The sequence below is a fragment of the Longimicrobium sp. genome, assembly GCF_036399255.1.
Lineage (GTDB): Bacteria > Gemmatimonadota > Gemmatimonadetes > Longimicrobiales > Longimicrobiaceae > Longimicrobium.
Genome location: NZ_DASWNM010000016.1, coordinates 1 through 57,671 on the forward strand (window position 1 = coordinate 1; position 57,671 = coordinate 57,671).

General features: G+C 69.2%; 46 protein-coding genes. 16 read left to right on the forward strand and 30 right to left on the reverse strand.

From position 1 onward, the window contains the following. Nucleotides 1-270: 270 nt before the first annotated feature. The gene (locus VGC13_RS01130) at nucleotides 271-2,571 is read left to right on the forward strand and encodes a hypothetical protein (RefSeq protein ID WP_331123348.1); all 2,301 of its coding nucleotides are present in this window, start codon (nucleotides 271-273) and stop codon (nucleotides 2,569-2,571) included. A 183-nt stretch (nucleotides 2,572-2,754) separates the two neighbouring features. Here the strand turns inward: VGC13_RS01130 and typA are convergent, their stop codons facing one another. Next, nucleotides 2,755-4,587 carry a translational GTPase TypA gene (gene typA / locus VGC13_RS01135; protein WP_331123349.1) on the reverse strand — a complete coding sequence of 611 codons (1,833 nt, stop codon included), beginning with the start codon at nucleotides 4,585-4,587 and terminating at the stop codon, nucleotides 2,755-2,757. A gap of 423 nt (nucleotides 4,588-5,010) precedes the next feature. Between typA and VGC13_RS33380 the strand changes: the two genes are divergently transcribed. Beyond that, entirely contained in the window at nucleotides 5,011-5,460 is a 450-nt protein-coding gene (locus tag VGC13_RS33380) for a cold-shock protein (RefSeq protein WP_349264165.1), read from the forward strand. Nucleotides 5,461-5,533: 73 nt separating this feature from the next. Here VGC13_RS33380 and rpsU read toward each other — a convergent pair whose 3' ends face one another. The 7 genes from rpsU to VGC13_RS01175 all read right to left on the reverse strand — a co-directional run bounded on the left by rpsU (nucleotide 5,534) and on the right by VGC13_RS01175 (nucleotide 11,417). Then, the gene (gene rpsU, locus VGC13_RS01145; protein WP_331123350.1) at nucleotides 5,534-5,797 is read right to left on the reverse strand and encodes a 30S ribosomal protein S21; all 264 of its coding nucleotides are present in this window, start codon (nucleotides 5,795-5,797) and stop codon (nucleotides 5,534-5,536) included. Nucleotides 5,798-6,146: 349 nt separating this feature from the next. Further along, complete coding sequence (locus VGC13_RS01150; RefSeq protein WP_331123351.1) at nucleotides 6,147-6,383, reverse strand: hypothetical protein; 237 nt, start codon at nucleotides 6,381-6,383, stop codon at nucleotides 6,147-6,149. A 67-nt stretch (nucleotides 6,384-6,450) separates the two neighbouring features. Then, nucleotides 6,451-7,155 (reverse strand): hypothetical protein, encoded by a 705-nt coding sequence (locus VGC13_RS01155; RefSeq protein ID WP_331123352.1) that lies wholly within the window; start codon nucleotides 7,153-7,155, stop codon nucleotides 6,451-6,453. 705 nt (nucleotides 7,156-7,860) lie between these two features. Further along, nucleotides 7,861-8,829, reverse strand: a complete 969-nt coding sequence (speB, locus tag VGC13_RS01160; protein WP_331123353.1) for an agmatinase — start codon at nucleotides 8,827-8,829, stop codon at nucleotides 7,861-7,863. A gap of 447 nt (nucleotides 8,830-9,276) precedes the next feature. After that, nucleotides 9,277-9,783, reverse strand: a complete 507-nt coding sequence (locus VGC13_RS01165) for a Fur family transcriptional regulator (protein WP_331123354.1) — start codon at nucleotides 9,781-9,783, stop codon at nucleotides 9,277-9,279. Then, nucleotides 9,784-10,275, reverse strand: coding sequence for a hypothetical protein (locus tag VGC13_RS01170; RefSeq protein WP_331123355.1), 492 nt, complete (start codon nucleotides 10,273-10,275; stop codon nucleotides 9,784-9,786). Nucleotides 10,276-10,289: 14 nt separating this feature from the next. Beyond that, nucleotides 10,290-11,417 carry a hypothetical protein gene (locus tag VGC13_RS01175; protein WP_331123356.1) on the reverse strand — a complete coding sequence of 376 codons (1,128 nt, stop codon included), beginning with the start codon at nucleotides 11,415-11,417 and terminating at the stop codon, nucleotides 10,290-10,292. 178 nt (nucleotides 11,418-11,595) lie between these two features. Between VGC13_RS01175 and speA the strand changes: the two genes are divergently transcribed. The 3 genes from speA (at nucleotide 11,596) to VGC13_RS01190 (ending at nucleotide 14,348) form a co-directional block, all read left to right on the forward strand. Then, entirely contained in the window at nucleotides 11,596-13,494 is a 1,899-nt protein-coding gene (gene speA, locus VGC13_RS01180) for a biosynthetic arginine decarboxylase (protein WP_331123617.1), read from the forward strand. 393 nt (nucleotides 13,495-13,887) lie between these two features. Then, complete coding sequence (locus VGC13_RS01185; protein ID WP_331123357.1) at nucleotides 13,888-14,073, forward strand: hypothetical protein; 186 nt, start codon at nucleotides 13,888-13,890, stop codon at nucleotides 14,071-14,073. A gap of 83 nt (nucleotides 14,074-14,156) precedes the next feature. Continuing rightward, nucleotides 14,157-14,348: a hypothetical protein gene (locus VGC13_RS01190; protein ID WP_331123358.1), complete on the forward strand. Its 192-nt coding sequence runs from the start codon at nucleotides 14,157-14,159 to the stop codon at nucleotides 14,346-14,348. Nucleotides 14,349-14,696: 348 nt separating this feature from the next. On the opposite strand, the gene VGC13_RS01195 is transcribed toward VGC13_RS01190, so the two are convergent. Continuing rightward, entirely contained in the window at nucleotides 14,697-16,013 is a 1,317-nt protein-coding gene (locus VGC13_RS01195; protein WP_331123359.1) for a S8 family peptidase, read from the reverse strand. A gap of 305 nt (nucleotides 16,014-16,318) precedes the next feature. On the opposite strand from VGC13_RS01195, the gene VGC13_RS01200 reads away from it, so the two are divergent. Further along, the gene (locus tag VGC13_RS01200) at nucleotides 16,319-16,534 is read left to right on the forward strand and encodes a hypothetical protein (RefSeq protein WP_331123360.1); all 216 of its coding nucleotides are present in this window, start codon (nucleotides 16,319-16,321) and stop codon (nucleotides 16,532-16,534) included. Between the two features lie 86 nt (nucleotides 16,535-16,620). Here VGC13_RS01200 and VGC13_RS01205 read toward each other — a convergent pair whose 3' ends face one another. After that, nucleotides 16,621-17,637, reverse strand: a complete 1,017-nt coding sequence (locus VGC13_RS01205) for a bifunctional oligoribonuclease/PAP phosphatase NrnA (RefSeq protein WP_331123361.1) — start codon at nucleotides 17,635-17,637, stop codon at nucleotides 16,621-16,623. 389 nt (nucleotides 17,638-18,026) lie between these two features. Here VGC13_RS01205 and VGC13_RS01210 point away from each other — a divergent pair, with 389 nt between their 5' ends. Continuing rightward, nucleotides 18,027-19,544 (forward strand): amino acid permease, encoded by a 1,518-nt coding sequence (locus tag VGC13_RS01210; protein WP_331123362.1) that lies wholly within the window; start codon nucleotides 18,027-18,029, stop codon nucleotides 19,542-19,544. A gap of 570 nt (nucleotides 19,545-20,114) precedes the next feature. On the opposite strand, the gene VGC13_RS01215 is transcribed toward VGC13_RS01210, so the two are convergent. Further along, the gene (locus VGC13_RS01215; protein WP_331123363.1) at nucleotides 20,115-20,543 is read right to left on the reverse strand and encodes a DUF4186 domain-containing protein; all 429 of its coding nucleotides are present in this window, start codon (nucleotides 20,541-20,543) and stop codon (nucleotides 20,115-20,117) included. 145 nt (nucleotides 20,544-20,688) lie between these two features. Between VGC13_RS01215 and VGC13_RS01220 the strand changes: the two genes are divergently transcribed. Then, on the forward strand, nucleotides 20,689-20,871 hold the full coding sequence (locus tag VGC13_RS01220; RefSeq protein ID WP_331123364.1) for a hypothetical protein: 183 nt from the start codon (nucleotides 20,689-20,691) through the stop codon (nucleotides 20,869-20,871). A gap of 67 nt (nucleotides 20,872-20,938) precedes the next feature. Here VGC13_RS01220 and lepB read toward each other — a convergent pair whose 3' ends face one another. The 3 genes from lepB to VGC13_RS01235 form a co-directional block, all read right to left on the reverse strand. Continuing rightward, on the reverse strand, nucleotides 20,939-21,748 hold the full coding sequence (gene lepB / locus VGC13_RS01225) for a signal peptidase I (protein WP_331123365.1): 810 nt from the start codon (nucleotides 21,746-21,748) through the stop codon (nucleotides 20,939-20,941). Then, nucleotides 21,741-22,148, reverse strand: coding sequence for a hypothetical protein (locus tag VGC13_RS01230; protein WP_331123366.1), 408 nt, complete (start codon nucleotides 22,146-22,148; stop codon nucleotides 21,741-21,743). The genes lepB and VGC13_RS01230 overlap by 8 nt, the downstream gene beginning before the upstream one ends. Before the next feature lie 354 nt (nucleotides 22,149-22,502). Next, nucleotides 22,503-23,480, reverse strand: a complete 978-nt coding sequence (locus tag VGC13_RS01235; protein WP_331123367.1) for a BF3164 family lipoprotein — start codon at nucleotides 23,478-23,480, stop codon at nucleotides 22,503-22,505. A 427-nt stretch (nucleotides 23,481-23,907) separates the two neighbouring features. Here VGC13_RS01235 and VGC13_RS01240 point away from each other — a divergent pair, with 427 nt between their 5' ends. Beyond that, nucleotides 23,908-25,266: a dipeptidase gene (locus VGC13_RS01240; RefSeq protein ID WP_331123368.1), complete on the forward strand. Its 1,359-nt coding sequence runs from the start codon at nucleotides 23,908-23,910 to the stop codon at nucleotides 25,264-25,266. Next, nucleotides 25,263-26,891, forward strand: a complete 1,629-nt coding sequence (locus VGC13_RS01245; protein WP_331123369.1) for a M2 family metallopeptidase — start codon at nucleotides 25,263-25,265, stop codon at nucleotides 26,889-26,891. Before VGC13_RS01240 ends, VGC13_RS01245 begins: the two co-directional genes overlap by 4 nt. Nucleotides 26,892-27,012: 121 nt before the next feature. Here VGC13_RS01245 and VGC13_RS01250 read toward each other — a convergent pair whose 3' ends face one another. From VGC13_RS01250 to VGC13_RS01265, 4 genes are all read right to left on the reverse strand, one after another. Then, nucleotides 27,013-28,353 (reverse strand): erythromycin esterase family protein, encoded by a 1,341-nt coding sequence (locus VGC13_RS01250; RefSeq protein ID WP_331123370.1) that lies wholly within the window; start codon nucleotides 28,351-28,353, stop codon nucleotides 27,013-27,015. 245 nt (nucleotides 28,354-28,598) lie between these two features. After that, on the reverse strand, nucleotides 28,599-29,510 hold the full coding sequence (gene asd, locus VGC13_RS01255) for an archaetidylserine decarboxylase (RefSeq protein WP_331123371.1): 912 nt from the start codon (nucleotides 29,508-29,510) through the stop codon (nucleotides 28,599-28,601). A gap of 103 nt (nucleotides 29,511-29,613) precedes the next feature. Next, the gene (locus VGC13_RS01260) at nucleotides 29,614-31,476 is read right to left on the reverse strand and encodes a tetratricopeptide repeat protein (RefSeq protein WP_331123372.1); all 1,863 of its coding nucleotides are present in this window, start codon (nucleotides 31,474-31,476) and stop codon (nucleotides 29,614-29,616) included. Beyond that, a complete protein-coding gene (locus VGC13_RS01265) occupies nucleotides 31,400-31,900 on the reverse strand; it encodes a phosphatidylserine decarboxylase (protein WP_331123373.1) in 501 nt (166 codons plus the stop codon). Before VGC13_RS01265 ends, VGC13_RS01260 begins: the two co-directional genes overlap by 77 nt. A gap of 128 nt (nucleotides 31,901-32,028) precedes the next feature. Here VGC13_RS01265 and VGC13_RS01270 point away from each other — a divergent pair, with 128 nt between their 5' ends. Continuing rightward, nucleotides 32,029-33,384, forward strand: coding sequence for a pitrilysin family protein (locus VGC13_RS01270; RefSeq protein WP_331123374.1), 1,356 nt, complete (start codon nucleotides 32,029-32,031; stop codon nucleotides 33,382-33,384). After that, nucleotides 33,374-34,699 (forward strand): pitrilysin family protein, encoded by a 1,326-nt coding sequence (locus tag VGC13_RS01275; RefSeq protein WP_331123375.1) that lies wholly within the window; start codon nucleotides 33,374-33,376, stop codon nucleotides 34,697-34,699. The genes VGC13_RS01270 and VGC13_RS01275 overlap by 11 nt, the downstream gene beginning before the upstream one ends. 626 nt (nucleotides 34,700-35,325) lie before the next feature. Here the strand turns inward: VGC13_RS01275 and VGC13_RS01280 are convergent. After that, nucleotides 35,326-35,634, reverse strand: a complete 309-nt coding sequence (locus VGC13_RS01280; RefSeq protein ID WP_331123376.1) for a hypothetical protein — start codon at nucleotides 35,632-35,634, stop codon at nucleotides 35,326-35,328. A gap of 221 nt (nucleotides 35,635-35,855) precedes the next feature. On the opposite strand from VGC13_RS01280, the gene VGC13_RS01285 reads away from it, so the two are divergent. From VGC13_RS01285 to VGC13_RS01300, 4 genes are all read left to right on the forward strand, one after another. Then, nucleotides 35,856-36,866 (forward strand): L-threonylcarbamoyladenylate synthase, encoded by a 1,011-nt coding sequence (locus VGC13_RS01285; RefSeq protein WP_331123377.1) that lies wholly within the window; start codon nucleotides 35,856-35,858, stop codon nucleotides 36,864-36,866. A gap of 244 nt (nucleotides 36,867-37,110) precedes the next feature. Then, nucleotides 37,111-37,905 (forward strand): VOC family protein, encoded by a 795-nt coding sequence (locus VGC13_RS01290; protein ID WP_331123378.1) that lies wholly within the window; start codon nucleotides 37,111-37,113, stop codon nucleotides 37,903-37,905. Between the two features lie 268 nt (nucleotides 37,906-38,173). Beyond that, the gene (locus tag VGC13_RS01295; protein WP_331123379.1) at nucleotides 38,174-39,160 is read left to right on the forward strand and encodes a hypothetical protein; all 987 of its coding nucleotides are present in this window, start codon (nucleotides 38,174-38,176) and stop codon (nucleotides 39,158-39,160) included. A 376-nt stretch (nucleotides 39,161-39,536) separates the two neighbouring features. After that, entirely contained in the window at nucleotides 39,537-41,501 is a 1,965-nt protein-coding gene (locus tag VGC13_RS01300) for a DUF885 domain-containing protein (RefSeq protein WP_331123380.1), read from the forward strand. 156 nt (nucleotides 41,502-41,657) lie between these two features. On the opposite strand, the gene VGC13_RS01305 is transcribed toward VGC13_RS01300, so the two are convergent. The 11 genes from VGC13_RS01305 to VGC13_RS01355 all read right to left on the reverse strand — a co-directional run bounded on the left by VGC13_RS01305 (nucleotide 41,658) and on the right by VGC13_RS01355 (nucleotide 57,274). Next, nucleotides 41,658-43,670 carry a hypothetical protein gene (locus VGC13_RS01305; protein WP_331123381.1) on the reverse strand — a complete coding sequence of 671 codons (2,013 nt, stop codon included), beginning with the start codon at nucleotides 43,668-43,670 and terminating at the stop codon, nucleotides 41,658-41,660. A gap of 1,954 nt (nucleotides 43,671-45,624) precedes the next feature. Further along, nucleotides 45,625-46,800, reverse strand: coding sequence for an Ig-like domain-containing protein (locus VGC13_RS01310; RefSeq protein ID WP_331123382.1), 1,176 nt, complete (start codon nucleotides 46,798-46,800; stop codon nucleotides 45,625-45,627). A 458-nt stretch (nucleotides 46,801-47,258) separates the two neighbouring features. Further along, nucleotides 47,259-49,109, reverse strand: a complete 1,851-nt coding sequence (locus VGC13_RS01315) for a M2 family metallopeptidase (RefSeq protein WP_331123383.1) — start codon at nucleotides 49,107-49,109, stop codon at nucleotides 47,259-47,261. A 193-nt stretch (nucleotides 49,110-49,302) separates the two neighbouring features. Then, nucleotides 49,303-49,686, reverse strand: a complete 384-nt coding sequence (locus VGC13_RS01320; RefSeq protein ID WP_331123384.1) for a DoxX family protein — start codon at nucleotides 49,684-49,686, stop codon at nucleotides 49,303-49,305. Between the two features lie 545 nt (nucleotides 49,687-50,231). Further along, on the reverse strand, nucleotides 50,232-51,401 hold the full coding sequence (locus tag VGC13_RS01325; protein WP_331123385.1) for a glycosyltransferase family 4 protein: 1,170 nt from the start codon (nucleotides 51,399-51,401) through the stop codon (nucleotides 50,232-50,234). Continuing rightward, complete coding sequence (locus VGC13_RS01330) at nucleotides 51,398-52,549, reverse strand: hypothetical protein (protein ID WP_331123386.1); 1,152 nt, start codon at nucleotides 52,547-52,549, stop codon at nucleotides 51,398-51,400. The genes VGC13_RS01325 and VGC13_RS01330 overlap by 4 nt, the downstream gene beginning before the upstream one ends. Next, nucleotides 52,546-53,733, reverse strand: coding sequence for a glycosyltransferase family 4 protein (locus VGC13_RS01335; protein ID WP_331123387.1), 1,188 nt, complete (start codon nucleotides 53,731-53,733; stop codon nucleotides 52,546-52,548). The genes VGC13_RS01330 and VGC13_RS01335 overlap by 4 nt, the downstream gene beginning before the upstream one ends. An 8-nt stretch (nucleotides 53,734-53,741) precedes the next feature. Further along, nucleotides 53,742-54,380, reverse strand: coding sequence for a hypothetical protein (locus VGC13_RS01340; RefSeq protein WP_331123388.1), 639 nt, complete (start codon nucleotides 54,378-54,380; stop codon nucleotides 53,742-53,744). Beyond that, nucleotides 54,377-55,222: an FkbM family methyltransferase gene (locus VGC13_RS01345; RefSeq protein ID WP_331123389.1), complete on the reverse strand. Its 846-nt coding sequence runs from the start codon at nucleotides 55,220-55,222 to the stop codon at nucleotides 54,377-54,379. Before VGC13_RS01345 ends, VGC13_RS01340 begins: the two co-directional genes overlap by 4 nt. A gap of 23 nt (nucleotides 55,223-55,245) precedes the next feature. Then, complete coding sequence (locus tag VGC13_RS01350; RefSeq protein WP_331123390.1) at nucleotides 55,246-55,746, reverse strand: hypothetical protein; 501 nt, start codon at nucleotides 55,744-55,746, stop codon at nucleotides 55,246-55,248. 349 nt (nucleotides 55,747-56,095) lie between these two features. Beyond that, nucleotides 56,096-57,274, reverse strand: a complete 1,179-nt coding sequence (locus VGC13_RS01355) for a glycosyltransferase family 4 protein (protein WP_331123391.1) — start codon at nucleotides 57,272-57,274, stop codon at nucleotides 56,096-56,098. Between the last annotated feature and the right edge of the window lie 397 nt (nucleotides 57,275-57,671).

Sequence of the window (57,671 nt, forward strand, 5' to 3'; positions counted from 1 at the left end):
ACGGCAAGGTGGAGCCGGTGATCGTCTGATCGCAGGATGACGGCGCGGCGGCGCACCCCTGCGCCGCCGCGGCAGGATGAGCGCAATCGATCAATCCGGGACCCAACGAGGCCCCCGCCGGCACAGCGCCGGCCGGGGGCCTTTTGTGTTCAACCGACAAAGACGGTGAGAGAACTGGCCTGGGAGGCCACCGCCGGCAAAACGACCGGCATCGCAGCCCCGCCGCGCATCGGCGGCGGGACGGACACGAACCCTGGCAGGAGCAGCATGATGGCGAAGGCACATACGCTCGTCGACAACTTCAACGACAACCAGATCGACAGCGCGAAGTGGTTGACTGTCGGCAACCCGCCGCCTGCCGCCGAGCGCATCCGCGAGACCAACGGACGTATCGAGATCCGTCCGGCCATCGGCACCCACGGCTACTCGGGGATCAGCTCCAGTCTCAGGTACGACCTGACCGACTCCGAGGTACGCCTGGAAGTGGTCCACGCGCTCCAGCCGCCCGGCCAGACCTCCCTCTCCCTCGGCGTCGACATCAGCAACCACCTGCTCATCACCATCAGGGACAGGACCATCGTCTTCGCGCAGCAGGTCGCCGGAACCTGGACAATTCTGGAGACGCTTCCATACGACGCCGTAGCCCACCGCTGGGTGCGGCTGCGTGAGCGTGCCGGGGTCCTGTACTGGGAAACCTCGGCCGACGGCGTGGGATGGGACCTCCGCGTCCGCAACGCCACACCCTTCACCGTTACCGCGGTGCTGATCGACATCTCCGCCGGGGGCCAACCCACGGCGTGGGCCGGAATGGCCATCATCGACAACGTGAACGTGCAGAAAACGCCGCTGGCGCGCCGCGTGGAGGAGCGGCGGCTGTCCGCGCGCGACGTGCGCGTGCAGGCGGCGCAGGTCGCGGCGGAACGGCGCCACGACGAGCACGCCAACAACAACGACGAGGTCAACTACCCGGCGCAGCGCTTCGTCGGCAACTACAGCAAGAGCCTCAAGCACGACGCGCTGGGCGACCCCGATCCGGGCTCGTACGCCACGCTGCTGCGCGCCCTGGAGAGCCGCGACCCCGCGGACTTCGAGGAGATCGACCTCGCGTCTTCCACTGCGGTCAAGCTCACCAACCCGCAGTCGGGGCTGGCGTTCGACGTCGCGGGGCCGGATGCGCAGGAGCGTACGATGCCGCCCGCGCCGCGCTTCGAGAGCGAGGTCACGGCGCACGAGATGGGTGAGCTGTACTGGATGGCGGTGGCCCGCGACGTTCACTTCGCCAGCTACGGTTCAGACGCGACCGTCGCGGCGGCGATCACGTCGCTCAACAGCGAGTTCCCGCAGTTCGGCGGCACCAGGCCCGTCTCCGCACAGAACGTATTCCGCGGCATCTACCCGGGCGAGCAGGTGGGGCCGTACGTGAGCCAATTCCTGCTCAAGGGCAACACGGACCCGCGCAAGCCGGACACGCTGGGCCGCGACGCCAACGAGGGCTTCATCTCCTACGGCGCGCGCGTCATCGACCAGCGGCTCATCCCCGCGGCGGCCGGGGTGGACTACCTCACGGACTTCGCCTGGTGGCTGGACGTGCAGAACGGCGTGGACAAGCGCGGGCTGGACACGTTCGACACGGCGCGGCGCTTCATTCGCAACCTGCGCGACGGGGCCACGCTCGTGCACTTTGACCAGGTGGTGGACGCGTACTACAACACCGCGTGGATCCTGATGAGCGAGCCCACCGGCAACCAGTTGGCGCTGCAGGCCGGGATCACCGGGCGGCCGCAGATCGACCTGGAGTTTCCCAAGGACCAGGGGAACCCGTACGATCCGCCCGGCACGGCCATGGACAGCAGGACGCAGGCGCCCTTTGCGACGTTCGGCCCGCCGCACCTGCTGCAGGCGCTGAGCGAGGTGCTTGGCCGGGCGCTGCGGGCGGTGTGGTGGCAGAAGTGGGGCGTGCACCGCCGCCTGCGGCCCGAGGAGTACGGCGGGCGCGTGCACAACCACGTGACCGGCGCGCGGACGTACCCGCTGCACGCCAGCATCGTCGAGTCGCTCACGCTGGCGCCGACGGCGGAGAAGCCGGCAAGGCTGTCGCAGTACTTCGGCAACGCGGGCGAGCGCTTTCCCACCTCGTACCTGCTCCCGCAGGCGTACCCCGAGGGGGCGCCCACGCACCCGGCGTACGGCGCCGGCCACGCCGCCGGCTCCGGAGCGCTGGTCACCATCCTCAAGGCCTTCTTTGACGAGAACAGGCCGATCGAAAACCCGGTGCAGGCCAGCACCGACGGCCTGGCGCTTGTCCCCTACACCGGCACCGACGCGTCGCAGATGACACTGGGCGGCGAGCTGAACAAGCTGGCGGGCAACATCGCCCTCTTCCGCGACGCGGCCGGCGTGCACTGGCGCTCGGACTACACCGAGTCGCTGCCGCTGGGCGAGGCGATCGCCATCGGGCTGCTGCAGGAGATGTCGCTGGGCTTCAACGAGGACGACGCGTTCTTCGAGCTGACCAAGTTCGACGGCCAGAAGATCCGCATCTTCGACGGCAAGGTGGTGCCGGTGGTGTAACGAAGCCGGGGGAAGAAGCGAGTCTCCGCAGAGTCAGCAGAGCCCGTTCAGCGCGGCGAGAAAACTCTGTTGACTCTGCTGACTCTGTGTGAGACCCGTTCCTTTTCCACCCTCTCCAGCGAAAAAGATCAGCCTCACGCGCAGACGCGTGAGGCTGATCTTTTCGTACCTTCGTACCGCCCTTTACGCGGACGCCGCGCGCGAGGCCTTCTTGCGGTCGTTCGCGCTCAGCAGGCGCTTCCGCAGGCGGATGGTCTGCGGCGTCACCTCGATGAGCTCGTCGTCGGCGATGTAGCCCATCGCGTCCTCGAGCGACATCACGCGCGGCGGCTCCAGCAGGATGTTGTCGTCGCTGCCGCTGGCGCGCATGTTCGTGAGCTTTTTGCCCTTGGTGACGTTGACCTCCATGTCGCCCGGACGGCTGTTCTCGCCCACGATCATCCCCTCGTACACCGGCACGCCGGGCTCGATGAAGAACGTCGAACGCTCCTGCAGGTTGCCCAGCGAGAACGCCACGCTCTCCCCGCCCATCATGCTCACCAGCACGCCGCGGTTGCGGGTGCTCATGGGGCCCACGTACGGGCCGTACTCCAGGAAGCGGTGGTGCAGAACGCCCTCGCCGCGCGTGGCGGTAAGGAATTCGCTGCGGTAGCCGAACAGCCCGCGCGCCGGCATGCGGTAGACGAGCCGGACCAGTCCGCCGCCCGGGTTCTTCATCTCGCGCATCTCGCCGCGGCGCTGGCCCAGCTCCTGGATCACCGGCCCCATCAGCGTCTCGGGGACGTCGATGGTCACCTCTTCGTACGGCTCCTGCAGCTGCCCGTCCAGCCCCTTCTTCAGGATCACGCGCGGGCGCGAGACCGCGAACTCGTACCCCTCGCGGCGCATGGTCTCCATCAGGATCCCCAGGTGCAGCTCGCCGCGGCCGCTCACCGTCAGCGTGTCGGGACTGTCCGTCTCCTCCACCCGCAGCGCCACGTTGCTCTCCAGCTCCTTGAACAGCCGGTCGCGCACCTGGCGGCTGGTGACGTACTTGCCCTCGCGCCCCGCGAAGGGCGAGTTGTTGAGCATGATGTCGACCGAGACCGTCGGCTCCTCGACCGCGATGCCGGCCAGCGGCTCCGGGTGCTCCGGGTCGCACACCGTGCTGCCGATGTCCACGTTCTGCAGCCCGCTCAGCGCCACGATGTCGCCGGCCGAGGCCGACTCGATCTCCAGCCGCTCCAGGCCGTTGAAGGTGAACAGCTTGCCCACGCGGTTGCGCGCGCCGGGCGCCGAGTCTTCGCCGTCGTGGCCGTGCTCCAGCAGCAGCACGCTCTCGCCCACCTTCACCACCCCGCGCTCGATGCGCCCGATCGCCAGGCGCCCCAGGTACGGCGAGTAGTCGATGGTCGACACCAGCATCTGGAACGGCCCCTCCGCGTCGCCCGTGGGGGCGGGGATGGTCTCCAGGATGGCGTCGAACAGCGGCGTCAGGTTCGTGCGCTCGTCCTCGGGCTGGCGCATGGCCACGCCCTCGCGGCCCACGGCGTAGAGGAAGGGGCAGTCCAGCTGGTGGTCGTCGGCCTCCAGCTCCATGAACAGCTCCAGCACCTCGTCGTGCACCCGGTGCGGGTCGGCGTCGCCGCGGTCGATCTTGTTGATGACCACGATGGGCTGCAGCCCCAGCTCCATGGCCTTGCGGGTCACGAAGCGGGTCTGGGGCATGGGGCCCTCGGCCGCGTCGACCAGCAGGATCACGCCGTCCACCATGCGAAGGATGCGCTCCACCTCGCCGCCGAAGTCGCTGTGCCCCGGCGTGTCGACGATGTTGATCTTGTTGTCCTTCCAGCGCACCGACAGGTTCTTGGCCAAGATCGTGATCCCGCGCTCGCGCTCCAGCGGGTTGCTGTCCATCACCCGCTCCGCCACGTGCTGGTTGTCACGGAAGGTGCCGGCCTGGCGGAGCATGTGGTCCACCAGCGTCGTCTTTCCGTGGTCGACGTGGGCGATGATGGCGATGTTGCGAATGGACATCAGGTATTCTTTCAGCGGGCCAGACGGCCTCGGGTCCGGTGTTCGTCAGGTGTTTGCGATTTCCGAAATGAAATACGGGCGCCTCGCTGCGGAGGTGCCCGCGTTTCGGAAACAGCCCTGTAAAATAGTGAGTTTAGCCGGATTCCGCTACCCCGGGCGCGCACATTCCACCGCATGCGTGAGACGCGACGAAGCCGGGCTTGATATCTGGGCTCTGTGTGGGGTGCCCCCGACCGATGAGAAAAAGCGGGCGCCTCTGGGGAGAGCGCCCGCTTTTTACAAGCCCTGTAATTTAACGCCACAGGCGAGACTGGTCCAGCCCTTGCTGGCGTATTTGACGCTCACTCTTGGCACGCGGCGTGCTCGCGCGTAGGTTGTGAGCGCGGCAGTACATCTCAACACCTCTTCGTAACGGGCGAGCAAATGGCCAGAGAGACGGGAACGGTGAAGTGGTTCAATCCGGAAAAGGGCTTCGGCTTCATCGCCCGTGAAAACGGCGAGGGCGACGTCTTTGTCCACCACAGCGCCATCCAGGGGGGCGGGTTCAAGACGCTGGTAGACGGCGAGCGCGTGGAGTTCGACGTGGTGCAGGGCCAGAAGGGCCCGGCCGCGGAGGGCGTCGTGCGCCTGGACGCGCCGGCGGGCGGCGGTGACGCCGGCGGCGGCGGACGCGGCGGCTACGGCGGCGGCGGTGGCGGCCGTGGGGGTGGCGGCGGCTACGGCGGCGGCGGTGGCGGCTACGGCGGTGGGGGCGGCGGCTACGGCGGCGGGGGTGGTGGCCGTGGCGGCGGCGGGGGCGGCTACGGCGGCGGCGGGGGTGGCCGCGGCGGTGGCGGCGGACGCGACCGGGACCGCGGCGGCGATCGCTGGTAGGCGCGGCAAAGCGAGGCCCTGGCCATTTGGCCCGGGCCTCGCTCGCGTTTCAGACGTCGGGAGAGCGAACCGCTTAGAAGTTGTAGCGGCGCGCGGCGCGCTTGCGGTCCTTGTGCCGGCGGCGCTCGGCGGCCTTTTCCTTGGCCTTGCGAGCTTCGCTGGGCTTCTCGTAGAACCGCTTGCGGCGCATGTCCTTGAACAGGCCCGAGCGGATCATGCGGCGGCGGAACTGCTTCAGGGCCCAGTCCAGGCGGTCGGTCTCCGCGAGCTGAATCTCTACCACGACGATCCCTTCCAGGATGAAGAAAATAAGACCTGGCGTTCGTATCCAGGTCATCGAACCCGATCACATCCGCGAATTCCGCGGCATGGCAGCCCTATAAACTAGGCACGCACGCGCCGCAAGTCAACGGACTCCCGCCGAATTCTTCCGCAGTCCCCGGGAGCGCCCCCAGGCCAGGGCTGACTTCCTGAGGGAGCGCACCACGTGCAACCGGAAGCCACACAGCCACTTGCGCGCGACCGAAGGATCTTCTCCCGGCACGCGAGAGGCAAGCCCGGCCGCCGGAATCCAGCCTCTCGGTTTTGCCCGCGAGATCCTTCGGTCGGCGCCAGGGTCCGTCGTATGGGGAGGGCCCGAGCGGCGCCTCCCTCAGGAAGTCACGGCGAGGAACAGAATTCTCCCTCTACCCCGCCGCGGACTCGATCTCCCGCACCAGCTCCTCGTCCGACAGCGACTCGTCCCAGCCGCCGGGCAGCTCCAGGTTCACCGACATGGCGCCGCCGCTGGGCGTGCACACCACCCGGTAGCGGTCCGTCCCCTCCACCCGCGCCGCCTCGCTCTTTCCATCCTCCGAAAGCCCCGCGTACGCCTCCACGCAGCTCCACGTGGTCCCCTCCCCGTCCGTTACCTCGCGCGGCATCCGCTCTCCTCTGCTCCGGTAAACATCCATCAACGGCCGCCGGGCAACGCGAGAGCCGCGCCATCCCTCACCAGGTCCAGTAGATCACGCGGTGCGCGTCCGGGTCGCCGTACGCGCGCAGGTGCGGAAGCAGCTGGTTCATCACGCAGTCGCCGGCGATCTGCGCGAGCGTCCGGTCCACCCACCCCACGCGGACGTACTCCGGGCCCACCTGGCCCAGGGTGATGGTCCTGCCGTTCCACTCCCAGGCGACGTACTGGCCGCCGTACTCCCGCGTGCGGCGCTCAGCTACCTCGTCGCTCACGTAGACCGCCTCGTACAGCTCCCGGTCCGCCGGCCACTCCGCCGGAAACGCGGTGCCGTCAAAGAGCTCCGCGTACTCCTTGCGGACGTACGCCGCCCTGTACGTGCAAGGCTCGTCCCAGGGAAGGTCCAGCAGCTCCCGCACGGTCATCCAGCTGACGAGGAAGACCAGCTCGCCCACGTATTCCGCGTACTCCATCACCACCGGCGACGCGTCCCGCGGCATCCCGCGCGGATGGCCGGGAAGCGGCGGAACGTTGGACATCCGGTCGGCGGCCATGTCATCGTCGCGCGCGCCGTCGGCCAGCGCTTCGGCCAGCGCCGTGTTGGGCCCGCAGCGCGAATAGACGTTCACGGGATCCAGAGAGTCCTCGTCGTCGTACCCGCGACGCACCGTCTCGGGAGGATCGGCGGGCACCCAGCGGCTGCCCTCGCGCCGCTCCACAAACATCGCGATGTCCGTCCCCATCCCCGTCTCCCTTCGATTTGACGTGGAGCGCCAACGGGCGTGCGCCGCCCACCTTCCCTGGAATCAGCGTGTTTGAGCTGGCGGAATGCAAGCGATTCAGCCGTCCAGTTTCCCCCGCGAGAGCTTCGAATGCCGTTGGAGAAGCGGAGAAGCGCTCCGTTTGAGGCCCTCGTGCACGGAAGCTTCCCTCATCCGCCACCACGATCACCGATTGAGGCGAACTCCAGCGGGATCAACACACAAGGAGGGCGCGGATGAACCCCTCCGCGCCCTCCCGTGTTCCGTCGCGAGCCCTCGGGTGTGGAATCAGCTGCGGCGCTTCGAAAGGCTGTGGTAGCTAATCATCCTGTGTACAGCTTGGATAATCAGCGTCCGGGTATCTGCGCCGATCACCTGTCATCATTATGGCCCCTATTATGCGGCGCAGCTACTGAGCGCCCCTTCCGGCGCGAGGAGCCCTTCCCCGATTATTCAACGAGGTGGAACATGGACCGGACCAGACTCAAACTCGGCGAACTGATGGTGGAGTCGTTCGAAGTCATGCCGGCGGCGAACGCGATCCCGCTCCAGGCACTCATGTCGTGCACGGGGAGCCCCGCCATCTGCTCCAAGTGCTGCGTTGAGCCGACCTGTACGGACTGCCCCGACTGCTGAACGGCGCTGGGGGGCGGCCGGACCACGAGAGGTCCGGCCGTCCTTCGTCTCCTAGCGCGGTCCCTCTTCTGTGCTCCTCGTTCCGTGCACCGCGCCACGTAGCGAGTGGTAGCCGATCATCTTGTAGACCAGCTTGGCCACCACGAAGTCCGGGGCCGCGTTGCCGCCGATGGGGGCCAGCTCCACCACGTCCACGCCCACCACGTTCTTTTCCTCGAACACGCGCCGCAGCAGCTTGAGCGTGGGATACCAGGGCGGGCCGCCCGGCTCGGGCGTGCCGGTGGCGGGCATCAGCGACGGGTCGAAGTAGTCCACGTCGAAGGTGATGAACACGTCGTCGCCCAGCGCGGCGAATGCGCGGTCGATCCACGCCTCGTCGCTCCACATCTCCTCGGCGAAGATGGTGGTGATGCTCCCCTCGCGCTCGCGGATGAGCGCCCGCTCCTCGCTGGTGATGGCGCGAATGCCCACCTGCACCAGGTCCGCGCGGTCGATGCACTGCGCCATCACGGCCGCGTGCGAGAACCGCGAGCCCTCGTACTCCAGCCGCAGGTCGCCGTGTGCGTCGAACTGCAGGATGGTCAGGCGGCGCCCCTCGCCCAGGCGGTCGGCGTGGGCCAGCACCGGCGCGCTGGTGATGCTGTGCTCGCCGCCCAGCCCGATCACCAGCCGGTCGCCCGCCTCGGCCAGGATGGCGTCCATGGCCTCGCGCAGCTCGCCGATGGCGGCCTCGGGGCCGGCGGAGGTCAGGTGCAGCGCCGGCAGGGTGCACACGCCCACGCGCGGCCCCGGCTCGTCGTCCAGCTCCTGGTCGTACAGCTCGATGAAGCGCGACGCCTGGATGATGGCGTCGGGCCCCAGCTTGGTGCCGCCCTGGTAGCTTACGCTGGCCTCGTACGGAATGGGGAGGATGACGACGCCGGCGTTCTGCCAGGTGGCCGCGTCGCCCTCCAGCCCCAGGAAGTTGCGCGGAAGCTCCCAGGAAAGGTCCCGGAGCGACTCGGGGATTTCAGCCGACATGATCTGCTCTCGCGTTGCGGACGTGGTTGCGCCGCGACTGGACCGTGCGGCGGGCGGGCAATCTCGCGCGTGGCCGGCGGCGGGGAAAGGGGCGGAGGGGTGAGCGGGTGAACGGGTGAGTCGGCGCGTTTCCACGAGGGCCCCTCTCGCCCGACCGGCCTTTTGCTCGTTCCTCGCAACGGCGGTCGACCCCTCCCCCAACCCCGGGGGAGGGGTGTGCACGGGCTCTCCGAACGCGAGCAGGTGAAGCCCCGCCGGGCGAGCTCCGCGAGCCCAGGGCGGGGCTTATGGCATTTCTAGCCGCGGGCTTTAGCCCGTGGCGGCGGCGGCGGACACATCCCCCGTGGGGGCCGAGCCCACACAATCCACCAAAACGCAAACCGCCCCGCGAGATCGTCTCGCAGGGCGGTTCGTCGTCCATCCCGACTGTCGATCAGCCGAGGCGGCTCAGAACGTCAGTGCCGGGCAGGCCACGCCTTCGTACTTCAGCTCCACCCCGGCGGCGCGGCAGTCGGGGCACAGGCCGTACACCTCCAGCCGGTGCCGCGCGGGCAGAAAGCCGTGGGCGCGCGCCACCTCGTCCTGAATGCGCTGGATCTCGGGACGGCGAAACTCCACCACGTTGCGGCAGTGCGTGCACACCAGGTGCTGGTGGCCGCGCTGGTGCCCGAACAGGTGCTCGTAGCGCTTGAACCCGTCGCCGAAGTCGTGGTCCTCCACCAGCCCGCTGCGCACCAGGATCTCCATGGTGCGATAGATGGTGGCCTTGCCGATGCGCTCGCCGCGCTTCTTGAGCTCGGCCTCGATCTCCTCCACCGACAGGTGCTCGGTAGAGCTGAACACCACGTCCGCAACCACCTCGCGCTGCAGCGTGACCGGCAGCCCGTGCTGGCGCAGGTAGCGCCGGAACAGGTGCAGGTAGGGAGACGTGGCGACGACTTCGCTGGCGGCCATTCAGGTCCTCTGATGGTCGGGATCGGGATCGGACAAGTCCGGCACTAACGATAATGATTCTCGATTGCCCGGGTCAAGCGGCACGCCCGCCAGCTCCGCCAGCAGCGCCTCCCACCGGGCCGCATCCCCCGCAGTCTCCCGCACGTCCGGCGTCTCGGGGACATCCAGCCGGCGCAGCACGCCCTCGATGATGCGGTCCACGCGGTCCAGCGGCACCGTCCCCTGCTCCCGCAGCTCGTCCGTGCGCACCGGCCGAGCCCGCGGCGCCGGCGGCTCCATCACGTAGTGCAGCGTGTGGATGGTGCGCGTCCGCCGCGCCTCGTCGCCGTCCGCATAGACGGAGAGCACCGCCAGCCCGCTTTCCCGCGCCCCCAGCTGCCGCGCGGGAAACAGCCACACCGCGTCCACCCGCTCCGGCGGAATGCGCTCCGCCGCCGCGCCCAGCGCCGCCGCAAGCGCGGGGTCGATCCGCCCCGGCTGCGGCGCGTCCATCCGCGATCCGTCGCTCAGGCGGCCCCCACGGCCTGCGGGGCGCGGGCGCGCTCCATCACTTCCTGCTCCACGTAGAAGCGAAGCACGTGCAGGAAGTCCTGCGCGTTGGTGATCACGCCGAACGCCTGGTGCGTGCCCCGGTCCTTGAGCTTGCTGACGACGAACTCGGACGAGTCCACGCAGATCGTCGTCAGCGGCCGCACCTCGCCCGTCTCCTCCTTCCACACGTAGCTGGGAAGCATGTTGCCAGTGGCGATGGAGTGGAGCGCCGTGGCGATCATGATGACGCCCGTGCAGCGGCGGGTGTGCTCCTTCATCACCTCCTGGCAGCGGATGGCGTCGGTGATGGTGTCCGGCAGCGGCCCATCGTCGCGGATGGAGCCGGCCAGCACGTAGGGGACGCCGGAGGTAACCGCCGCGTGCATCACCCCCTCGGTGATGATCCCCTGCTCCACCGCGGCCGGGATGGACCCGGCGGCGCGGACGCGGTTGATGGCGCGCATGTGGAAGGCGTGGCCGCCCTCCATGGGGATGCCGCGGTTGTTCATCCCCAGCGTGGTGCCCATGGTGGCGCTCTCGATGTCGTGCACCGCCACCGCGTTGCCGCCGAACAGCGCCCCCACGAAGCCCTCGCGGATGAACCACGCCAGCGTGTCGCGCCCGCGGCTGTGGAGGACGGCGGGGCCCACGACCCAGATGAAGTGGCCGCCGCGCTCGCGCTCGTCCACCAGGATGCGCGCCATCTCGCCGTAGTCCGTGGGCTTTTCGCGGCTGACCTCGGACGACATGAACTTGAACTCGCCCTCGGGGCCCACGTCGCCCTCCGCGCCCATCAGCCCGGCCGCGTGGACGTAGATCCCCTCGCTGCCGTCTTCGGCAAGGCCCATGGCCACCGGCTGCCCGCCGCGCACGTAGCGGCCTTCCAGCACGCGCGGCGCGCCGTCCGCGTCCAGCACCAGGGCGCTGTCCATGCGCGGGTCGCGGGGCAGCTTCCACTCGCCGCTCTGCAGCTTGACGTACGTGGGCAGGTTGGTGGTGCTGAAGAAGCCCTCGGGAAGCACGCCGTCCGCCGGGGCGGCCATGAAGCGGGCCGCGGGGGCGTTGGCGAAGCGGGGCTGCGAAAAGTCGGGCGCGCGGTACATGCGGTGGTCGGTCTGGTGAGGGGTCCGGAGGTCCGCCGGCGTGGCGTGAAAGTAGCCGGGGGACGCCCCGCCGAACAAGTCGGGGCCCCCGGCCCTTTCGCGCGCGGGCCAAAGGGTCCAGATTCGATCCCCTCACAATCCCGATCGACCGTGGACGTATCATCCGACGGAGGCCGAGCTGCCTAAGAAGTGGACCATCGACGATTCCCGCGAGCTGTACAACGTGGAAGGCTGGGGAATCGGCTACTTCGACATCAACGAAAAGGGCCACGTGACCGTGAGCCCGTCCAAGACGGACGGGCCGGCGCTGGACCTTTTCGAGCTTGCGACGGACATGGAGGCGCAGGGGGTGGGGCTTCCCCTGCTCATCCGCTTCAGCGACATCCTGCGCACGCGCATCGAAACGCTGGGCGACCGCTTCGCCACGGCCATCAAGGAGTTCGGCTACGAGGGCGGCTACACCACGGTGTACCCCATCAAGGTGAACCAGCAGCGGCACGTGGTCGAGGAGATCGTCCAGTACGGCGAGCGCCACGGCGTGGGGCTGGAGGTGGGAAGCAAGCCCGAGCTGCAGGCGGTGCTGGCGCTGAACGAGCGCGCCGACCACCTGATCATCTGCAACGGCTACAAGGACGAGGAGTTCATGCGGCTGGCCCTGATGGGCCAGAAGCTGGGCCACCAGGTGCTCATCGTCATCGAAAAGCTGAGCGAGGTCGAGGTGCTGCTGCGCGTGGCCGAGGAGATGGGCGTGGAGCCCACCGCCGGCGTGCGCATCAAGCTGAGCGCCACCGGCGCCGGCCGCTGGAGCGAGACGGCGGGCGAAAAGAGCAAGTTCGGCCTGAACGCGGCGCAGCTGGTAAAGGTGCTGGACATGCTGGACCAGGCCGGCAAGCTGCACGTGCTCAAGCTCATCCACTTTCACCTGGGGTCGCAGATCCCCGACATCCGCAACATCAAGCTGGGGATGACGGAGGTGGCGCGGTACTACGTGGAGCTGCGCCAGCTGGGGGTGGAGATCGGCTACGTGGACGTGGGCGGCGGGCTGGGGGTGGACTACGACGGGTCGCGCTCCACCGGAAGCGCCAGCGTGAACTACTCCATCCAGGAGTACGCCAACGACATCGTCTACGCCCTGGCCGAGGCGTGCCGCGAGAACGAGGTGCCCATGCCGCACATCATCAGCGAAAGCGGCCGGGCCCTTACCGCGCACCACGCGCTGCTGCTCATCAACGTCATCGACCTCGAGACGCAGAGCCCCGACAAGCCCGAGCCGGTGAGCGACGAGGCGCACCCGCTGGTGCAGGAGCTGGCCGGCGTGTTCCGCGAGCTGGACGGGCGCCGCGTACACGAGGTGTACCACGACGCGGCGTTCCTCAAGGAGCAGCTCATCGTGCACTTCAACAGCGGCACGCTGTCGCTGCGCGAGCGGGCCATCGGCGAGCGGTACTGGCTGTCCATCATGAACCGCGTGGCGCAGCTGGCGGCCAAGGACCCCGACGAGTACGAGGACATCCTCCCCGAGCTGGAGGCCATCCTCATCGACCGGTACTTCTGCAACTTTTCGCTCTTCCAGTCGCTGCCGGACAGCTGGGCCATCGACCAGCTGTTCCCCATCATGCCCATTCACCGGCTGCACGAAGAGCCCACGCGCCGGGGCACGCTGCAGGACGTGACCTGCGACAGCGACGGCAAGATCGACCACTTCGTGGGATGGCGGAAGAGCAAGCCCAGCCTGGAGCTGCACGCCTTTCGCCACGACGAGCCGTACGTGCTGGGCATCTTTCTGACCGGCGCGTACCAGGAGATCCTGGGCGACCTGCACAACCTGTTCGGCGACACCAACGCCGTGCACGTAAAGCTGACGGAGACGGGGTACGAGATCGGCGACCTGGTGCACGGCGACACCATCACCGAGGTGCTGAACTACGTGCAGTTCAACACGCAGGACCTGATCGCCACCTTCCGCCGCAAGATCGCCAACGCCGGCAGCCGGATCACCCGCGCGGAGGCGAATGCCTTCATCGCCGACTACATCGCGGGGCTGGCGGGGTATACGTATCTGGAGGGGGATGCGTGAAGGTGATGGGGTGAACGGGTGATGGGGTGAACGGGTGACGGGGTGAGAGGGAGGGATGGGTTAGATGCGCGTAGGGCGGGCTTCCCAATCGGGAGCCCGCCCTTTCGCATCCAGAGAACCCCGTGAATGAGCGGAAAGCTTCCACCTGCCCTTGGGACATCCACGCCCATACAGGGACACTGACGCCCCTGAATCACTGGGACATCTACGGTACAGCGAATTCCTAAACGAAATCCGCTCAATCGCTTATGCGTAATGGGCATGATTGGAACGCCGCGTGCCTTGGGATGCGGTGTCCGGCGGCCTCAGGAAGGCTCGTGGGCGCCGGCAGTGCCGCGGGCGTGTGGCCCGGGCCCAATCCAATCAACTATTTGTTTTTCTGGAGATATTCCGATGCGCAAGCTGAACCTGGACGTCAGCGCCCTCACCGTCGAGAGCTTCGACGCCAACGTCGCGGGGCACCCCACGCAGGGGGGTGCGGCCGCCCCGCCGCCCACCGAAACGGACGACGACTGCTGCGTGGTCGAGCAGGCGCGCCCGGTGACTGCCCCGGTGAGCGATCCCTGCTGCTACGCCTGAGTGAAGGCGTGCAGCCCCGACGCGCCGGGGAACGGTCCCCGGCGCGAATCCAAACCGACCAATCGTTTTCTGGAGATATTCCGATGCGCAACCTGACCCTGGACATCAACTCCCTGGCCGTGGAGAGCTTCTCCGCTGACGGCTCGGTGGCCGCGGCGCACGAGCCCGAGCCGAACGCCCTGGCGCCCACGGCGTGGACGTACGGCGCCTGCTGCTACAAGGCCGGCGTGGCCGCGTGCACGGTGGTGGAACCCTGCTGCGTGGTAACGCCCTGACCGCCGCCACGACGCGGCGCCTTCCCCCTCCGGGCCGCGTGGCCCGGAGGGCTTTGCACGACCAGCATCCCAACCGGAAGATAGATCGATGATCCTGGACCTGAACGCCCTGGCGGTAGAATCCTTCGAAGCGGGCCCGGCGCATCGCAGTCGCTGATGCAGAAGAGAATGCCCACCAACCAGGTCGTCGTCTGCGCCGTCGCGGAGGACGGGCCGGACCGCATGGCGCCCACGTACCCCTACCCCAGTTGCGGCTGCGTGGACCTGTAACTTCCCGCCGGAGCGGGAAAAGACGATGGGGCGCCTTCCACGTGGAAGGCGCCCCATCGCGTCACCCCGTTCACCGCCTCAGCACTCCCCGTTGCGCTTGCGCTTCGGCGTGCAGGGCTTCGTCTTCACCGGCTCGGTGGGCGTCGTGGACGGGACCACGATGCGGCTGTACAGCAGGTGGCTGTTCATCGTGTGCCCGCTGTTGTACGTGCTGGGCAGAATGACGTTCTGCGTCGCGCTGCTCACCAGCAGGTCGCGCACCTGCTGCGGCGTGGCACCCGGCGCCTGCTGCAGCACCAGCGCGGCGGCGCCGGCCACGTGCGGGCTGGCCATGGAGGTGCCGCCCAGCACGTTGGTGGCGGTAGAGCTGGTGTTGTAGCTGGACGTGATCTCGTCGCCCGGCGCAAAGATGTCCACGCAGGCGCCGTAGTTGGTCCAGGTGGTGCGCGCGTCGTTCGCGTTGCTGGCCGCCACGGTGATGGCCTCGGCCACGTTGGCGATGGGGAACATGCAGGCGTCCGCGCCCAGCGTGCCGTTGCCCCACCCGTTCCCCGCGGCCACGACGACGGTGATGCCGGAGGCGATCATCCCCCGCACCGCGTCGTCCACGGGCGTGCTGGTGCCCAGCGTCCTGGTGGGGACTACGTCGCCCAGCGACATGTTGACCACGGCGGGCATGGCGGCATTGCCGGCCACCCAGTCCATCCCCGCGATCACGTCTGCGTCGCTGCCGTAGCCGGCGCAGTTCAGCACCCGCACGGCCACCAGCTTCACCTGCTTGGCCACGCCGTACGTCTTTCCGCCGATGCTGCCGGAGACGTGCGTGCCGTGCCCCTGGCAGTCGTTGTTCATGTCGCCGATGAGCAGCGGGTCGGTGGGATCGGCGGCAAAGGCGTCGAAGCCGGAGGAGGCACGCCCCTCGAACTCCACGTGGTCGAAGCGGATGCCCGTGTCGATGACGTACGCCGTCACCCCCGCGCCGGTGAAGTCGTACGTGTAGCCGCCGTCCACGGGGCGCGTGCGCTGGTCGATGCGGTCCAGCCCCCAGGTAGCCCCCGTCTGCGTGGTGCCCAGCGCCCTGTACTGCCGCTGCACGCTGATGCGCACCACGCGCGGATCCAGCGAGAGCGCCCGCGCCGTCACGTCCGGAATGGCGCCGGCGAAGCCGTTCATCAGGTGCTCGTATACGTACTTCGGCTTGATGCCGTACTCCGCGGCCAGCGCGCCGGCGTTCGCGGCCCAGTCCAGCTGCACCACGTAGCTGCCGGGGATGGCGCCGTCCGCGGCCGAGCCCAGCAGGAACGCCGGCGCGCCGCCGGACGGGGCCAGCGGGGCGTCGGCCGCGTCACAGGCGGCCAGGCCCGCCGCGGCAAGCAGGATGAACAAGCGTCGCATGGCGACCTCCCGTTGGATGATTGACGATCCTTCGCTCGCCGTCCGGATTGCAAGCATCGGGGCCATCCGTCCCAGCGGATTCAAGTCCATCTTCCACAATTACTTACGAGCAGCCACACCGCGTGCGCGGGGCCGTGGATGCACAATCGTGGTGAGCGCGTCGGATTATACTTCACCATTATTGTGCAGAGCAGACACCGCCGCGCCGCGCGGCGGGTGAAACTCTGCCGTGCCCGCGCCCGTAGTCAGGCGCCGAGCGGGAGGCGGTCTCTCGCGTACTTGTGCCCAGCACGGTGAGGCCAGTGATGAGAAATCCCGGTACGGCGGCAGTGCTCAGCTTCTTCGTCCCCGGCCTGGGGCAGCTCTACAACGGCCGGTGGATGCGCGCGATCTTCTGGTTCCTGTTCACCCCGGGCCTGTGGCTGGGTACCGGCGGGTTCTTTGGATGGGTGGCCCACGTGGTCGCGGCGATCACGGCGTACAACTACGCCAAGCGCCATCCCCATCCCGAGTTCGACTGAAACAGACGAGCATCACGCAAAGACGCGGAGGCGCGGAGAGGAACCGGTTCTCTCCGCGCCTCCGCGTCTTTGCGTGATGCCGTTTGTCAGCCCTTCAGCGCGCGCCGGACGGATTCGATCACACGGTCCACCAGCTGCTCGGCGGGCTCCATGATGTTGGCGCCCGCCGCCTTTACGTGCCCGCCCCCGCCGAACTCGCGCGCCACCCGGTTCACGTCCGCCGCGCCGTTGCTGCGGAACGACACCTTGGTCTCCCCCGGCTTGGTCTCGCGGAACAGCAGCGCCACCTCGGTGCCCTCCACCGAGCGCACGTGCTCGATGAGCCCGTCGAAGTCTTCGCCCGTGGCGCCCAGGCGGGCGGTGACCCGGTGAGGAACCACCATCCAGCTGATGCGGCCGTCCGGGTCGCTTTCCAGCGTCTCCAGCGCCTCGCGCAGCAGCTCCAGCCGCCGCCGCGGCGCCGTGGCGAACAGGCGGCGGTACACCACCTCGGGGTCGATCTCCAGCCGCATGAGCTCGGCGGCCACGGCCAGCACGCGCGGCGTGGTGTTGCCGTAGCGAAACGAGCCGGTGTCGCTCACCAGCGCCACGTACGCCCCCAGCGCCGACGCGTGCGGCACCGCGTCGCCCGCCAGGGTGATCAGGTCGTACACCATCTCGCCGGTGGCGGCGGCGCTGGGGTCCTGCACGGCCACGTCGCCCACCACTTCGCGGCCGGGGGGGTGGTGGTCCACCACCAGCGTGCGCTCGCGGGGAACGAACGGGGCCAGGCCGCCCAGCCGCTCGGGTTCGCTGGTGTCCAGCACCAGGTGCAGGTCCGCGTCCTCCAGCGCCGCCTGCCCCTCGGGCGTGCCGAAGTCGGCCACGGCGTGCTGGTGGTGCAGCACCCAGCGCAGCGAGTCAGGGAACGGAGTGGGGTTCACGATGGTAGCACGAACCCCGCGGCCCTCGAGCCACGCGGCCACCGCGGCCTGCGACCCGGCGCCGTCGCCGTCGGCGTGCACGTGGGTGTGAAGCGCCACGTGGCGCGCCCCCAGCAGCGGCTGCAGCAGCCGGCGCAGCGGAAAGGCTCGGGACTCGGGGACGGCCAGCAGGTCGCTCATCGGCTCCGGGAATACACGGGGGTGCGTGACGGGTCAAAATCCTACGGGCGCGCGCCGTCCAGCGCAACGTGCCGTCACCGCCGGGCCGCTTTCCGGGGCGTCCGAAGGCGACGAAAAGCGCGTCCCGGCGGAGGGAACGCTTGACCGGGCGCAATCGGCGCTTACATTCACGGGATTCCCGACCCGTACGACCTCCGGCCCGGCTTCCGCTTCGGCACACGGCCACACCCGATCCATCCCTCTGACGCGAGCCCCGGCGGCGTGCCTTCAGCACCGTCCTGCATTCAAGCTTCCAGCGGCCCCGCGGCCGCCTTTGCGCGCGCGCCCCGACGGCGCGCCGTGTTCCCACCCACGTGGCGGACCGGCAGTCCGCCCAGACAGGAGCTGTCATGAGCCTTTTCGCGCGTAAGTCGATCGACGAGCTGCGCGCCGACGCCTTCAGCGAAGGCGAGCACGCCCTCAAACGGTCGCTGACGGCCAGCAACCTCGTTCTGCTGGGCATCGGCGCCATCATCGGCGCGGGCATCTTCGTGCTCACCGGCACGGCGGCGGCCCGCAACGCGGGGCCCGCGGTGATGATCTCGTTCATCATCGCCGGCCTGGGCTGCCTGTTCGCCGGCCTGTGCTACGCGGAGTTCGCGGCGATGATCCCCATCGCGGGCTCGGCGTACACGTACAGCTACGCCACACTGGGCGAGTTCATCGCCTGGATCATCGGGTGGGACCTGATCCTGGAGTACCTGTTCGGCGCGGCGACGGTGGCGGTGGGGTGGAGCGGCTACTTCACGGAGTTCATGCGCGAGATCGGGCTCAACCTGCCCGAGGCGTGGACGCAGGCGCCGATCAACGTCCAGGGCACGCACACGCTGGTGCGCAACCCCGGCGCGATCATCAACCTGCCGGCCATGATCCTGATCATGCTGATGACCTGCCTGCTGGTCATCGGCATCCAGGAGTCGGCCAAGTTCAACAACTTCATCGTGTACGTGAAGGTCGCCATCGTGCTGCTGGTGATCGGCTTCGGCTTCCAGTACGTGGACGCGGCCAACTGGTCGCCCTTCATTCCGCCCAACACCGGCGAGTTCGGCGAGTTCGGGTGGAGCGGCATCGTCCGGGCGGCGGCGGTGGTGTTCTTTGCCTACATCGGCTTCGACGCGGTGTCCACCGCGGCGCAGGAGGCCAAGAACCCGCAGCGCGACCTGCCCATCGGCATGCTGGGGTCGCTGGCCATCTGCACCGTGCTGTACATCCTGATGGCGCTGGTGATGACGGGCATGGTGCACTACACGCAGCTCAACGTGCCGCACCCGGTGTTCGTGGCGCTGGAGAAGGCGGGCGAGCCGCTGGCCTGGCTGCGCTACTTCGTGAACATCGGCGCCATCGCGGGCCTGGCTTCGGTGGTGCTGGTGATGCTGATGGGCCAGCCGCGCATCTTCTACAGCATGTCGCGCGACGGCCTGCTGCCGCCGGTGTTCAGCAAGGTGCACCCCAAGTACCGCACGCCGTACGTCACCACCATCCTTACGGGTGCGGTGGCGGCGATCGTGGCCGGGATCTTCCCCATCGGCCTGCTGGGCGAGCTGGTGTCCATCGGCACCCTGCTGGCGTTCGTGATCGTGTGCGCGGGCACCTGGTACCTGCGCGTCAAGGAGCCCAACCGCGAGCGTCCGTTCAAGACGCCGCTGGTGCCGCTGGTGCCCATCCTGGGCATTCTGACCTGCGGCTTCATGATGTACTTCCTGCCGCTGGACACGTGGCTCCGGCTGATCGTGTGGATGCTGATCGGCGTCGTGATCTACTTTGCCTACGGCCGCAGCCACAGCGTGCTGCAGCGCACCGGCCACCAGGTGTTCGAGGCCGAGCCGTCGCGTCCCAACTTCACGCACGAGGACGACCACAAGTCGTAGTCCTGGCGCCGTAGCGCTGGTGCAGAACCGCCCCTCTTCCGGCTTCTGGGAGAGGGGCGGTTTTCGTCGTCAGGCAGAAGGGAATAGGGAATAGGGAATAGGGGGACAGGGAACAGCGCAACGGCGGGCCGGATGCCGCTACTGCTGGCCCAAGTTCCATGAGCAAGGGCCTGCGCAGCAGGTGGGAACTCACTCGGGGTCGGCAAAGGCAGCAGAGTTTTTTCGCGTGCCTCGGGCGGCTGGGTGTGATAGGACGACCAGACATGGCCTCACACGGAGTCAACGGAGTTAGCGGAGTTTTCTCGTGCCGTTTCCACGGTTCTCATGGTGCGACGTCAGGGGGGGAAGTGAGCGGAGGCATGGCGCGCTGATCGACGAGGCGCGAGCCGGCGTGGGATATCGGGAACGGGAGAGAGATGGAATGCGGCAGGGAGCCATCCGCGTTTTTTCCGGAAGATGCGGATCGGTAAAGGATTGCCGGCAGCGCACAGGAACTAGCGGTCTGCACCACCTGATGCGCGATCTTGAGAGCCATCCACCCGCTCCACAACCGTTCGCGAGGGATGCCGGTCAGCCGAGGTCCAGGCCGATCTGCGGGTCCTCGCGGGAGGGACGCTTCCCCGCCCCGCCTTCGTCCGCGGGCGCGGCGGCGTTCTGCTCGCGGATCCAGCGCTCGATGACGGCGACCACGGAGGCGCGCTCCTCCGCCGTAAGCCCGCGGCCCTTGGGGATGCGGTGCCACTTGGCCAGGCAGCCGCGGCAGCAGGTGGCGGTGGCGTGCTGGGCCAGAAAGACGGGGTGGCCGCGCATGGGGGTCTGCTTGCCGTCGTTGGGCGGCTCCGCGGGGGCCAGTCGCGTGGCGATCATCTCGTCCGCGTGGCGCAGCACCGTTTCCATCCCCCGGCCGCGCACGTAGGCGAGCTCCGCCCCCCGCAGCCGGAACCGGCGGCGGAAGGTGGACTGAGCCAGGGCGGCAAACAGGTCGTCAGGGTCGCGCATGGACGAAAACCTAACATCCACTCTCGCACTCCCGCACTCCCGCACTCCCGCACTCACGCACTTTTCCCCTCCCCCCTCGCGTGACGCAGCCGGAATATGTATCGTCATTCTGCAACAGCGACCGAAACCGATCCGGAGAGCGTGAATGGCGGAGCCCAGGGTGCCCGGCAGGGACAAGGACGGCGGCAAGACGCGGGTGTCGAAGACGGCGGTGGCGCTGGGCGCCGCGGGGCTGTTCCTCTTCATCGTGGGCGTAAAGCGCAAGCACCGCCTGGACACGGAGCGCGAGATCGCCGAGCGCGAGCGAGCCAGCCGCGACGAGGCGTAAGCGGCCAAAAACAGAAGCACCCGGGGACGACTCTCCGGGTGCTTCTTCTTTTCTGTCCAGCGGATCGTCAGGGACGGGTGCCGATCCGGTTCCATCGAACGCCGCCCGGTCCGGAAGACCAGTGAACCGCGAGCACCTTGCCGCGAATCTCGCCGCGCGGCACAAACCCCGTGTGGCGCGAGTCCACGGAGCCATTGCGGTCGTCGCCCAGCATCAGATAATGGCCCCCCGGCACGACGAGCGATCCCCATCCGTCGCGGGTGGGGGCGTACCCCACCGGACCCGCGGCTCCTGCAAGGGCCGCGCGCTGCCACTGGAAGTTGTACGGCCCTTCCGCCGGCAGCGGCACGTCCGGCGCGTCGGTGCGGCGCGCGTAGGGCTCGTCCAGCTTTGTACCGTTGCGGTAGACCACTCCGCCCACCATCTGCACCGTATCGCCGGGCTCGCCGATGATCCGCTTGATGTGGTCGCGCGCCGGCACGTACCCCGCCGGCCGGTAGACGACCACGTCCCCGATGCGCGGCTGGCGCAGCGCGGGCAGCTTTCGTGAGGTGAAAGGAAGGCCGGCCCCGAAGATCGTGTTGTTGACGACGACGTAGTCGCCCACCGCCAGGGTCGGCTGCATGCTTCCGCTCTGGATCCCATACACCTGCACCACAAGGCCGCGCAGAACGGCGAACAGAAGAACCGCCCAGGCCACGGCCCGCACCCATTCGCGCGCACCCGGTTTTCCTTCTGCACCAGCGGGCGCCGCTCCAGCCTCCGCGCGAGACGACGACTCCGGCGGGCCGGCAACGCTGTCCGGCTGCGCCGCCGCCCCGCGCGGGGCCGCCGGTGGGGCCTGATGGAGGCCGGTTGGCATTGGAGCGCTAGTCATGCGCCGGGAGCAGGACGCCCGGAGCACCGCGCGTCAAGCTTACCGTGAGCTCGAACTGGCTCACGCGCTCCCGCAGCACCTCCATCAGCTGCCGCGTCTGCGGGGTCAGGGTCCACGCGCGATAGGCCTCCACGCTGGGAAAGGCGTAGGCCAGATGGAGTGCCGGGCCGGTCTGGCTGCGCACCTCCGTCCGCATCTGCGCCAGGTACGGGTCGCGCTCCATCTGCCGCAGAACCTCGAACGGAAGCGGGGGCTCACCGGCGCGCACCGGGGCCAGCAGCCCGGTGATGCTGACCCGCGTGACGGGATCGTTTTGCGGCAGGCCTGAAGCCGCCGCCGTTTGCCCCTGCGCCGGCAGGGACAGCAGCAGCCCTCCGGCCAGGACGAGAAGCATGCGCATCGTGTGGATTCGGGTGGCGGGGGGAGCGCTTGGATCGTGTCGTCAGCGTGAGCGCGGCATCAGTGCTCGAAAACCGTGCACCCGGCATCGCCGGGATTGTACGCGTTGCCATAGACGATGCACGGACCCAGGCAAACCACGCATTTGGGACCCGGTTGCTTGCAGCACGACGGGCATTCTGCTCCCGCTACGACGGGCCTGTCGGCAAACGGAATCTGCAAAGGCGTGAACGCAGCTGCCGCAGCCAGGAGCATCATCACGGTCTGGATACGTTTGGCAGAGAATATCATGATCGCTTACATGGGAGCTTGAAGGCAGCAGGAATACCGCTTGGGCGACTGGGTCTTGCCCTGTCTACAACGCGGAATCCAGCAAGTACTGAACTACGCGCGGCTCGGGTGTCCACTGCACCGCGTACAGGCGCTGGCCGTCGGGCGTGACGGCGATCGCCCGCGCGCGCTCGTCCAGCTTGAAGGTGGCGACCCGCTCGCCGTTCCAGGTATAGACGTGCACTTCGGTGCCGAAATACGAATAGTAGCCGCCCTTGGCCCGCAGCTGGCCGGAGTACATGGCGTAGATGTGATCGTCGGTCGACGCCAGTCCCGTATAGCCGAAGCGAAGGTCCTGGCCCGTCGCCATGGTGTTGCCCGCGGGCTTTCGGTGCACCTCGTACACGGGGTCGAACCCGAACGCGCCCCGGAGCTCGCGGACCAGCGATCCGTCCGGCCGGTAGATCTCCAGCCGGTCCGCGTTCTCCGTCCCCATGGCGATGTGCCGCCGGTCGGGCGCCACGGTGACGGGGCCGGTGAACGCGTGCTGAAGAACGCTGACGGGAACGTCCTGGCCGGGCGGGCTGGGCGGGCGCTTGCCGATATAACGCACCAGGCGACCGACTCGGTCAATCACGGCAATGCGCCCTTCGGGATAGATCCCGGCTGCGATTATGGTGGAGTCGTTCAGCCAGTCCGCCTGTAGAAGAAGCATGGGCCCGTCTGGCTTCAGGTTCACCGTCTCTTCGACGCGCGGGACCGCCGCCCCCGGGGGCATGGCAAAGTGCGAGATGCGGCCCAGCGAACCGTCGAAGACCCAGAAGGAGCCGTCGCTCCGCACGTCCGGAAGCACCTTGATCGCCTCGCGGAACTCGCCGGGCCCCGAGCCCTGGCGTCCGAACGAAAGCTGGTGCGTGCCGTCCTTGGCGGAGAGAACGTGCACGAATGGCGCGCTGGCATCCGTCAGCACCAGACGGTCCCCCGCAACGGAGATGCTGCTTGGCTGGCCCAGGAACTCCCCCTGCGCGACCACGCGCCCCGACAGCGGCACCGCTTCCGGCACGGCGTGGTCCCGGGCACACGCGCCCGCCATCAGGCTCAGAAGAATGGAAGCAAGGGCTCGCATGAGGCTGGGATACGGATCGACACGAATAGAGCGGAGTTGATGGGCAGGGTAATGAGCCCTTCCCGTGATGTCAATCATTTTCGAGCGAGCCCGCGGACCCGCTCAGGCCTGATTTGCCAGAAGTGCCGCCAGCCGCGGAAACCGTGAAAGCCGGCTCCGCCGCAGCGGTCCTGCTTCAGCTCCGAGATCAAGGGCCGGATCTTCATGGGCGGACTCTCCGCCGGTAGTTTACAGAGTGGCCGTTTTCTCCACTTTGCAAACGCCTCCGCCCCGACGCAGCCACCCGTCCTCTCTCGCCGCGCCGGACTGGCGGCTGTATCTTGCGGCGGACCGCGAAACCGTGCACCACCACCGGATTGAGCCCATGCCCGCGACCGAATATCTGCAGCAGAACCGCGAAAAGCACCTGGACGAGCTGAAGGAGTGGCTCCGCATTCCCAGCGTGAGCGCCAAGAGCGAGCACAAGGCCGACACCGCCCGCGCCGCCGACTGGCTGGCCGAGCGGATGCGCGAGGCGGGGCTCACGGTCGAGATCATCGCCACGGGGGGGCACCCGGTGGTGCTGGGCGAGTGGCGCGGCGCGGCGGCCGGCGCCCCCACGCTGCTGGTGTACGGCCACTACGACGTGCAGCCGGCCGAGCCGCTGGACGAGTGGACCAGCGAGCCCTTCGAGCCCGAGGTGCGCGACGGCAACCTGTTCGCCCGCGGGTCGGTGGACGACAAGGGGCAGGTGTACCTGCACGTAAAGGCCGTGCAGGCGCTGCTGGCCGAGGACGGCACGCTGCCGGCCAACGTGGTGTTCGTCATCGAGGGCGAAGAGGAAGTGGGCTCGCCGCACCTGGCGGAGTTCCTCAAGGAGAACGCCCAGCGGCTGGCGTGCGACGCCGTGGTCATCAGCGACACCACCATGTTCGCGCCCGGGCTTCCCTCCATCACCACGGGGCTGCGGGGGATGGCGTACATGGAGATCCGCGTGCAGGGTCCGTCCACCGACCTGCACTCCGGCGCGTACGGCGGCGCGGTGGTCAACCCCGCCAACGCGCTGGCGAAGATCATCGCGCAGCTGCACGACGCAAAGGGGCGGGTGAACATCCCGGGCTTCTACGACCGGGTGCGGGAGCTTACGGCCGAGCAGCGCGACGGCATCGGCAAGCTTCCCTTCGAGGAAGAGAACCTGCGCAAGGAAGTGGGCGCGCCCAGGCTGGGCGGCGAGGAGGGCTACGGGCCGCTGGAGCGCATCTGGGCGCGCCCCACGCTGGACGTGAACGGCCTGCTTTCGGGCTACACGGGCGAGGGCGCCAAGACCGTCCTGCCGTCGAAGGCGATGGCCAAGGTGTCCATGCGGCTGGTGCCGGACCAGGACTACAAGGAGGTGGAGCGGATGTTCATCGACCACGTCCGCTCGTTGGCGCCGGAGGGGGTGACGGTGGAGGTGCTGGCGCTGCACGGGGGCCAGCCCTGGTTCGCGGAGGGAAGCGGCCCGGTGTTCGACGCGGCGGCCAGGGCGCTGGAGCAGGCGTGGGGGCGCAAGCCGGTGTTCATCCGCGAGGGCGGCAGCATCCCCATCGTCCAGGCGTTCCAGGAAACGCTGGGCGCGCCGGCGCTGCTGATCGGCTTTGGGCTGCCGGGCGAGAACGCGCACGCGCCCAACGAGTGGATGTCGGTGGAGAACTTTTACAAGGGCGCCGAGGCCGTGGCGCTGATGTACGAGGGCCTGCGGTGAGCGCAGCGGCCATGCAGACGGGCGCGGAGGGCGAGGCGGCCGCGTTCGTGGAGGGGATGACGGCGGCGGTGGAGCCGCTGGAGCTGGAGGCCAACCTGGCCGCGTGGGAAGCCGCCGCCGGCGCGGGGGACGAGGCCACGGCGCGGGCCACGCGGGCGCGCGGGGCGCTGCGGGGGCTGTTCACGGACGCGGAGGGCGCGCGGCGGGTGCGCGCCTGGCTGGACTCGGGGCAGATCGCCGACCCCCTGCTGCGCCGCCAGCTGCACCTGCTGGACGAGGAGTTCACGCGCAACCGGCTGCCGCGCGAGACCATCGACGACCTGGTGAACCGGCAGGCGGAGCTGGAGCGGCTGTTCTACGGCTTTCGCGCGGAGCTGGGCGGCGAGCGGGTGAGCAACAACCAGCTCCTGGACGTGCTTTCCACCGAGCGCGACTCGTCCGTGCGCCGCGCGGCGTGGGACGCCAGCAAGCAGATCGGGGCGCAGGTGGCCGAGCCGCTGCGCGAGCTGGTGCGGCGGCGCAACGCGGCGGCGCGCTCCATCGGCTTTCGCGACGCCTACGCGATGGACCTGCACCTGCAGGAGATCGACGAGGCAGAGCTGTTCGCCATCATGGACGGGCTGCGCGACGGCAGCGACGCGCCGTTCGCCGCGTTTCGCGCGGAGCTGGACCGCGAGATGGGGCCGCGCTTCGGCCTGGCCGTGGACGCGCTGCGGCCGTGGCACTGGGAGGACCCGTTCAGCCAGCAGGCGCCGGCCATGGGCGACGTGGACCTGGACCGCTGGTTTGGCGGGCGCGACCCGGTGCCGCTGGCCACGGAGTTCTTCGGGGGGATCGGTCTCGGCGTAGAGAAGATCCTGGCGCGCAGCGACCTGTACGAGCGCGAAGGCAAGGACCAGCACGCCTTCTGCCAGGACGTGGACCGCAAGGGCGACGTCCGCATCCTGTGCAACCTGCGGCCCAACGAGAAGTGGACCTCGACGCTGCTCCACGAGCTGGGGCACGCGGTGTACGACGAGGCACTGCCTCTCGACCTTCCCTTCCTTCTCCGCCAGCCCGCGCACATTTTGACCACGGAAAGCGTGGCGATGTACTTCGGGCGGCTTACGCGCGAGCCGGCGTGGCTGCGCGAGGTGGTGGGCGCGCAGGTGTCGGACGCGGAGGCGCGCGAGATCCGCGGGCAGTCGCGCGCGGCCATGCTGATCGCGGCGCGGTGGATGCTGGTGATGGTGTACTTCGAGCGCGAGCTGTACCGCGACCCGGACCGGGCGGACCTGAACCGCGTCTGGTGGGAGCTGGTGGAGCGGCTGCAGCTGGTGCGCTATCCCGAGGCGCGGCCGGACGGGACGGAGTGGGCCAGCAAGATCCACCTGTCGCTGAGCCCGGTGTACTACCACAACTACCTGCTGGGCGAGATGATGGCCTCGCAGGTGTCGGCCGCCATCCGCCGCGAGACGGGGCTGCCGCCGGAGCGCAGCGTGGGCGGCGAGCCGCGCGTGGGCGCGTTCTTTCGCGACCGCATCTTTGCCCCCGGCGCCTCGGTGCCGTGGAACGAGCACCTGCAGCGCGCCACGGGCGAGCCGCTGGACCCGCGCTGGTTCGTGGAGCAGTTCGTCGAGGCGTAGCGTCGCCGCAACAGCAGAAAAGAAATGGCCTCACACAGAGTCAACAGAGTCAGCAGAGTAAAGTTCTCCTCTGTTGACTCTGCTGACTCTGTGTGAGGCCGATCTTTTCTGGATTCGGGGATTACTCGTAGCGGAACGGCAGGCGGTTGCTGGCGTTGGTCACGTCTTCGTGGATCATGATGTCGTATTCCGTCGCCAGGGGGCTCTGGAGATAGAAGTCCTCCGGCGTCGCGGGATTGTATAAGGCGCCCACCTGGCGAAAGAGGCGCGGGCCCAGCAGCCACCCGGCCCCCTGGGGTGCGCCGGACCGCAGCGGGCGCAGGTCCACGATGAAGCGCTGCAGGCCCAGCCGGTGAAACTGGTGCTCGTAGCTGGAATCCACCGCGGCGACCGCCGAGGCGGTGCTCAGCCCCACCCCCTGCACCACCGCGCTCATCTCTCCGCGGTAAAAGGAAAAGCCCACCACCCGGTAGTCGTTTCCGTAGCGGGTGGTGAGGTGCGTGCCCATGTACGGCGCCCGGCGCGACACGTGGGCGTTGTGGGCCCACAGCACCATCCGCGATCCCGGCGCGGCGACGTCGCCCAGCCAGGCGACGTTCTCGGCCATGTAGGTGTCGCGCAGGCGGACCCTCTGATCGTCCGGACCGGCGCGCATGTCCTCGTTCTGCACCACCACGCGCGCCGCGCGCAGGGCTTCGTCAAACGCCCTTCGGTCGGACTTCGCCGCGAACTCGTCCGCGCGCCGCGCCAGCAGGGCGTGCACGGCCACCACACCGTTGTGGCAGCGGGCCTGCACCTCGGCCGACACCGCGCCTCCGTACGGCGGCAGCGAGCGCTGCGGCAGGTCCTGGAACGCGCGGTAGCACTGGTAGTGGCCCACCGCCGAGTCGGCGGCGGCGGCGTCCACGCGGCGCAGGTACGCCACCGCGTCGTCCATCGCCACGCGCGAGTGCTGCATGTCGAAGCCGTAGAAGCTGACTTTCGGCGCATTCCCCGGGTTCTGGTTGTGCGCGCGCATCCACTGGATCATCGCCAGCACCTCGCGCGTGTTCCAGGTCCAGAAGTACAGGTTGGATAGCAGCACCTCGGGGTCGCCCTCACCGGTGTGCACGTAGCGGTTCAGGCGGTTGGCCTCGGCCCAGGTGGCCTCGATGGCAAAGGTGCTGAACCCCTTTTCCCTGACCAGGTACTCCAGGATGCGGTGCTTCATCCGGAAGAACTCGTGGGTGCCGTGCGTGGCCTCGCCCAGCCCCACGATGCGCGCGTCCCCGATCATCGCTCCCAGCGGCGCCAGCTCTGCGTAGTCGCCTCCCGGATCGGTGGTGCTGAACGGAACGGCGTTCTGCGCCAGCCAGGTGACGTCGAGCTCGGCCGGCGGCTGTTTCGATGTCGGAGAGTCGCACCCCAGCAACGGGAGCGCGACGAGGATGTAGAGCGAGCGGCGGACGAGGGAGGAGAGCATGCGAACCCGGAGGTGGAGGGCGTCCCGCGTGGATTCCGCTAGCGGATCGAGGGGATCAGGATGCTGGGAGCGGGGCGCGGGTGAACGCCTGGCGTTGCAATGCAAATGCCGGAACGCAAGTGGTTCCGGCAGATCGACATCCGCTTTTCGCCCCGCCCCGCCTGTCCTTCCCCGGCTACATCGTTGACCCGTCTTTCCAGCCGCGGAGCCGCGACAGCCGGCCCCGCAGCTGAACGTTTCGCGCGCTACATCGCTCGCCCGATCGGCATCCCCAAGCGCACGGGGTCGCCGGGGTTGATGGACGGAAGTAGCGCCACGCGGCCGGGCTCGAAGACGAGGACGACGGTGGAGCCCAGGTGGAAGGTCATGATCTCGTCCCCGCGCGCTACGGGGATGGGCGGATCGTAGGTGCGGGCGGCGGACTGCAGGCCGCGGCGGTTGGTGACCCAGGCGCTCGCGCCGGGCGCGGCGTTCCATCCGGCATCGAACGCGGCGCTGATGCGGCCGACGTTGTAGGCGCCCACCGCGACGACGGCCACGCGGCCCAGCGGCCCGTCGATGTGCGCCATCAGCCGCTCGTTGCGCGCGAACAGCTCAGGCATGTGCGCCACCGCGGCGGCGTTCACCGGCAGCAGCGCGCCGGGGACGTGCCGCGCCTGGCGGATCTCGCCCGCGACCGGCGCGTGGATGCGGTGGTAGTCCTTGGGCGAGAGGTACAGCGTGATGAACGCGCCACCTTCGTACCGCGCCGTGGCGGCATCATCCTCCAGCAGCTGGCCCACCTCGTACAGCCGCCCCTTGGCCTGGATCAGCCGCCCCTCGCGGACGGTGCCCAGCTGGCCCACGGCGCCATCCACCGGCGACGCGACGGTGGCGGGGTCGGCGGGCCACGACCGCGCGCCGTCCTTGAGCTTGCGGGTAAAGAAGCGGTTGAGGGTGGGATACGCCTCCAGCGGCAGCTCCGCCTCGGACGGGTCGGCGCCCACGGCGCGGGCAAAGGCGCCGAGCACGGCGGGGCGCAGCGCGGGCGGGATGGGGGCGTCCGCCAGCCGGCCGAAGCCGCGGCTGAAGGCGCCCTGCGGCAGCCGCTTGAGCAGGCTGAGCGCGGCGCGCCAGCGCAGCGTGGGAAGATCGGGCGATTCGTCGGAACGATGCATGCTCAGCGCGCAATGCAGGCGGCGCGCCGGAGGGGCGCTACACCGATTAACGGACGCACGCCAAAGGCCTGATTTGTACTGCGAACAAGACAATGTCACCTTCTCACGATTGTTGCAATGCTGCCAGCGAGGTGTGCAATGTTTCAACACGATCATCTTTAGTTCCGAGACGTTCAAAAATCAGCAACGCCTCTCGCCAAGCTGATTGTGCGTCGCTCACCTGACCACGCTTATTATAGAGCTCTCCCATAAGAAACAGTGAAACTGCAAGTCCCTCGGGGCGCCCCAGCTTACGATTTATATCTATGCTTTTTTGAGCAACATCTTCCGCAACCTCCAGTTCTCCTCGACCCATATGCACAGCCGCCAAATTGCCATATGTATCGGCAATCCCGTCTGGAGAACGGAGCGATTCATATATGGATAAAGCCTTCCCATACATCTGCTCCGCGATGACAAAATCCTCGCGTTCGCAGTAGACATTTCCTAGATTGCTGTATGCTCCTGCCATGCCATCAGAATTCCCTAGCCGTGTGTACATATCCAGCGCTTTCCGCTGCATCTCCTCAGCGGCACTGTAGTCACCCTTAGCGGCATATAGGTTACCTAAGTTTCCTTGGGCGTTCGCAATCCCACTAACCTGCCCCGCCTCTTGGAAGATCTGCAAGGCTTTGCTATATGCATGCTCAGCTCCCGTCACGTCGCCACGCGTCAACAAAATGTTGCCGATACCCAGAGATGCGTCAGCCACGCCTTTCATGTTACCCGTATCCTCCATCACCTTCAGTGCGCGTTGATACATTCGTTCTGCATCTTCAACTTCTCCGCGGGCGAGCAGCACTGAACCGAGTCCAATATAAGCTTTCCCAATACCCTTAGGGCGGTTAGCCTGTCGATTCGTTTCGAGTGATTTTTGGTACATCGCTTCCGCATCCCCAAATTCACCCCGAGCCAAAAGAACATTTCCCAATCGCCCAAAACTATCCGCAATACCCTCTGGTACACGCAACCGTTCAAATGATTGTAGTGCACTTTGAAACAGCGACCCAGCAACGTCTAATTCTCCTCGTTCATAATGAACGTTTCCCATGTTCAGCCGAGCCGTTGCCCCCGTTGCTTCGTCACCTTTTTCAAGAGCAACTTCCTCAGCTCGGCGGTACATCTCCGCCGCTTGTCCGAGCCGACCTTCCCACTCCAGAAATTTTCCATACGCAATCAATGTCTCAGGATCACCACCACGAACAGCGAGTCGGGCGAAGATTGCCTCAGCGTCAGTGCGGTTTCCGCTGTCAGCAAGTGCATTCGCTTGCTCAACGAGTTCTTCATCGGCGACCGGGGGGGAATGGACGAGCTTTGTTGAATCCGATGCCGCAATGGAGTTTACTACAGCGGAAGTGATTGAAGTCGATCCTACGGAGCTTCGCTGGGGTTGCTCGAACTGACGTAGCCAAGCAGACAAATGCACGCGAAGAAGATCTTTGAAGGCGCCAAGTTCATCAAACGTCTGATATAAGTGATCCTTATTAGTCTCCAGCTTCTTGCGAAAATCTTGCACCTTCTGGAGTTGAGGACCGGGGTCCCCCAGCTTTGCAACGTCAACAGCCTTAAAGAGTACTACCATCTCACGCATATGAGATTTTTCATCGCGCAGACATTCCAGCGCGACATAGAATTCTTCTTCTGTACCACACGTGTAGAGACCACTCGTGTCGGTGGGCTGACCCCACCTATCCCAGAACATCACAAGGCAGTAGTCACATTGCTTCAGTTCGGAATTGATCATGCTCTGAGGACGGCCGTAACCGCCGCGCGTGTACTCCCAGCCGATCGGAATAAAAACAGCACCCCTGTGAAGGGCATCGGAATAATTAAAATGCTCCAACGTATCTCTAAATGCTTTCCGCTCTGCGTCGAGACCGCCAGGAGACGCGATAAAGACCCTGAAGGCAGTTATATTCGAAGGCATGCTTTTTCTCCCATTCAGAAATGCGGTATAGTATCTTGGCTCTCATCCGTCGAGATAGATACGCCACGGCGCTTCTTTCAACAAGTGTTCTAACAATCTGATGGTTCACTAGCGGCCCGTCCACCGGCGACGCGACGGTGGCGGGGTCGGCGGGCCACGACCGCACGCCGTCCTTGAGCTTGCGGGTAAAGAAGCGGTTGAGGGTGGGATACGCCTCCAGCGGCAGCTCCGCCTCGGACGGGTCGGCGCCCACGGCGCGGGCAAAGGCGCCGAGCACGGCGGGGCGCAGCGCGGGCGGGATAGGCGCGTCCGCCAGCCGGCCGAAGCCGCGGCTGAAGGCGCCCTGCGGCAGCCGCTTGAGCAGGCTGAGCGCCGCGCGCCAGCGGAGGTTCGGCAGATCGGGCGATTCGTCGGAACGATGCATGCTCAACGGCAAATGCAGGCGGCGCGCCGGAGGGGGCGCAGGCGCCGCGTGGGTGTTACATTCCGCGCCGCCCGCACGGCGGGCCACGGAATACGGGAACGCATCAATCCAACGAGACGAAAACAGGCTTGAGCACGACGTCCTCATCCGCCGCCGCGCTGCGCATCGAATGCCGCACGCACGTGCTGCGCAACGGAATGCGCGTGGTGGCGCACACCGATCCCGGTGCGCCCATCGTCACCGTCCACCTGATGTTCCGCGCCGGCAGCCGCGACGAGGCGCCGGGGCGCACGGGCCTGGCGCACCTGCTGGAGCACCTGATGTTCGAGGGCAGCCAGCACGCGCCCAAGGGCCACTTCGACGACGTGCTGGAGCGCGTGGGCGGCACCAACAACGGCAGCACCTGGCTGGACCGCACCAACTACTACGTCACCCTGCCCTCCACCGCGGTGGAGCTGCCGCTGTGGCTGGAGCGCGACCGGATGGCGTTTCAGCTCCCCATGCTGACCGAAGAGGTGCTGGAGCTGCAGCGCGGCGTGGTGATGAACGAGCGCAAGCAGGCCTACGAGAACCGCCCCTACGGCCTGGCCGACGAGCGGCTGCACGAGATGCTGTTTCCGCCCGGCCACCCGTACAGCTGGCCCACCATCGGCTACATGGGCGACCTGGAGCGGATGACGCTGGACGACGCGCGGGGATTCTACTCCACCTACTACACGCCCGGCAACGCGGTGCTGGTCTTCGCGGGCGACGTGGAGCCCGAGCAGGCGTTCGCGCTGGCGGAGCGGTACTTCGGCGACCTCCCCGGCGGGCCGGCGCTGCCGCCCGCCCCCGCGCCCCAGCTGCCGCCCCCGCCGCGCCAGCCGCGCGCCACGATGGACGACGACGTCTCCTTCCCGCGCATCTACCACGCCTACGCGGTGCCCGCCTACGGCACGGACGACTGGGTGGCGCTGGACACGCTGGCGTACCTGCTGGCGGACGGCGACAGCTCGCGGCTGCAGCGGGCCCTGGTCCGCGACGGGCGGCTGGCGCAGGACGTGGACAGCTACCTGTGGCCCACGGCCCTCTGCGGCCTGTTCGGCATCGTGGCCACGGCGCGGTCCGAGATCGATCCGGAGATGATCGAGGAGGTGATCCGCCGCGTGCTGGACGACGTGGCGCGCGACGGCGTGGCGGAGGACGAGCGGACAGGCGCCATCAACCGCGTGCGCCGCGACCACGTGGGCCAGCTGGCCACGGTGGAGGAGCGCGCCGATTCGATCGCCTTTGCCGCCACGGTGCTGGGGGACGCGGAGGAGCTGAACCGCATCCTGGCCACCTACGCCACGGTGACGGTGGACGACCTGCGCCGCGTGGCCGCGGAGTACCTGACCGCCGACCGCGCCGCCACGCTGGTGGTGCTGCCCAAGGCGGACGAGGACGAAGGCGACGATCAGGATGACGACGAGCGCGACGAGGAGGAGGTGCGCGATGCCGCATGAATCCGCCATCGCCGTCCTGCCGGCGCCGGTCCCCGGTCCCCCGCCCCGCCCCCGCGTGCCGAAGCCGGTGCGGTGGACGATGGAGAACGGGCTGCGCGTGGTGGCCGTCCAGAAGCGCGGCATCCCGCAGATCGTCCTGCGGCTGGTGATCCCGGCCGGGGGCGCGTCGGACCCGGCGGAGCACCCCGGCACGGCGGCCTTGGTAGCGCACCTGCTCACTGAGGGCACGCAGTCGATGACGGCGGACGAGCTGAACGCGCGGCTGGACCTGCTGGGCGCGGCGGTGCACGCCAGCACCGGCCACGACTGGGCCGAGGTCGAGGCGGTGCTGCTGACCGACACCATGGACGAGGGGATCGCGCTGATGGCGGAGGTCGCCACCCGCCCCTCCTTTCCCGAGGCCGAGACGGAGCGCGTGCGCGCCGAGTCGCTGGACGCGCTGATCGCCCGCGAGGACGAGCCGGCCAACGTGGCGGACGACCGTGCGGCGCTGGAGGTGTTCGGTCCGGACCACCCGTACGGGCACCCCTCGTTCGGCACGGCGGCGGGGATCGCGTCGGTGCCGCGCGAGGCGCTGGCCGCCTTTCACGCCGCGCACTACCGGCCGCGCGGCTCGTTCCTGGTGGCGGCGGGGGACTTCGACCCGGACGAGCTGCGGGCGCGGCTGGACGCGGCGTTCGGCGCGTGGACGGGCGAGGTGGCGCGCGTCGCCTACCCCGCCGGCCCGCCGGCGCCCGCCCGCGCGGGGCAGGACGTGGTGGTGCCGTGGGAAGACGCGGCGCAGTCGGAGATCCGCATCGTGGGGCCGGGGCTGGACCGCCGCTCGCCGGACTGGCTGGCGGGGTCCGTCGCCAACTACGTGCTGGGCGGATCGACGATCACGGGGCGGCTGGGCGCCAACCTGCGCGAGGACAAGGGGTGGACGTACGGCGTGCGCTCGTCGTTCCACGCCGGGCAGGCGATCGGCGGATGGGGCGCGGACACGGCGGTGGACGTGGAGGTCACGGCCGGCGCGGTGGGCGAGATGCTGGCCGAGATGCGGCGGATGGCCACCGAGCCGGTGCCGGACGACGAGATGCGCCGCGCCAAGGACGCCATGATCCTGTCGGTGCCGCGCGTCTTCGAGACGCCGGCCGGCATCGCCAGCCGGTTCGTGACCATGGAGGCGTTCGGGCTGCCGGACGACTACTGGGAGCGCTACCCCGACGCCCTGGAGGCGGTGACCGCCGGCGACGTGCTGCGCATCGCGCGGCAGTGCTTCGACCCGGACCGGCTGGTGCGGGTGGTGGTGGGCGGGGGGATGGGAGGGGACTGAGGAGTTCGGGGCGCGCGAAGGACTCCGGGGCTGCGTCGGCCGGCGCCCCCTCCGGGCTCGCATTACTCGCCCACCTCCCCCAAAACTGCTGGGGGAGGTTGGGGTGGCCGACAGATCGCGGGTGGTGGACGAAGGTCGAACTGCGTCCGCCGGGGTGCCCCTCCCCCGGCCCCTCCCCGTTCGTTCCTCACGGAGAGGGGTGACGCGCTCGACGGGCCGTCCGGAGCAGGATCGAATTCTCCTCTCCCCCATGCAGTTCATGGGGAAGAGCCCGAGGAGACGGGGCGTCTCGAGCGCCAGCTGGATGCCTGCCGTCGAGCCTCCAATCCCGGCGGCCACCCCAACCTCCCCCAGCAGTTTTGGGGGAGGTGGCGAGCCTAAGCGCGCCGGAGGGGGCGGCAGTCGTCGCAGTGGGAACCTTGCGGCAGCGCGTTCGAATTCTCCCCTCTCCGTAAGGAACGAACGGGGAGGGGCCGGGGGAGGGGCACCCGGCCGACGCAGTTCGATGTCCGTCGTCGAGCCTGCCTCGCCACAAACGGGTGCGCCCGCGAGGGGACGAATCCCCGCGCGGGCGCCGGTACTGCAAATCGGTTGAGCCGGTACTGCAAATCGATTGGGTGTGTCCGTCAGAACACGTTGCCGTCGCGTTCGCCGCGCCACACGGCGTCGTCGTCGGCTTCGTCGCGCACCTCCACCACTTCCATCACAGGCACGGGCACGTGCTGCGAGTAGCGCATCATCCCCTCCCACCCGCAGGCGGTGCACCAGCGGCGGCCCATGAAGCGGCGGATGGAGCGCGTCACCCGCTGGTGCAGCAGCAGCGTCTCGCCCCCGCAGCGGGGACAGTCGCGGCCGGAGGGCAGCAGGGCGACCAGCAGCGCCAGCGGTGCCAGCAGCATCACCACCCACAGCCCCGTCATGAACATCCAGAACATCGCGTCCTCCTTGCTGCCTTCCGGGGGTGGTCCCTGTTGAGCGCCGGTCCGGCCCACGCGGGCGGGTGCCTCACCGCCGCCGCCGCTCCTGCATCCATGGCTCAGGCAAACCCCGTACCCGTCCGACGGCAGCCGAACACGCCGTCTATTTGGGCCTGTTGCTTGCACTTGCACGGCGGCTTCATCCGCGGACAAAGCGGCCGCAGACGTCGGCTAAACGCATGATTCTGCTTCACATCGACCCCGCCAACCCGGACCCCGAGGCCCTGCGGCAGGCGGCGCGGGTGCTGCGCGGCGGGGGCCTGGTGGCGTTCCCCACCGAGACCGTGTACGGGCTGGGCGCGCACGCGCTGGACCCGGCGGCGGTGGGTCGCATCTACCAGGCCAAGGGCCGGCCGGGCTACAACCCGCTCATCGTGCACGTGGAGGACGCGGATGCGGCGCGCGCCCTGGCCAGCGCCTGGCCCGACGAGGCGGAGCGGCTGGCGGCGGCGTTCTGGCCGGGTCCGCTGACGCTGGTGCTCCCTAAACACGATTCGATCCCCGACTCCGTGACGGCCGGGCTGCCCAGCGTGGCCCTGCGCGTTCCGGCGCACCCGGTGGCGCACGCGCTGCTGCGCGAGGCGGGGATCCCCGTCGCCGCGCCCAGCGCCAACCGCAGCACCGAGGTGTCGCCGACGACGGCACGGCACGTGGCGCGCAGCCTGGGCGAGCGGGTGGACGTGATCGTGGACGGCGGCCCCTGCCCCGTCGGCATCGAGTCCACCGTGCTCAGCCTGGCCGGCCCCCGCCCCACCCTGCTGCGCCCGGGATCGATCTCGGTGGATGACCTGCGGCCCGTCATCGGCGAAGTCGCGCTCCCCTCCGCCGCGCCCAGTGCCACCGCCGCGCGTCCCTCGCCGGGGATGCTGGACCGCCACTACGCGCCGCGCGCCACCGTCCGCATCGTCCCGCCCGGCGAGCGCGCGCGGATGCTGGCGGAGGCCGCGGCCGGGGTGGATGAAGGACGGCGGGTCGGGGGATTGATGATGATGCATGCGGACGACCCGCGAATCAAGCCCGTGATCCGGATGCCGGACGATCCCGCCGGGTACGCGAGCCGCCTGTACGCCGCGCTGCACCAGCTGGACGACGCGGGCTGCGACGTGATCCTCATCGACCAGCCGCCGGACACCCCCGCCTGGGCCGGCGTGCGCGACCGCCTGCGCCGCGCCGCGACGGAGGCCCCGTGATCCTCACGCAGAGCGGCGGATACCCCGATCCTGAAAAAGAATAGTCGTACAGAGGAACAGAGTCAGACAGAGAAAGTGAGCTTGTATATCATCTTGGTTCCTCTGTCTGACTCTGTTCCTCTGTACCATAAAAGGTGTTGTTTTCCCGGATTCCGTATGAGGAGCAGATCGATCTCTCCGCTCCTCTGCTGCTCTGCGCGACACAATATCTCTTTGTCCTTCACTTCACCCGCGGAGGCTCCGCATGCCCCAGATGACAGCGCACCGCCCCGGCACCTTTTCGTGGGTGGACCTGGCCGCGCACGACGTGGACGTGGCGGAGCGGTTCTACACGCAGCTGTTCGGCTGGACGGCGGACCGCATGCAGTTTGGCCCCGACGCGGGCGACGTGTACGTGACGCTGCGGAAGAACGGGCGCGACGCGGCGGCGCTGTACGCCATGGATCCCACGCAGAAGGCGCAGGGAATGCCCTCCGCCTGGCTCTCGTACGTGACGGTGGAGAGCGCCGACGAGGCCGCGTCCCGGGCGCGTGTGCTGGGCGGAACGGTGCTGGCGGACGCCTTCGACGTGATGGACGTGGGGCGGATGGCGCTGATCGGCGATCCCGGCGGCGCCATGTTCGCCGCCTGGGAGCCCGGAAAGCACGTCGGCGCGGGGATCATGAACGAGCCGGGCGCGCTGTGCTGGAACGACCTGGCCGCGCGCGACATGGAGGGCGCGTCGCGATTCTACGCGGCGCTCTTCGGCTGGACGCCGCAGCCGGTGGCGGGGACGCCTCAGCCGTACACCAGGCTGATGAACGGCGACGCGCCGGCGGGCGGCGGCATCTACGCCATGCCGCCGGAGATGGCGGGCACGCCGCCGCACTGGGCGCCCTACTTTGCCGTGGAGGACGCGGACGCGTCCGTGCGCCGCGCGGAGGAGCTGGGGGCAGCGGTGGGGATGGCGCCGCACGACCTTCCCGGCGTGGGCCGCTTCGCCATGCTGCGCGACCCGCAGGGCGCCGAGTTCTACGTCATTCAGCTGGCGCGGCCGTAATCCTGAATTCCGCGGGATTTTTCCCTCCGCGCGCCTACCGAACGGCGGGAGAAAGCGTGGCGAAGCCAGCCGCGTGCGATTGTGACAAGTTTCGGTAGCAGAAGAAGTTGTGAAACTCTGCCGGGACCGGCCGCGTATTCGTCGCGCTCCCGTCATCGGGGGGAACGTCAGGCTGGCGCATTTGGGGCAAAGTACCTAAAATGGTGCCCGCGGCACACGACAATCCCACCCGTGGCCGCGACGATCACCTTGCAGGAATCCCCCTGAAATGAACGCACGAATCTCTTTCCGTAAGCTCGGCGCGCTTTCGGCGCTGGCGCTGGTGTTCAGCGCGGCGGCGGCGGATACGGCCGAGGCCCAGCTGGGCGGACGCCTGCGCGGCGCGGTGAACCGCGTGACCGGCGGGCGCGTCAGCCTCGAGCAGCTCACCGGGGGCAACCACCCCATCACCACCAGCCTGGAGCATGCGCGCTGGGCGGTGGATTCGCTCGACAACTTTACGCCGCGCGAGGCCAAGCGCAGCATGCTGGAGCTGCAGCGCACGCCCAACGGCGGCTTCGTTCTGCAGCCGGGCTACTGGGAGATGCACACCCAGAGCTACTGCCTGAAGGCCGGCACGCACGGCCCCGGCGGCGGCGACGGCTACCTGTTCGCCCCCACCGCCGGCCCGGCCGAGGACGCGGTGACCACCATCCTGCGCAACTCGGTGAACCACCCCGAGATCGCGCAGAGCGACATCCAGACGCTGCTGTGGGCCATCATCGCGCGGGCCAAGTTCGAGGACCTGTCGCCGCAGCACAAGGCGACGGCGTCGCGGCTGCTGACCCCGCAGCAGCTCACGGCGCTCAACCGCAGCGCGCTGGACCTGATCCCCGGCGACGAGATGGGCGCGCTGATGAACCGCGTGCCCGGCCCCGTGCGCCAGATCGTCGAGGCCGAGAACCAGCTGCGCCGCATGGTGACCGACCCGGGCGCCAGCTTTGCCGAGATGGAGCGCGTGGCGGTGCTGGCGGGCGCCGTGGGCATGGGCCCCGGCAGCCGAGAGGTGCCCAGCGGCCGCTGGTCGCTGCACCCGGACGGGTACTACGTGCGCTACGTTCCGCAGGGGTACAGCTACACGGTCACGCAGATCTGGGTGCCGCAGGGCAGCCCGGCGGTGGGCAAGGAGTACGATCCGGCGACGCACATCGCCGTCCCCGGCAACACCAGCCGCCAGCGCCTGGTGCAGTCCGGCCGCGCGCACCAGCAGAATTGACGCGTACGGCGGGTCTGGCGTGAACGAAGAGCGGGCCGGCATCGCAGTGATGCCGGCCCGCTCTCTTTCGTCGGTCCGGCTCCGTAACGAATGGCCCTGACAGGGAATAGGTAATAGGTAATAGGGAATAGGGAATAGGGAATAGCCGGCAACGGCGGGCCGGCATCCGGGTGATGCCGGCCCGCTCTTTCGTCGATCCGGCTCCGTAACGGATGGCCCTCACACGGAGTCAACGGAGTCAACGGAGTTAACGGAGTTCGCTCGCGGCGGGTCGGCTGATTTCGGGCGAAGGCTACTTGTGTCCGTGGGGCCGGGATGGCAGGATGTCGGGCATCCGGATCCCGTCGATCAAATCCCCCGCACCCCCCGATCCATCGTGGACAGACGCACCTTCATTGGGCACGGCGCGCAGGCGGCGCTGGCCTTCGGCATTCTTCCGCACGCGGAGGCGCTGGATGGGTGGGCGCGCCGCGCGGGGCAGCCGTCGGTCTTTGCCCAGCTGCGCGACCGCTACTTCGTCCGCACGCTGCACTTGAACCCCGTCACCGCCACCTACCTGGGCGGCGACGCGTACAGCCCGGAGCTTGGCGACGTCAACGCGCGGCTTCGCGACTACCGGCCGGCCGCGCTGGCGGCGGAGCGGGCGTTCTATCGGGAGATCAAGACGGCGCACGGACGCATCGACCCTTCCACACTGGCGCCGGAGGAATCCATCGACCACGCGGTGATGGGGGCGCAGCTCAACTTTATCCTGCACCAGATGGAGGACCTGCGCTACCACGAGCGCTCCATCGACACCTACGTGGCCGAGCCCTTTCGCGGCATCGACTGGCAGATCCAGCAGATGACGGACGCGGGTGGGGGGCTGCTGGGGACGGAAGAGGAGTGGGCGCGGGTGATCGCGCGGCTGAACGCGGTGCCCGGCTACCTGGACGCGGCGCGGGCGAACCTGCAGGCCGGCAAGGCGTCCGGCAACCTCCCCGACTGGCGGATGGTGGAGCGCGACGGCGTGGGCGGAAGCCGCAGCAACGCCGAGTACTTCCGGCAGACGCTGCCGGAGCTGGCCGCGCGCTACCTGGGCACGCGCCCGTTCGCGGCCGGCATCCTGGCGCGCCTTCGGCAGGCCGCCGGCGCGGCCGCGGACGCCTACGAGGGGTTCGCGGGATGGCTGGAGCAGATGTACGCGGGCGACCGCACCGACCGCTTTGCCGCGGGCGAGCGGGAGTACGAGTGGCGCGTGCGCAACAACCTGCGCGAGACGCGCGGCGCGGCCGAGCTGTTCGCGTACGGCCAGCAGCAGACGGAGCTGTACCAGGGGCGCATCTACACCGTGGCCGAGCAGGTGGCGCGCGAGGCGGGATTGAGCCTGCCCTGGGGCACGCGCGACGAGAAGAACGCCGGGGTGCGCGCGGTGATGGAGCACCTGGGCGGCGACTCGCCCGCGAACGACGACGAGCTGCTGCAGTGGTACGTGGACGCGGGAAAGCGCGCGGTGGAGTACGGCCGCGCGCGCGAGCTGTTCGACATTCCCGCCGAGTACCGGCTGGACGTGTACCCCACCCCGCCCGTGCTGCGCAGCACCATCGACGCGGCGTACTACGCGGCGCCGCCCTTCAAGACCTCGGGTGTGGGGCGCTTCTACCTTACGCCCACCGGCAACGACCCCGCGGCGCTGCGGCTGAACAACCGCGCGTCCGTGGCCGACACGGCCATCCACGAGGGTTTTCCCGGGCACGACTGGCACTACAAGTTCATGAGCCAGAACGCGCGCGGCATCAGCAACATCCGCTGGCTCACGCCCGGCGCGGTTGAGGACTCGGCCAGCATGTGGCAGGACTCCATGGCGGCCGAGGGGTGGGGGCTGTACGCCGAGGAGCTGATGAGCGAGGCGGCGCCCGGGCGGCCGTACGGCTTCTACACGCCGGGCGAGTACATGTACGAGCTGCAGGGGCAGCTGCTGCGCGCGGTTCGCATCGTGGTGGACGTGGGCATCCACACGGGGCGGATGACGTTCGACGAGGCGGTGGACTACTTTACCGCCAACGTCAACTTCTTCCCCAACGCCTGCGCCCGGGCGGAGTCGGATGCCGGGGCGCGGGCGGTGTGCGAGGGCGCGCGGCGGGCCATGTACCGCTACAGCAAGTGGCCCACGCAGGCCATCACCTACAACCTGGGCAAGAACGCCATCCTGGAGCTGCGCGAGGACTACCGCCGCGCCCGCGGCGACCGCTACACCGCCAAGGACTTCCACGAGCGGCTGATGCGCATGGGCACCATTCCCGTGGGCTACATCCGCGAGTACTTCCTGGCCCAGGCCAGCGACTGCGCCGGCTGCGTCTGAGGCTTCGATCGACGCAGATCGGGACGAGCGGGGCCGGGGCGACCATCGCCCCGGCCCCGCTGCTTCATACCACAAGGACGTTGACGTTCCCGAGGGCGCGCGACGCAGATCTTCAATCCGCAGAACCACTCGGGCGGGACATCGGCTTCGTCGCCATCAGACGCCGACGAGCTCACCCGTCGGCGTTGCCGGCTCGACGAACTCCCCGGCCGGCGTATCGGGGGCGGGGACGTACCGGTAGGTATCCAGCGCGTCTTCCACGGCGCGGAACAACTCCGCGGCCTTGCTGGGGTCGATGCGGCGCCCACACCCAGGTACCGCCGGCGGCTCGGCGTGGCGGTTGAACCGCGGCCGGCGCGCCTGCTCCAGGACGGCGTGGATGCAGGTGAGCACGGAATACGGAATGCCCCAGTCCATTCTCCGCATGGGATTCTGGTTCTCGGGCCGCAGCGCGTTGCGCAGCCGTTCCACCGCGCGGTCGATCATGATTCGCCAGTACTCTCGCCCGTCAGGCTGCGGGTCGGCAAAGAACTCGCGAACCGTCTCGATGGCGGCGCGCATCGAGTCCGTCGGCCAGCCCACCGCCTTGGTGGCGATTCCGGCCTGCTCCGGATGCTGTTGGGCGATGCGGATCTGCTCGATCAGCTCGCGCAGCGGCTCGCTGTACGCGTGCTCAGCCACCGCGGGCGAGGCGAGCACCCACTCAAGCACCCGCGGAACGTCCGTCTGGCGGCGCAGGTGCAGAAGGGTGTGGATGGCGAACGTGGCCGCCGACAGCTCGCGCATGTCCTGCCACCGCGCGGTAAGGCCCGTCTCGCTCACGTCGTCGCGCGCGGGCGGCGCACCCCGGTCGCCGGCCAGGGGAGGCTCCAGCACCAGGGGCCTGACGCCCTCGAACTTGAACGTGGCGGCACTCTGGTGATCCCCGCGGTTATCCGCCGAGAACTCCTGCTGCCAGTCCGCCGAGATCGTGAGCAGGAGAGCCTCGCTCCCCTTGGGCAGGTCGATGGGGTGCCACCCGTTTACGGCGTCGCGCCAGAGGCCCACCGTCCGGCTGAGCTTGTGCGGGCCCTTTGCGTTGATGTCGCGCGACTGGGTCACCATTCCCAGCGACGACAGCGTAAGCACGGCGGTACCGGGATCATCCGCCAGCACGCTGGCATACCGGGCTGACCAGCGCCCCGTGATCTGCGGACCGTCGGCCAGCAGGGAAACCAGAAAGGTGGGGCCCACGCCGCGGATCACCTCCGAAACGGGCTCCAGCTGCGCCAAGTCCTCGCAGATGAGCGGGCACAGCGCCAGCCACCCGTTGGGCACCAGAAACGTGAGGCGTCGCTGGGAGACGGCGATGTGCTCATACCAGTTGCGGGCCGTAGCGAACCGGCCCTCTAGCCCGTACTGGCGGATCTGGTTGCGGTCTAGCCGCCAGCGGTGGTGCTTGCGCTGCACCAGCTCGTACCAGCGCCCCGCGTAGTACGAGGCCAGCCGCACCTCGTTGACGTCCTTGTCGCCTTCGTGCCGGTGAACCCCCGCCAGTACCATGGGCACGCGGTGGATGACACCCGTGTCGGCGGCCTTCTTGAGCGTGCCGATGAGGAGGTTGTACTCGTCCATGCTCAGCGCGGACTCGGGAAGGGTCAGCAGGTGCACCGGGCAGTGCTCTCCCTCCACTTTTGTCAGCGTAGCGAGGATCCGTTCGACCGGAAGCGGAGTGGTCGTGGCGTCCGCCGGGCGGTAGTTGAAGTACCGCACGCTCTGGAAGTTGTCGGGGAGCGGCTTGAAGTCGTTCAGGTGGATCTCGCATGGCCAGGGCACCGCCAGCAGATTCAGCGTGTTCTCTTCGATGTTGGGCCACGGCATGGCGCGCCAGATCACCTCCACCTCGGAGATATGGAAGGTCACGTGGTGCGAGAGCGACCGAAGCGTGAGCCCGGCCTGGGGTGTACGCAGCTTGGGAAGCACGATGCCCACGTGCTTGGGGAGCCGGGAGAGTGATCCCTTGGCCGTCAGCAACAGGTTCGCCGCGCAGTGCGCCAGCGCCTTTTCGGGAGGAATGTGGAGAAGGAGGCCAAAGCCGCTGCACGCCTCGTCCGCAATGGCGTGCAGCTTGATCAGCGTCTCCGCCGTTTCCACGGCCGCCGGGGTATCCAGCGTCCGCAACTGCTCCATGGTGATCGTCCCGGCGGCGCGGTCCAGCTGGTCCAGCAGAGAGTGCAGCAGCGCGCGGGATCCCTCGGCGTGCCTGTGTGCTTCCGGTCTGCTCTCTGTCGGTGCCGGCTCGCGGGGCGGCGAACGGTGGGCGCTCAGCCGGCGACTTACCTCCTCGATCCAGTATTCGGCCGCCCTTTCCGCGTCGGTCTGCCAAGTGTGACGGATGCTCCAGGGCGAGTCGATGACGCTGCGGTACGCGCCCGTCCGGCTGAGTGCCGATGCGGTGAGCGCAAAAAGATCTGGAGGCCAGGCCGCCCAGTCTTGATGAAGGCTCCAGCCCGGCATCAGCCCGTTCGCGAATTCACCGAGCGTCTGGCCCCCCTTCGGGCGTTTGTCACGGGTTTGCTCTTCGCGGACGGGGGGATCGATGCGTTTCGTCATCATGATGGTCCTCCTCGGAAATGAAGGTGGAACGGGTACGGCGGGGAAATGGCCCGGGGCGCGGGCCAGAAGGTGAAGGAGAAGCGGGGACGCGAAAAGGCACCAAAGGGCGCCGCGTACGGCCAACGCTGGGGCCAACGCAGGCAGACGTTACCGCGTGAAAATCGCTGCAGATATCCTGCCAGCAGGGAGTCACCGGGCCGGGCGGTGCGCGGGGCACGGTTGCTGCCCAGCGAAGCGGCTCCACGAGATATGATCTACACTGACCAGGGAGCCGCGGATGGCCATGCAGGTGCGCACCTCCGGATGCATGTACAGCATCATCGCGTCCGTCGTCCTTACCATCCTGCTGAACGTGCTGCTGCGCGCCTGCTCGGGCGGAACCGCCGGCTGGTGAGCGCGGCGGGCGCCGGTGACTTCCTGAGTCACCGGCTGGCCCTCTGCCATTCCTGAATCCAGCGGCGCTCGACACACCCTGCGGGATGAAAACAGGATTGTCATTCCGAGGCCCGGCCACGCTGCACTCGGACGATCACACCGCGGGTTGCAGGGCCGAGGAATCTACTGTCGGCTCGCGCGAGGCTGGACGCGGCAGCCCGCGCCCATCGCGGCGGCCGCGAAACAGCCAGACAGGGCCAGTGCGGAGGGGCGCGGCAAGCCACGAAGAAGCGGAAAGCGGATTCCTCGGAATGACAGTTCGAGGGAGGCTAAGGGTTTTCTATTCTGGGGTGCTGAAGGACCGGCTTCCACGTGTGGAGGCCGGTCCTGTCGTTGTGGCGGCAGATCCTTCAGGAGTCGCGCGTGGCGACGCGGCTTGGCGGCACATCCCTTAGCGGAGCCGCGAGTCTCTGGCTCGTCGAAAGGTTACGAGAACGCCGACAGTAGATTCCTCAGTCGGCGCCACAATGCCGAGTGAGAGACGGGTTCGCGCGGCGCCTCCTTCGGAATGACAGAACGAGGTGGATGCGGGGATTCGTCCGCACCCGTCGCGTGGCGTGACAGCTCCCGCCCGAATCAAGAGGCGGGGCGGCGGATGAAGGTTTTCTATTCCGGGGTGTTGAAGGACCGGCTTCCGCGTGTTGGAGGCCGGTCCTTTCGTTGTGCGGCGAGATCCTTCAGTCGGCGCGCCAGCTTTCGTAGTGCAGCACGGTCCAACTCGGCGCCTCCTTCAGGAAGCCACGCGTGGCGACGCGGCTTGGCGGCACATCCAGCGGCGGAGCCGCGAGTCTCCGGCTCGCCGAAAAGCTACGAGAACGCCGACAGTAGATTCCTCAGTCGGCGCCACAATGTCGAGTGAGAGACGGGTTCGCGCGGCGCCTCCTTCGGAATGACAGAACGCGGTGGATGCGGGATTCATCCGCACCCGCCGCGTGGCGTGACAGCTCCCGCCCGAATCATATGGAATCCGGGAAAACAACACCTGACAGGTACAGAGGAACAGAGTCAGACAGAGGAACAAGATGACCGTTCAGCTCGCTTTCTCTGTCTGACTCTGTTCCTCTGTACGATCATTCTTTTTCAGGATCTGGTATCAGGGGGCGGGTCGGCGGATGAAGGTGGGGTTCATGCCGCCACCCGGGGCGGTGATGAGCGGGCGGAGGCCGGTGCCGTCGGGCTTCATCGCGAACAGCTGGGCGACGTCGCTGGGGGCGGCGTCTTCTTCGAAGACGATGGTGCGGCCGTCGGGCGACCAGGCGGGCGCGCGCTGGTACCTGGCGCGCGGAAACTCCGTCACGGCGCCGCCCGTGGCGGACACGACGGCGAGGTCCGAATCACCCGAGCGCAGGCGGCGGAAGACGATGGTGGAGCCGTCCGGAGACCACGCCGGGTCCGCGTCGGACGCCTCGCCGGTGGTGAGGCGGCGCGGATCGCCGCCGTCGCTGGCGCGCATGGTCCAGATGTCCAGGTTGCCGTTCCAGCTGCTGCCGTAGGCGATGCGCGACCCGTCCGGCGACCACGCGGGGCGCACGTCGTTCACCGTCGCGGGCGAGGGATCGATGGTGAGCCGGCGCTTCTCGGTGCCGTCGGCCTTCATCACCCACACGTCGCCCTGCTGCTCGCTGGCCAGGCTGCGCCACGCGATGCGCGTTCCGTCCGGCGACCACGCTGGCTGGTCGTCCAGCTCGGTGGAACTCGTCAGCCGCTGCAGGCCGGTGCCGTCGCGGTTCACCACCCACACGTCGCTGGCGCCCTCTTCCGACCACGCGACGAAGGCGATGCGGCTTCCGTCCGGCGAAGGCGCGGCATCCATGGCGTACGTCCCCGGCGAGAGCAGACGCCGCGGCGTACCGGCCGCATCCAGCAGGAACAGCTCGGAGGAGGTGCCTGCGTCGTGGTTGAACAGCAGGTCGAAGGCGGAGACGGTGATGGTCACGCTTCCCTGCCTACCCTCGGCCAGCGCGGACAACATCGCCGTCCCGGGACCGTGCGCCGTCACCAGCCCCTGCGCGTCCACCGTGGCGACCGCGTGCGCGCTGCTGGTCCACGCGACGGCGCGCTGCAGCGGCTGGCCGTCCACGTCGCGCGCCACGGCGGCCAGGCGCAGCGTGTCGCCCGCCCACATCGACGGCGCGGCGGGCGAGACGTCCACCCGCACCACGGGACGCGCGCCCGTCGCATCGCCGCCGCACGCCGCGACGATCGACATCAACCCCGTCAGAAATATCCAGCGCACACCCAGCGTGCGCGCAACGCTGTTCCTGTTCATCCGACTCGTCCCATCCACCGTTCGTTGTTTTCGCTGGAGACCACGAAAATTACGCGGAGTCTCCGAATCTCGCGTAGGTCAAAATCCCCATAGGCGTTGCGTAGCGATCTCCGCAGCCTTGTCGCGCGGCGCCGACGGAAGAATGTGTATGCTGGATGGCGGGATCCTGCCGTCGGACAGGGTTCCCGGGCGATGCCCGGGAGAGGGTTCCGCGCGAGGGGAGGGAGATTCTTCAGTCGCGCCAACAGGCTCCGTGGCTTCCCGGAAGCGCGGAGTGGGCGCTTCCTCAGAATGACAGGTTTTTCCTCTGGCAACGTAAAGAAGGGGGAACCGGCAAGAGCAAACTCTGTTGACTCTGCTGACTCTGTGTGAGGCCCATCCGTTCCGGGCCAGACGACACGACAAAGGCCGGCTCCAAAGCACGGAGCCGGCCTTTCGTCATCCACCGAACCTGAGCGTCACCAGCCGACTGGCTGGCCCTGGTTCTGGCGGTCCAGCCAGGCCTTGAGGGGGGCGAAGTACTCCAGCAGGGCGCCGGCGTCCATCCGCCGCTCGCCCGTCATCTCGTACAGCGTCTGCTCCCAGGGCTGGCTCATCCCCGCCTCGAGCATGCGCTCCAGCTTGGCTCCCGCGGCCTCGCTGCCGTAGAACGAGCAGCGGTGCAGCGGGCCGGTGTACCCCGCCTCGCGGCAGAGCGAGCGGTAGAACTGGAACTGCAGCACCCGCGCAAGGAAGTAGCGCATGTACGGCGTGTTGCCGGGGATGTGGTACTTGGCGCCCGGGTCGAAGTCCGCCTCGCTGCGCGCCACGGGCGACGACACACCCTGGTAGCGGTTGCGCAGCTCCCACCAGGCGCTGTTGTAGTTGGCGGGGGTGATCTGCCCGCTGAACACGCCCCAGCGCCACTTGTCCACCAGCAGCCCCCAAGGCAGGAACGCCACCTTGTCCAGCGCCTGCCGCAGCAGCAGCGCAGTGTCCGCGGCCGTCGTCGGCGCGCGGTCCAGCAGCCCTGTCTGCACCAGGTACTCGGGGGTCATGCTGAGCGCCACCGCGTCGCCGATGGCCTCGTGAAAGCCGTCGTGCGCGCCGTTGCGGAAAAGGACCGGCTGGTTCTTGTACGCGCGCTGGTAGAAGCTGTGGCCCAGCTCGTGGTGAATGGTGACGAAGTCCTCGGCCGTCTGCTCGATGCACATCTTTACGCGCAGGTCGTCCTGGTCGTCGATGTCCCAGGCGCTGGCGTGGCAGACGACGTCGCGGTCCCGCGGCTTGACCAGCATCGACCGCTCCCAGAAGGTCTGCGGCAGCGGGTCGAAGCCCAGCGAGGTGAAGAAGCGCTCGCCCGCCCGCGTCATGGCGGTGGCGTCCAGGTTCTTGGCGCGGATCAGCTCCGTCAGGTCGTACCCGGCGCCCGGCGCGTTTTGCGGGGCGACGATGGGAAAGATGTTGCCCCACTCCTGCGCCCACACGTTGCCCAGCAGGTGCGCGGGGATCATTCCGTTGGGCGGCACCACGTCGGGCCCGTACTGGGCCACCAGGCGGCCGCGGACGTAGGCGTGCAGCGATTCGTACAGCGGCTGCACCTGCGCCCACAGCCGCTCGGTCTCGGCGGCCAGGCTGTCGGGGTGCATCTCGTACTGCGAGCGCCACATGGCCCCGGTGTTGGGGTGCCCCAGCTCACGCGCGCCCTTGTTGCTGAGTTCCACGAAGCGCGCGTAGCGGTCGCGCATGGGCGCGCCCACGCGGTGCCACCCTTCCCACACCTCCCGCATCTCGGCGGGGTTGCGGCTGTTGGCCATGATGCGGCTCACCCCGCCGATGTCCAGGCACTCGCCGCCGGCGCGGCAGTACTGGCCGCGGCCGTAGTCGGCCTCCATGCTCACCTGCGTGCGGGTGAGCTCGGAAGCCTCTTCGGGGTTGCCCGGCGGGGGCGCGGTCAGGGCCAGCTTGAGGATGTTGAACTTCCGGCGCAGCTGCGCCGGCAACTGCACGTCGTCGAAGCGGCGGGCGGCCAGGGCGCGGCGCTGCACGGCCACGGCCAGGTTCTTTCCCGCCTCGGCCGAGAGCGCCTCGGTGTCGGTGGTGATGTACGTCGAGGCCACCCACGAGGCCTGGTTGGAGCGCAGCTGCAGCAGCCCCAGCTCGCGCTCGGCTTCGTCGATGAAGGCGGCGGCTTCCTGCGCGGTGGGCGCGCCGGCCGCCTGCTCCGCGGAGGCCGGCAGGTCCGCCGCCTGCTGCGGAGTCATGGGGGCACACGCCGCCGCGCCGAGCGCCGCCAGCGCGCCCAGGAGAACGAACGAATTGCGTTGCATACGCTTGCGAGAATCCGGGTTTCCGTCGGGATTTGGAAAAGCCGGATACAATCGCCCCCGGGCGCGGGTTCCACAAGTGCGGACGATGCCGCAAAGACGATTCCTCACACAGAGTCAGCAGAGTCAACAGAGTTCGTCCCGCGCGGGGGCCAAGACTCTGCTGATTCTGCTGACTCTGTGTGATGCCAGTCTTTCAGGATCTGTCGTCCCGACGATCCCGGGACGCGCGCCAGGCCCACCAGATAAGGACGAACTGCAGGGGCAGGCGCAGCCAGAGCAGCGCCTGGTGCCACAGCGGCTTTTCCGTGGCGCGGGCGGCGAGCACCATCTGCAGGTTGGCGGGCCACACGGCGATCAGCAGCAGGACCAGGCCGATGCCGGCCGCGCGGCGGGTGCGGGGGATCAGCAGCCCCACGCCGCCCGCGATCTCCAGCACGCCGCTCAGGTAGACCAGTTCAAGGTGCCACGGCAGCCACGGCGGCATGATGCCCACGTAGCTCGCGGGGATGATGAAGTGCATCACCCCCGCGAACACGAAGATCGCCGCCAGCAGTCCGCGCGAGACTGGGCCGCTCACGCGCACCGCGCCAGGCGGCGGATCCCGCGCGACATCAGCTGAGCAGCGCCGCGACCCCGGCCGCCACGCCGACGAAAAGGCCGAGGACCATGGCACGCAGCATCCAGCGGCGAAGGGTTTCGGCGGGGATGCCGTTGGAAAGGTTCGTGGTCATCGGGATCGTCTCGGAGGGGTGAAAGGGTTCGGGGCCGATGTACGGGCGCGGGGCGGCCGCGGTTTCGTGCGGGTCCTGCGCTGCGACTGGTTTCTGCGCGAGCCGCCGGCGCCCCCTCCGCTCGCTTAGGCTCGCACCTCCCCCAAAACTGCTGGGGGAGGTTGGTGTTGGGCGAGCCTCGGCGCGTACCCGTCCGAAGCGGGATCGAATTCTCCCCTTTCTCCCGCGCAGCGGGGGAGAGGGGCCGGGGGAGCGGGGGCCTGTCGGGCGCCAGTTGAATGCCTGTCGTCGAGCCTCCAATCCCGGCGGCAGCCCCAACCTCCCCCAGCAGTTTTGGGGGAGGTGGCGAGCCTAGGCGAGCCGGAGGGGGCGCCCGCCGACGCAGCCCGGCCTACGTCGAAGCGGGATCGAATTCTCCCCTTTCTCCCGCGCAGCCGCCCGCCTCGCGATACACCGCCAGCGTCCGCTCCGCCGTAGCGCGCCAGGTGAGGGGCTGCACCGTATCCGCGGCGCGGTCGCCCATGGCACGGCGCGAATCCGCATCGTCCATCAGGCGGCGGAGGGCGGCGGCGAGGGCGGCGGGGTCGCGCGGAGGGACGATGACGCCGTTGTCGCCGTCGCGGATCAGCATCGGCGCGCAGCCGACGGGGGTGGCGACCACGGGGAGGCGCTGGCTCATCGCCTCCACGATCACCATCCCGAACCCCTCGTACGTGGAGCACGCCACCAGCACGTCGTGCTCGCGATAGTGCCGCATCACCTCGTCCTCCGGCGCACGGGGGACCACGCGGACGAAGGGGCGCGCGGCGGCGTCGAAGGACGCGAGGACGGCATCCTCCGGAAGGCCGGGGCCCAAAATGGTCAGCCGCGGCGCATCTCTCGAGGCGGCGAGCTGGCCCATGGCGCGGGCCAGGTACGGCGCGCCCTTCACCGCATCCCACGATCCGCAGAACAGCACGCCCCCGCCCCGCGGCACGTCCGGCGGCGGCGCGTCGGCGAGAAAGCGGGCAGAGACGCCGTGGGGGACCACGTGCACGCGGCCGGCGGGCTTCCATCCCGCATCGACCGCGAACGCCTGGTCGCCGGGGTTCAGGACGATGAGCGCGTCCGACACGCGCGCGGCGGCGGCGACCTGCGGCAGGCGCACGCCGGGGTACCAGATGCGGCGCGTCCACGGCTTGCGCAGCAGTCCGTCCGCCGCGTCGTCCAGCGTGCGCCGGTAGTTCAGGTGCTCCAGGCCGTGCGACCGCGAGACGATCACGGGCCGGTCCGCGAAGCTCGCGCGGCGGCGGGCGCCGAACACCATCCCCTCGGCGCTGGCCACGTCCACCACGTCGTACGGGCCGCGCTCGCGAAAGGCGCGGCGGATGGCGCGGTCCGCCATCCAGGGCGAGATGGTCTGCCGCGCGCGCCAGTTCGCCGGCCGCTCGCCGATCTCCGGCCCCAGCAGCACGTCGCAGCCGTGCCCCAGCGCGGCAAACTCCTCGCGCAGCTTGTAGTACACCTTGGCCGAGCCCAGCCGCGGGTCCGCCGGGTAGTCGCCCACCAGCAGGATCCTCATCCCCCGCCCTCGTCCGCCAGCAGCCGCGCCATCGTGTGCTCCATGGCGAAATTCGCGAGGTAGAACTCCCGCGTCTGAGCAGAGATGCGCTCGCGGCCGCCCGTCGCGAGCAACTCCGCCGCGGCGTCCGCGAGCCGCACGGGCCGGTCCGCGGATTCCATGCGGAGCGGCGACGCATCCCACACGGAATCGGTAAAGCGGCCGCGCGTGGTCGCCGTGGGGACGCCGTTCGCCAGGCAGGCCATCAGGGTGGTCCGCCGCGTGTCGGCGCCGTCGGGATAGGGCTGGATGGCGACGTCGGAGGCCTGGAGGTGCCACGAAAGCGCTTCGGCACCCAGGTATCCGGGAGTCCAGAACACGTCCGCGAACCGCGCGTCCCGGGCGCGCAGCAGGTCGGCGAACGCGGCGCCTCCACTTCCCAGCAGCAGGACGCGCGCATCCGGACGGCGATCGATGAGGGCGGTGAGCGCCGTGACCAGCATCGGCGCGATCATGTCGCCATACGTGCCAAAGTGGACGAACACCGGGTGCTTCCCGCCACCCGTGAGCACGTCCCGCGTGACCTGCACGTTCTCGGGGTGATCGGCGAAGGGGATGGTGGAGGGGATGGGCAGCACCGTGAACGCCAGCCCCGCCGGCGCAAGCGGGCGCAGCAGCGGCTCCCACGCGGCGATGGACAGGTAGGCGCGGGTGGATGCCTGCAGCAGCAGCGACGCCATCCACCGGTTCACCCCCGCCAGCAGGTTGCGCTGGGGACGCTGCCAGCCGAAGGGAAAGAACGGCTCGTGGAACATCACCCGCACGTCGTCCCCCGCACGGCGGCGGGCCAGGAGCCAGCGGCAGAAGGGGACGTTCAGCCCGCGCAGACCCCACGCCTGCGGCGCGTACTGCACCAGCAGCCGCCGAGGCGCGGGAAAACGGTCCAGCGCCGCGCCCGCCTCCCGCAGCGCGGCGCCGGAAACGCCGCCCATCCGGTGCACCGCCACACCTTCGCCGCCCGACGCCGGCTCCACGCGCGCGGGCGTCCAGACGTGCACCGGGCGCCCCGCGTCCGCCAGCGCGCGGGCGAGCAGCTGCGTGTAGTCCGCGATGCCGCCGCCCTCCGGCGGATACTCTCCCGTCAGCAGGTGCCAGGCGGGCGCGCTCATCCCGCCATCGCCGGCGCGGCGGCGGAGACCAGCACGCGCTCCAGCGCCTGCACGTGCCGCACGAGCGACATCCGCTCCGCCGCCTCGCGCGCGCCCGTACGCATCCGCGCCAGCAACTCCGGGTTGCGCGCGGCGTGCACCAGCGCGTCGGCCATCGCCCGCGCGGAGGGCGGCGCGCCGGGGACAAGCCAGCCGTTGACCGCGGGCGTAAGCCAGTCGCGGATGCCGCCCACGTCGAAGGCGATGGACGGCACGCCGAATACGCCGGCCTCCAGCCCCACCAGCCCGAACGGCTCGGGCCAGACGCTGGGCACCGCGAGGACGGACGCGGCGTGGAAGAGCGCGGCGCGGCCGTCGTCATCCACCCACCCCACGAACTCCGCGGCCACGCCCAGGCGCGACGCCAGCCGCTCCCACTCCGCGCGCTGCGGGCCGTCGCCGGCCAGGGTCAGCGGGATGGGGCGGCCCAGGCGCGCGGACGCGTCGGCCACGGCGCGGATCAGCACGTCGCCGCCCTTGATCGCCGTCATCCTCCCCAGGAAAAGGACGCGGAACTCGGGCGGAGGATCGGTGGGCTGGCCGGAGAGGGTGGGAAAGAGGGGGATGGCGTGCACGCGGCCGGGCGCGGCGCCGTTGCGCAGGTACTCGGCGCGCATGTGGCGGCTGGCGGTGACGAGCGATGCGTATCCGCCGAACATGCCGTTCTGCTCGTGGGCCCAGCGGTAGCCCTCCGCCACGTAGCCCGGGCGCATCCGCCCGCAGCGGCGGGTGGCGTAGATGGGGATGCAGCCGGGCCCCAGCGGCTTGCCGCACGCCTGGGGCCGGGGAAACAGGTGCGCCTTCTGCCCGCTGACGCAGGTGCCGAAGTAGCCGTGCATGAACTTCACGGTCGGCACGGCGGCGCACAGGCGGCGGTCCACCTCCAGCGGGCGCATGTTGTGGACGAAGGCCAGGTCCGGCCCCCACGCCAGCGCCGCGAACAGCGCCGCGTCCATCCCCATCTCCGCCATCCCCCAGTGCGGCGCCCCCGCCGGCGCGGGCGAGGGCGCGCCGGGGCGCAGGCGGTCCAGGTGCAGCAGGGCGACCTGGTGCCCCCGCTTCGCCAGCGCCGGCATGACGGCGCCCAGGTAGTTCTGCACCCCGCCCGCGTCGCCGATGCCGTCGTTGGCGAAAAGGATGCGCACCGGCCGCGTCAGTCGGGGCAGAACGAATCCGCCACCCGGCGCACCTCCTCCGGCGAGATGCGCAGCCGCGCGATCATGGCCTCGTTGTACTGCCGCGCCCGGGTCAGGGCGAGGTCGCGGTAGCGGCGGTGGGCGGCGTTCACCGTCATCCCCGAGGTGCCGGGGATGACGTGCACGCCGTGCTTGTTCATGATGCAGCGGTTGGCCACCGGCGGCGCGGTGATGGCGGACATCGAGTCCTCCACCGCCCAGAAGCGCCGGTCGCCCGCCGTGAACGACTCCCCGGCCAGGGTGGCGGCGTCGCGGCTCATCCGCACCCGCTCGGAGTAGATGTCGCCGTGCGCGGCGCCCATCAGCGCCAGCATCACCGTCAGCACGCCGATGGGGATGGGGGCGGTGCGGCGCCCCCAGCGCGGCAGCCGCTTCCACGCCCACGCCAGCGCCAGCCCCGGCGCGGCGGCCAGCAGCAGCAGCCCCAGGGTGCGCACCCCCGCGCCGACGCCGGAAAGGGGCCGCCCGTACGGTCCGCGCACGATGACCACGGCGGCGATGACCACGGTCAGCATGATGATGCCGATGAGCCAGCCGTCGCGCCCCTTCGGGAACCCGGCCTGCGCGGTGGCGTTGCGCCCGGAGTGCGGGCTCATCGGGCGCGCTCCAGGCGCAGGCACTCGCCCTCCAGCGCCCACGGGTCCGCCACGTCGCGCAGCGGAACGGCGCGCAGCCCCTGCAGGCCGATCTCGGCCCGCACGTCGTCCGCGGACAGGCCGCGCTCGCGCCAGACGGTGGGGTGCATCTCCACGAACAGCGCCAGCCCGTCGCCGCCGCGGGCGATGGTCCGGCGGGCGCCGCGGAGCGCCTCGAGCTCCCACCCCTCCACGTCGATCTTGATGAGCGTGGGCACGATCCCTTCTCGCGCGCAGAATCCGTCGATCGTCATCGTTTCCACCATCTCCGTCGCCCCTTCGTCCGGTTGTGCCAGCCGGCTGGTGCCCTGCTGGTCCGCGCCCGCCAGCGCCGCCCTTCCCTCCACGTCACTCACCGCCGCCCGCACCGGCCGCACCACGTCCCCCAGCCCGTTCAGCTCCACGTGCCGCCGCAGCCCGTCGTACGCGCCCGGCGACGGCTCGAAGGCGTACACCCGGCCGCCGGGCCCCATCCAGGCGCCGAACAGCAGCGCGTACGCGCCCACGTTGGCGCCCACGTCCAGGGCCGTGCCGCCGGGCGCGGAGGCGGCGCGAAAGGCGGCGTACTCCACCGGGTTCCAGCCGATGAAACGGTACTCTGGCAACACCCGCACCGTCTCGCCGCCGGGGAGAGTCGATGCGATGCCGCGCCCCCCGCCCAGCACGGCGTGATAGAGGGCGCGCAGCCCGCGCCGCGCCCTCCCCTGTGGCACCAGCCGCGCCACCGCCGCGCCCACCGCCTCCAGCGGCGAGCGGCGCCGGTACGCCTGCCCCTCGGCGGTCTGGACGGGCTCGTCAGCCATCGGCACCGGCCGGGTCCCGGAAGTCATTCAATCGTAAAGTCCTGCGTACGCGGTCCGTCGGTCCGGCGGCCGGTGGAGTCGTTGAGCATCATCCGCACGAAGTAGGTGCCCGGCGAGGGCACGGGAACCCACACGTATCCGCGCCTGCGCCACCGTGGCGCGTCGGGCGTCACGGGGATGGTGCCGCTGACGAACGGCAGGCCGTTGCGGGCGTCGTGCAGGCTGTACGCCAGCGGAACGCTGCGGCCCTCGTGCCCGGTCATCCGCAGCTCCACCTCCACCGCCACGCCCTGGCCGGTGCCGAACGAGCCGTCGTTGCCCGGCGCGTCGATGCGCACGCTGTCGGGGAGCGCCATGTACTCGGTGCGCGTGGCCGGACGCCAGCCCATCACGGCGGAACCCTGGGCGGTCGCGCCTGACTCGCGGCCCTCGCCGCCGCCCCGGGAGCACGCAGCGGCGGGACCGATGAAGAGGGCCAGCAGGAACGCGCCGGACGCAGTGCGGACGGTGGAGGACAGGGACATCGAGCCGGCTCCGGCCAATGGGTCAGGGATGATTCGGTGCTCCGCCACTTCCGGGCGATACCGCCAAGCATTTCAACGTCACGCGTGAGCTGACTTCCCGAGGGAGCGCACCACGTGCAGCCCAAATCCACACCGCAGATTGCGCGCGACCGAAGGACCTTCTCTCCGCCCGCGAGGGGCCAGCCCTTTCGCCGAGATCCAGCCCCACCGTTCTACCAGCGAGGTCCTTCGGTCGGCGCCAAAGCACCTCGTACACGCAGGGTCCGGAGCGGCGCCTCCCTCAGGAAGTCAATCGTCGGGAGAGGTTTGACCACACCCGCTCAATCGCGGGGCGAAAAACCTGGCCCGCTCAGGCACGCGGCGGGCCGCGCTCCGCTGCCTGGCGGAGGAGAGCGCCCAGCCGCGCGGCGTAGCGGTCGAATGATGCAATCTGCTCGATGCGCGCCCGCGCCGCACGCCCCATGCGCGTCCGCAGGGCGGCGTCGCCGGCCAGGCGGCGCAGGGCGTCGAGCAGCGCGGCGGGGTCGTCCGGCGCAACCAGCAGGCCGGTGGCGCCGTGCTGCACGATCTCGGGGATGGCGTTGATGCGCGTTCCGATGGCAGGGACACCGGCCGCGGCGGCCTCCTGGAACACCATCCCGAACGCCTCGCCGCGCGTGGGGAGCACGAACACGTCCGCGCGGCGCCACAGCTCGAACCACGCGGGCGTGTACGCGCGAATGCCGCGGTGCACCGACAGCCCGCCCGCGTCCAGCGGCTTTACGCCGGGCCAGTCCGTCACCACGTCCAGCCGCGCGCGCTCCGCAAATTCGCCCGCGCGCCAGGCGTCCAGCAGCGCCGGCCCGCCCTTGCGCTCCCAGTCGCCGCCGATGAACAGCACGCGCACCGGCTCGTCCGCCCCGCGCGCCGCGCGCTCGTCCATCCACCCCGCGTCGAAGCCCTCCAGCGGCACGGGATACGGCATCACGTGCACGCGGTCCGCCAGCGCGGGCTGGTCGCGCAGCAGGTCGTCCGCGGCCCAGCGCGAGGTGGCGGTGACGGCGGCGGCAGCGCGAAAGACGCGGCGGTCCATGGCGGCGTTGGGCGCGTAATCCAGCCGCGCGAGCCCCGCCGGCACCTCGGCGCTCGCCAGCCGCTGCGTGGTGTCGATGGAGACGACGGACGGCACGCGGCGCATTCGCCCCAGGCTGCCGTACGCGGTGGCCTGCGTGTGGAAGTGGATGACGTCGAACGCCTCGCCCGCCCCCTCGAGCGCGTGGATGCGCCGCGCCGCCTGCACCCCGGCGTGCAGCTCGTGCCGAAAGCGCGGCAGCGCCAGCGACGCCGCGGCAAACGACCCCGGCGCCGGCCCCGCGCACATCACCCGGCGCAGGACGCGCTCGGCGGACGTGAGCTCCGCGCTCAGGTCCACGTGCGTGGCGTCGATGGCCGCATCTTGATCCGCCACCCGCTGGAACAGCCGCGCCACGGAGGCGTGGCCCAGGATGCCGGAGTTGACGAAGAGGGCGCGCAGGGGGCGGTGCGTCATGACCCGACGACTCCGCGCGGCACCCCCTCCGGGCTCGCACCCCTCGCCCACCTCCCCCAAAACTGCTGGGGGAGGTTGGGGTAACCGACGGGTTGGGGGGCGACGAATGGCACCGGACTGCGTCCGCGGGGTGCCCCTCCCCCGGCCCCTCCCCGTTCGTTCCTCACGGAGAGGGGAGTGTGGTTCGGAAGGATCCCGGCGCTTCGAAGGGCATCGTACTGGCGCCCGACAGGTTCCCCTCTCCCCCGGCCCCTCTCCCCCGCGGAGCGGGAGAAAGGGGAGAATTCGATCCCGCTGCGAAGGGCATCGAACTGCGTCCGCCGTGGGGCCCCTCCCCCGACCCCTCCCCGTTCGTTCCTCACGGAGAGGGGAGAATTCGATCGCGCTCCCGCACGGG

Coding starts and splice junctions, on each gene's coding strand:
- VGC13_RS01240 (WP_331123368.1), top strand. CDS start 23,908: ATGCCCGCGACCGAATATCTGCAGCAGAACCGCGAAAAGCACCTGGAC.
- VGC13_RS01175 (WP_331123356.1), bottom strand. CDS start 11,417: ATGTACCGCGCGCCCGACTTTTCGCAGCCCCGCTTCGCCAACGCCCCC.
- VGC13_RS01200 (WP_331123360.1), top strand. CDS start 16,319: ATGAGAAATCCCGGTACGGCGGCAGTGCTCAGCTTCTTCGTCCCCGGC.
- rpsU (WP_331123350.1), bottom strand. CDS start 5,797: ATGACCTGGATACGAACGCCAGGTCTTATTTTCTTCATCCTGGAAGGG.
- VGC13_RS01275 (WP_331123375.1), top strand. CDS start 33,374: ATGCCGCATGAATCCGCCATCGCCGTCCTGCCGGCGCCGGTCCCCGGT.
- typA (WP_331123349.1), bottom strand. CDS start 4,587: ATGTCCATTCGCAACATCGCCATCATCGCCCACGTCGACCACGGAAAG.
- VGC13_RS01280 (WP_331123376.1), bottom strand. CDS start 35,634: ATGTTCTGGATGTTCATGACGGGGCTGTGGGTGGTGATGCTGCTGGCA.
- asd (WP_331123371.1), bottom strand. CDS start 29,510: ATGCATCGTTCCGACGAATCGCCCGATCTTCCCACGCTGCGCTGGCGC.
- VGC13_RS01155 (WP_331123352.1), bottom strand. CDS start 7,155: ATGGGGACGGACATCGCGATGTTTGTGGAGCGGCGCGAGGGCAGCCGC.
- VGC13_RS01210 (WP_331123362.1), top strand. CDS start 18,027: ATGAGCCTTTTCGCGCGTAAGTCGATCGACGAGCTGCGCGCCGACGCC.
- VGC13_RS01205 (WP_331123361.1), bottom strand. CDS start 17,637: ATGAGCGACCTGCTGGCCGTCCCCGAGTCCCGAGCCTTTCCGCTGCGC.
- VGC13_RS01345 (WP_331123389.1), bottom strand. CDS start 55,222: ATGGCTGACGAGCCCGTCCAGACCGCCGAGGGGCAGGCGTACCGGCGC.
- VGC13_RS01315 (WP_331123383.1), bottom strand. CDS start 49,109: ATGCAACGCAATTCGTTCGTTCTCCTGGGCGCGCTGGCGGCGCTCGGC.
- VGC13_RS01230 (WP_331123366.1), bottom strand. CDS start 22,148: ATGCGCATGCTTCTCGTCCTGGCCGGAGGGCTGCTGCTGTCCCTGCCG.
- VGC13_RS01195 (WP_331123359.1), bottom strand. CDS start 16,013: ATGCGACGCTTGTTCATCCTGCTTGCCGCGGCGGGCCTGGCCGCCTGT.
- VGC13_RS01130 (WP_331123348.1), top strand. CDS start 271: ATGGCGAAGGCACATACGCTCGTCGACAACTTCAACGACAACCAGATC.
- VGC13_RS01325 (WP_331123385.1), bottom strand. CDS start 51,401: ATGAGGATCCTGCTGGTGGGCGACTACCCGGCGGACCCGCGGCTGGGC.
- VGC13_RS33380 (WP_349264165.1), top strand. CDS start 5,011: ATGGCCAGAGAGACGGGAACGGTGAAGTGGTTCAATCCGGAAAAGGGC.
- VGC13_RS01150 (WP_331123351.1), bottom strand. CDS start 6,383: ATGCCGCGCGAGGTAACGGACGGGGAGGGGACCACGTGGAGCTGCGTG.
- VGC13_RS01260 (WP_331123372.1), bottom strand. CDS start 31,476: ATGCCTTCGAATATAACTGCCTTCAGGGTCTTTATCGCGTCTCCTGGC.
- VGC13_RS01350 (WP_331123390.1), bottom strand. CDS start 55,746: ATGTCCCTGTCCTCCACCGTCCGCACTGCGTCCGGCGCGTTCCTGCTG.
- VGC13_RS01290 (WP_331123378.1), top strand. CDS start 37,111: ATGCCCCAGATGACAGCGCACCGCCCCGGCACCTTTTCGTGGGTGGAC.
- speB (WP_331123353.1), bottom strand. CDS start 8,829: ATGTCGGCTGAAATCCCCGAGTCGCTCCGGGACCTTTCCTGGGAGCTT.
- VGC13_RS01165 (WP_331123354.1), bottom strand. CDS start 9,783: ATGGCCGCCAGCGAAGTCGTCGCCACGTCTCCCTACCTGCACCTGTTC.
- VGC13_RS01330 (WP_331123386.1), bottom strand. CDS start 52,549: ATGAGCGCGCCCGCCTGGCACCTGCTGACGGGAGAGTATCCGCCGGAG.
- VGC13_RS01340 (WP_331123388.1), bottom strand. CDS start 54,380: ATGAGCCCGCACTCCGGGCGCAACGCCACCGCGCAGGCCGGGTTCCCG.
- VGC13_RS01185 (WP_331123357.1), top strand. CDS start 13,888: ATGCGCAAGCTGAACCTGGACGTCAGCGCCCTCACCGTCGAGAGCTTC.
- VGC13_RS01310 (WP_331123382.1), bottom strand. CDS start 46,800: ATGAACAGGAACAGCGTTGCGCGCACGCTGGGTGTGCGCTGGATATTT.
- lepB (WP_331123365.1), bottom strand. CDS start 21,748: ATGACTAGCGCTCCAATGCCAACCGGCCTCCATCAGGCCCCACCGGCG.
- VGC13_RS01250 (WP_331123370.1), bottom strand. CDS start 28,353: ATGCTCTCCTCCCTCGTCCGCCGCTCGCTCTACATCCTCGTCGCGCTC.
- VGC13_RS01295 (WP_331123379.1), top strand. CDS start 38,174: ATGAACGCACGAATCTCTTTCCGTAAGCTCGGCGCGCTTTCGGCGCTG.
- VGC13_RS01215 (WP_331123363.1), bottom strand. CDS start 20,543: ATGCGCGACCCTGACGACCTGTTTGCCGCCCTGGCTCAGTCCACCTTC.
- VGC13_RS01220 (WP_331123364.1), top strand. CDS start 20,689: ATGGCGGAGCCCAGGGTGCCCGGCAGGGACAAGGACGGCGGCAAGACG.
- VGC13_RS01285 (WP_331123377.1), top strand. CDS start 35,856: ATGATTCTGCTTCACATCGACCCCGCCAACCCGGACCCCGAGGCCCTG.
- VGC13_RS01190 (WP_331123358.1), top strand. CDS start 14,157: ATGCGCAACCTGACCCTGGACATCAACTCCCTGGCCGTGGAGAGCTTC.
- VGC13_RS01170 (WP_331123355.1), bottom strand. CDS start 10,275: ATGGACGCGCCGCAGCCGGGGCGGATCGACCCCGCGCTTGCGGCGGCG.
- VGC13_RS01355 (WP_331123391.1), bottom strand. CDS start 57,274: ATGACGCACCGCCCCCTGCGCGCCCTCTTCGTCAACTCCGGCATCCTG.
- VGC13_RS01305 (WP_331123381.1), bottom strand. CDS start 43,670: ATGGAGCAGTTGCGGACGCTGGATACCCCGGCGGCCGTGGAAACGGCG.
- VGC13_RS01265 (WP_331123373.1), bottom strand. CDS start 31,900: ATGCATCGTTCCGACGAATCGCCCGATCTGCCGAACCTCCGCTGGCGC.